Here is a 57,671-nt window from a genome sequence, read left to right as displayed (position 1 = left end):
AGATGGCGCTGATTCACCACCAGTTTGAGAGCATTCACCCCTTCTATGATGGCAATGGCCGAACGGGGCGCATTTTGAATGTGCTGTATTTGGTCAAAGAGGGGCTGATGGACATTCCGGTGTTGTACCTGAGCCGCCATATTGTGCAAACCAAGGCTGAGTATTACCGCCTGCTGCAGGCGGTGCGTGACGACGATGCGTGGGAGGACTGGGTGCTGTACATGCTAGAGGCAGTGGAGCAGACAGCCCAGCAGACGGTGAAGACGGTGATTGCCATTCGGGATGCCTTGTTTGATTACAAGCACCGCATTCGGGAGCAGCACAAGTTCTACAGCCAAGACCTCATCAACAGCTTGTTCATGCACCCGTATACCAAGATTGAGTTCATGCAAAACGACCTGCAGGTATCACGGTTGACGGCGACGAAGTATCTGGATGCTCTGACGGAGACAGGTTTTTTACTAAAACAAAAAGCGGGGCGCAGCAACTACTACATTAACCATGCGTTGACCGTGATTTTGACAACGCCCTAATAGTAAGAAGAAGAACTCGATGGGAAAGAATGAGCCAATACCAATGAGAATTTCGCGAAGTTAGACCACTTTTTAGTGGGCACAACCGTTCTAAACAGCCGCTGCCTGTTTCGCAATGAATGACGAGCCCGCGCCTGACCAGGCGCGGGCTATTTTGATGGCGGAGCAAAAGGGGGCTCGCCCGCAGTCTGCTAGGTCTGGCGGACGCCTTGCGCCGGGAGCGCTGATGCGCCCTCGGGCGCGCTGGCCTGCTGGATGCGTAGATGGCGGCGCAGGTCGAATTTGAGCAGTACGGCCCCTGCGCCGATCAGCAACACGTCCTTGACGATGAAGCCGTCCAGCATGGTCAGTTGCGGCAGCAGGCTCAGCGTCGTGATGCCTGTCACGATGACGATGGCCGAGCCCACGATACCGAAGGCCGGTTTCTTGAAACCGACGACCAAGGCCACAAAGGCCAGGGTTTCGACAACGCCGAGAAAGTAGCTGCCTCCGTGCACGCCAAACAGGGTGTAGAGAAAGCTGAGCCAGGTGCTGGAGATCAGCGGCTCCAACTCGCTGACCTCGAAATCAAACCATTTGAAGGTGCCGAACAGCGCAAAGATAAAGATGACGGAAAGCCGCAGCAGGGTGAGGTCGGCATCGGAATGCACAAAGCGGTGGATGGCGTTTTTCATGGGGTCTCCTGTTTCAAGGCGGGGGTGGGCGGAGGGGTACCAGCGCTGAGCCAGTGGACGATGGCTTGGACGGCGCCGGCATAGGCATCGTGTGGGGGAATGCGGTTGAGCAAGAGCGCGCCTTTGAGCGCCGCGCTGACCATCATTGCCAGCTCGGCAGCGGGCAGCGCAGCCTGGAGCTGTGCAGATTGCTGACCGGCTGCAAGGATGTCCTGCAGCAGGTGCTGCTCCTTCTGTGCGAGCCGGAACACGGCAATCTGCAGCTCCGGAAGCAGGAGATGGCTGTCTGACAGCATCGCGTAGACGCCGCACATCTGCCCTTGCGCAGCGCAGTCCGAAAAGGCCTCCAGGTAGCCCTGCAACCGCTGCACTCCCGCAGGCAATTGGTTCAGTTCGGCTTGCAACTGGTCGAACTGCGCGGTCTTGTAGGCACAGTAAGCCAGGCCCAGATCTGTCTTGCTGGGGAAATGGTGGTGGATGCTGGCCTTTCGGATACCAATGCCAGATTCCAGATCCGCGTAGCTGAAGCCCTGGAAGCCACGCTGCTGGATATAGACATTGGCCAGCTCGATGATTTTTTCGTAGGTGGACATATTTTTTTATAAAAACTATTAAAAATAGTATTTCATTTGATTCTTAGAATGTACCTACTGAAAGGTAGGCTGTCAAAAGCTGTTGTGATTCAAAGCGTAAACGTCTTGCTGCGCCACCGGTTGGCTGCCCGGTCCGTATGCGCTTTGGACGACGTGGCGGCAGGCATTCAGCACCGTGCAGAGGCCTATGCGCCACAGGCCATGCCGGCAGAGGGAGAATGTGGGGGCTGCGGCGTGCCTGCGCGCCGAGCGTCGGCCCAGCGCAGCGCGACGCCCTTTGTTCCACCTTGTCCGAAAGCGTCCATGACAGAGACCACCGATATCGCTTCCCTCATCGCCCCCAGGGGCCGCCTGCGCGCGGCCATCAATGTGGGCAATCCTGTGCTGGCGCACAAACGGGCCGATGGCTCGGCCGCAGGCGTTTCCGTCGATCTGGCGGCGCGCATGGCGGCCCAGCTGGGGCTGCCGCTGGATCTGCAGCTGTTTGAGGCCGCTGCCCATTCGGTCGATGCGGTCACCCAGGGCCAGGCCGATGTCGGCTTTTTTGCGGTGGACCCGGTGCGCGGCGCGGGCATTGGTTTTTCTGCGCCCTATGTGCTGATCGAGGGCGCCTACATGGTGCGCAGCGATTCGGCGCTGACCGACAACGCGCAGGTGGATGTGGCGGCGCACGAAGTGGTGGTGGGCCAGGGCAGTGCCTATGACCTGTACCTGAGCCGGGCGCTGAAACACGCCCGCATCCTGCGGGCGCCCACCTCGCCGGCGGTGGTCGATGTCTATCTGCAACCCCGGGGCGATGTGGCTGCGGGCGTCAAGGTGCAGCTGGAAGCTGCGGTCGCCAGCCACCCGGGTCTGCGCATGCTGCCCGGGCATTTCATGCTGATCCAGCAGGCCATGGGCCTGCCCAGGGACCGGGGCGACGCCGCCCTCCAATGGCTGGCCGCGTTTGTTGAAGAGGCCAAGGCCAGCGGCTTTGTGGCCCAGGCGCTGGCACAGCACCAGGTGCAAGGCGCGGTGGTGGCGCCGGGAGTGCAGCGATGAGCGTGTTTGAGCAGCTGCAGCAGTTGCTGGAAGGCGAGGGCGCCCGCTTTCGGGTGCTGAGCCACCCGGCCGAGGGCAAATCGGACGAGGTGGCGCGCATCCGGGGCACCACGCCGGGCCAGGGTGCCAAGGCCATGCTGTGCAAGACCCGCAATGCCGAGCATTGGGTACTGGCGGTGCTGCCGGGCGACCAGAAGCTGGACTTTCGCCTGCTGGCGGCCGCGCTGGGCCTGCCCAAGATGACGATGGCCAGCGCGGAAGAAGCCACCGAGCGGACCGGCTGCGTGATCGGCGCCATTCCACCGTTCAGCCCGGGCCCGCAGGTAGCCCTGGTGGTGGACCCGGACCTGGTGGAGCGCCATGCCGAGATCGCGTTCAATGCCGGGCGGCTGGACCGCTCGATGGTGCTCAATGCCCAGGACTATGTGCGCGTGGCCAAGCCGGCGTTGCACCGCATCTGCGCTATGGGCTAACGCAAAAATCCAACACTGCGGCCGGCTGTGCCCGGCGCGGCAGCCTGCCGCCGCAGGGCCACTGCACAATAGGCGCCATGTTCATCGCCATCCCGCTGGAAAACAAGCCCTCCTGGCAGTCGCCGCCCTGGATGACGGTGCTGCTGATTGCGATCAACTGGTCTGGCAAGGGGGTGAGGAGCGGGCGGCAGAGCGGGCCTCCAAAACCTATGCGCATACGGCGCTGCCGGCGATCGAGGTGCCGGCCTTTGTGACGTATCTGGAGGCGCAAAGCCGCAACCCGGACAGCCGCATCCAACCGCAGATGGTGCGCATGGTGCAGAGGCTGCAAAAAAACCAGGACTACGGCCAGATCTACCTGCTGATGCAGCAGGAAGGCCGTTTTCGCCGCCAGCTGCTGGCCGGCGAGGTGATCCAGGCAGGCAATCCGCTGCATGCCGAATGGCAGGCCGCCCGCGCCCGCTTTGCACCGCTGGAGCCCGCTCCCTTCACCGCCCGCTGGGCGATGAGCTATGAAGCCGGTGCCGGCCTGCAGCCCCTGCAGGCGCTGACCTCCACCTTTTTGCACGGCAGCACCGGCCACCTGCTGGGCAATATGGTGTTTTTGTTTCTGTTCGGTTTTACGTTGGAGATGGCGCTGGGCGCCGGGCTCTACCTGTGCTTCTACCTGGCCGCCGGTGTCAGCGCCTCGCTGTTTGCCGGTCTGTTCTATGCCGGCTCCGGCAGCTATGGGCTGGGCGCATCCGGCGCGATTGCCGGCCTGATGGCCATGTATGTGGTGCTCTACCGCATGCGCCGCATCCGTTTTTTCTACATGCTGGCCTTCTACTTCAACTACGCCACCTGGCCCGCGCTGGTGGTGCTGCCGGTGTGGATGGGCTTTGAGCTGGCCCAGCATTTTCTGGGGCAGCAGGGCGTGGCCTATATGGCGCACTTTGGCGGCCTGCTGGCTGGCGGTCTGCTGATGGTCCTGTATCTGCAGCTGCGGCGCAAGGAATCGGTGGTCGAGGTGGCAGCCCGTGACAAGCAGCAGGCCCAGGCCCAGAGCGCCGCACTGGCCGCCGCCGTGCAACGCGCGCAAAAGCACACCGATGCGCTGGCCTTCGAGCTGGCTGCCCCCGCCTGGCGCCAGGCGGCCAAGCTGGCGCCGGCCGATGCGGCCATCTTGCGCGCCTGGTTTGAAAGCGCCCGCCATGCGCCGGGCAGCGAGGATTTCCACCGCGCGGCCCGCGCCATCTTCAAGCTGCCAGCCAATACCGAGGCGGTGCGCCGGCTCCAGCACCACAGCTGGCACAGCTATAGGGACCGCGCCCGGCCCGCCCCGCGCATCAGCGACAACAGCTTGCATGCGCTGGCGCGCAGCTTTGTCCGCCTGGGCGAATGGGACGATGCCCAGAAGATCTGCCAGCAGCTGGAGCACGCCGCCGACCACCCGCACTGGCCCGCGACCCTGGCCCTGGTGGCCAATGGCCTGGCCAAGGCCGGCCGGCTGGATGACGCCCGGCGCTGGCTGCCAGCGCTGCAGCGCGCCGCGCCGCAGGAACCGGTGACGCGCTGGCTCAGCCAGGCGGGCACCTGAACGCTGGCCGAGCGCCTCTAAGCGTCAGCGCCATGTAAAGTTTTCGTGAAGCCATGCCTTATGATCGCTCCCATGCTGCGCCAGCGGGGGCTGCAGACAGAAAGGCTGGCCATGGGCCCATTGCGTTCTCCACAGCAAGACGACGAGGTTGACAGCGCCCAATGGGTGATCGAGCCGTTCTGGCGCAAGCTCAACAGCTTCTTCCTGTTCCCATTGCAGCGCAAGCCCTTGCTGTATGCGCTGGTGCTGTCGCTCTGCGCCTATATGCTGATGTGGGGCCTGTTGATCGGCCTGGTCGTTGCGGTGGGCCTGCTGCTGGCGATCAGCCGGCATGCGTTCAAGATCGCGGCCTATGCCTCGCATGGCGTGCTCGACAGCAACGACTACGATGACTACCCCTGCGATGCCGACCTCAAGGTGCTGCCCTGGAAGTTCTTTGGCGTGCTGCTGGTGCATGGCTTTCTGATCGGCATGCTCGCCCGGGTCAGCCCGGGGTTGGCGGCGTTGGGCGATCTGCTCTCGTCCTTTCTGATCCCCGCCACGTTGATGGTGCTGATCACCAGCGGCAGCCTGCGTGCGGCCATCAACCCCTTCCTGCTGCTTGGCACCATGGGCGCCATCGGTCTGCCCTATGGCCTGCTGTGCCTGTTTCTGTTCCTGCTGATGCAGGGCGTGCCGATGGCCTTTGCGCTGTTGGTCACGGTGGTGCCCCAGGCGCTGCTGGCGCCTTTGCTGGCCTTTGTCGTGATCTATTTCAACGGCGTGATTGCCGCGATGATCGGCTATGTGATGTACCAGAACCATGCGGCGCTGGGCATCACGCCGGACAAGGCGCCGCAGGCCGAAGCCGGCGCGCCGGTGGTGGACCCGCAGACTGCGCTGGCCCAGCGCCGCGATGCCCAGGTGGCCCAGCTGGTGCAAAGCGGCGACATGAACGCCGCCCTGGCTGAAGCCCGTGAATGGCAGCGCAGCGAACCGGACAGCCTGGCCGACCAGCGCCGCTACCACCGCGTGCTCAAGCTCAGCGACAAGGGCGACGAGCTGGCGCGCCATGCGCAAAGCTATGTTGCGCTGCTGCTGCGCAAGCAGCGCAGTGCCGATGCGCTGGAGGTCTGGGGCAGTTGCTACAAGCGCGACAAGGCCTTTCGGCTGAACGAAGCCAGCCATGCCTTGGCACTGGCACAGATGGCCTGGAAGCGCATGCAACTGCCGCACACCTTGGCCTTGCTCCATGGTTTCGAGAAAAGCTATGCCGGCAGCGATCTGGTGCCCCAGGCGCTGGAGCTGACGGTGCGCGTGCTCAAGCAAGGCGCCAACAAGCCCGACCAGGCCGTGCGCGTGTTCATGCGCATGAAGATCCGCTACCCCGAACATGCCTGCACGCAGGAGGCCGCCTGGATCTTGCGCGATGAGCTGCCGGGCGCTGCGCAGGCGCCTGCCGCACCCGCCGCCTGAGCTGCTGGATTTTTAAGCGGCCGTTGAAGGCGCCACGCTGGCAATGATGCCGCCGCCCAGGCAGACCTCGCCGTCATACAGCACGGCGGACTGGCCCGGCGTCACTGCCCATTGCGCCTCGGGGAAGTCGAGGTGGAACTGCGCGGGCGTCGTATCGGCGCGAATGATCGCGGGCGAATCGGGCTGGCGGTAGCGGGTTTTAGATCCATAGGTGCCGGCAGCGGGCGGGTGGCCGGCGACCCAGCTGGTGTTGTCGGCGTCCAGTGCCTGCGACAGCAGCCAGGGGTGGTCATGGCCTTGCACCACGCGCAGGATGTTCTTGTCCAGCTCCTTGCGGGCCACAAACCACGGCGCGTGCTCGCCTGCGCCACGGGCAGCGCCTTTTTCCTTCACGCCCCCAATGCCCAGGCCCGAGCGCTGGCCCAAGGTGTAGAACGACAGGCCGACATGCTTGCCCAGCTTGCGGTTGCGGTCGTCGAGGATCGGACCCGGTTCCTGGCTGATGTAGCGGTTGAGAAAGTCGCGGAAAGGGCGCTCGCCGATGAAGCAGATACCGGTGGAGTCCTTCTTCTTGGCATTGGGCAGGCCGATTTCCTCGGCAATGCGGCGCACCTCGGTCTTCTTCAGCTCACCGACCGGGAAAAGCGATCTGGACAGCTGGGCCTGGTTCAGGCGGTGCAGAAAATAGCTCTGGTCCTTGGCCGGGTCCAGGCCCTTGAGCAGCTCGAACAGCTGGGTGCCGGGGTTCTGGCGCACACGGGCGTAGTGGCCGGTGGCAATCTTTTCGGCGCCCAGCCGCATGGCATGGTCCAAAAAGGCCTTGAACTTGATCTCGGCATTGCACAGCACATCCGGGTTGGGTGTGCGGCCGGCCTGGTATTCGCGCAGAAACTCGGCAAACACCCGGTCCTTGTAGTCGGCCGCAAAGTTGACGTGTTCGAGCTCGATGCCCACCACGTCGGCCACGGCTGCGGCATCGACAAAGTCGATGTTGGACGAGCAGTACTCGCTGTCGTCGTCATCTTCCCAGTTCTTCATGAAGATGCCGACGACCTCGTGCCCCTGCTTTTTGAGCAAATACGCGGTGACGGCCGAATCCACGCCGCCACTCAGCCCCACTACGATGCGCTGTTTAACCATGGGCGCAATTATCCGCTGGGCAGCGGGCGGCCGCTGCGCAAGGGCTATGCGCCAGCCCGTGCTGATCGTTCTTTTTTTTGAACGATGAATGCGAATTTTAGTGATTTATCGTTGATCGTTCCATCGCTAATATTCGTTCCAGGCGTTAAGCACGAATCCTCGTTGCAGACGCTTGCGGTGGGCCCGTCCCGCCAGCGCTTCAGAAAAGGAACGACCATGACCTCCAAGCCCTATGTTCGCCTCGACAAAGACAATGCTGCCGTGCTGCTGGTGGACCACCAGACCGGTCTGCTCTCGCTGGTGCGCGACATCGACCCCGACAAGTTCAAGAACAATGTGCTGGCGCTGAGTGATCTGGCCAATTATTTCCAGCTACCCACGATTCTGACCACCAGCTTTGAAGATGGGCCCAATGGCCCGCTGGTACCTGAGCTGGTCCAGGCCCATCCCTATGCACCGTTCATCGCCCGCCCCGGCCAGATCAATGCCTGGGACAACGATGACATCGTCAAGGCCGTCAAGGCCACCGGCAAAAAGCAGCTGATCATTGCCGGTGTGGTGACCGAGGTCTGCGTGGCTTTCCCGGCACTGGCGGCGATTGCAGAGGGCTTTGACGTGTTCGTGGTGACCGATGCCTCGGGTACCTTCAACGAAGTCACCCGCGATTCGGCCTGGCGCCGCATGGAGGCGGCAGGCGCGCAGCTGATGACCTGGTTCGGTGTGGCCTGTGAGCTGCACCGCGACTGGCGCAATGATGTCGAAGGCCTGGGCACCCTGTTCAGCAACCACATTCCGGATTACCGCAATCTGATGAACAGCTATGCGCGCGCCAAGGGCGGCCAGTAAGGCGCCGTTGCCCTAGCCCACCCGGTTGCCACTGCGAAGGAGTTCCGCCATGGAGCAAGCACAGATCTTGGTCTACCAGCCGCAGACCGGTCTCATCGGCCTGCAGCTGGCCGATGGCAGCTACGCGCTGGCCGAACAATGGGGCAACCAGCCCTTGCGTGAAGGCCAGCGGCTGCAAGGCAACCTGCACAGTGTGGGGATGGAGACCCTCGAGGACACCCGTACGCATGCGCGCTATGAGGTGTTCATGCAGGCCTACGGGCTCTCGGCAGAAGGTCTGCGGCTGGCCCTGCTGTAAGCACCTGCACAACACCCCCGCAGACCCGTGGGGGCAGAGGGCGATGCAGGCGATCCGACGATGGCCTGCATCGCCTTGCGGCTGCCGCGCCGCCGTGGCTTACTGCGGTGTCAACGCTATGCGCTCGCGGGTGGCTTTTTCCACCGCACTGCGCGAGTAGGCCAGTGGAAAGTACTGGCCTGCGGCCCAGGTGTTGGCCAGGTCGCGGTAATGCGGGCTGGCGGGGTTGCCCGATTGGCCTGGCGTGTTGACCACGCGCGAGGCGTCCCAGTTGCCCACGTCCACCACCATGCGGAAGGATGCGCCGGAGGTCAGCTGGTAGGTGTCCACGTTGTAGCTGGTAGCCATCGGCGTAGCCCAGGAGCCGCCGATGCCGCCGACGCCGACATTGAGCCTTTGCCGGGTGGCACTGTCCACCACACCGGCGAGCGGGTGCACAAAGATCGCCTGGTGCAGGCTGCCCCAGGTCCAGCTCCTGGCATCGGCCCCCAGCTTGGTCTGGATCCATTGCATCGCCGGTGCGATGGACGAGAGCAGAACCTGGTCGCGCTCGGCCTCGCTCATCCAGCCCTGCGGGCTTTCCAGCACCGCGATCATGCGGGTGGCGCTGGTCTCTTTGGCAAAGCTGCGCTCGTTGGCGGCCAGCACCTTATCGGTCAGCGCTTTCTTCAGGGTGGCATTGCTCCAGACTTCGTAGAGCGCGGCGGCTGCGCTGTCCTTGGCCATCGTGCCGTCCCAGGCTTGCAGCAGTGCCAGGCCCTGGGCAGTCTGTGCATCGCTGCTTTGCAGCGGTGCCAGCAGTTTGAGCAGGCGCTGGGCAGGCACGGCGACGATGTCGGTCTGCCAGGCTTCGGAGTCTGCGACGCTGAGCTTCTTGCCGTCCTTGGCGGCCTTTTCAAACAGGCCATGCAGGCGCTGCGCGCGGGCCGCGTCCGACCATTCGTAGCCAATGCCCTTTTGGTAGAGCGGGTGGGTGGGCGGCACATTGTTTTCGTTGGCCGTCACGACATAGCCGCGCTGCGGGTTGAACTCCCAGGGCAGCTCGTCGCCGTTGCGGTAGCCCGACCATTCATAGCGGCCATCGCCGGGCACCGGTGTCAGCCCGTCCCAGTTGGGGCGGATGGGGGTGAGCCCGCCCGGAATCCAGCCAATGTTGCCACTGCTGTCGGCATAGACCTGGTTCTCGCCCGGTGCGCCCCAGCGGTTCATCGCGGCGCGGAACTGGTCGAAATCCTGCGCACGCATATAGTCCATCGAGCCGAAGTAGGGCGCCATGCCCAAATCCAGCCAGGCGGCGCGCAGCGCATAGGCCTTGTTGCCTTCGGCAGCCAGCACCGGGCCGTGGCGGGTGTACCAGTTCTCGACGATGACGGGCTGGGCGGCGCCCTTGACCGCAATGGTCTCGGCCACCCGGGTCATCGGCTCCCAGCGGCCCTGGTACCTGTATTCCTTGCTGTTCTGCGGGTTGGTTTCATAGACATACAGGTCTTCCTGGTCCATGTAGAAGCGCGTCAGGCCAAAGGCGATGCGGCCGTTGTGGCCGATGGAGATGCCAGGCAAAAACGGCTCGCCAGCACCAATCACATCCATGCCAGGCGCGGAGATGTGCGAGATATAGCGCAGGCTGGGCGCGCCATGGGCGCGGTGCGGGTCATTGGCCAGAATCGGGCGGCCGGTGGTGGTCATGCCCGGCGCGATCGTCCAGTTGTTGCTGCCGTAGCTGGCCAAGGTATTCGCATCGGGCTGGTTCAAGGTGGATTCCGACAGCGCCAGCAACTGCTCGGGTGCCATGTCCTGGGCCGAGACCTTGACGTTGTCCTTGGTGAAGCGCGGGCTGGCAGTGGCCAGCGCATAGGCGCGCTTGAGCTCTTTGCCGGGCAGGCCGCAGACCTCCAGCCCTTCGGGAATCTGCGGCTTCACATCGGGCACCAGCTCGCGGCGCAGCCAGTCCACCCGGGCGCCGTTGTGCTGGCCCTCGCAAAAGGCCTGGGCGCGGTCCACTTCGCCGGTGAAGTTCAGGGTCAGGCCATGGTGGCGGATGCGCACCGTGTCTTCCGCAGCCCATCGGGCCGGCTGGTAGCCCAGCAGCTTGAACTCTTCGGGCAGCAGGCGGGGGTCGGCCTGGGTCTGGGCGACAAAGGCGTTGACCCCGGCCACAAAGGCTTCGGCGACGCGTTTGGAGTCCGAGCCATAGGCCAGCCATTCGCGGTACATGTCGCCACGGAACAGCACCGCGCGCGCCGCCTTGTCGCTCTCGACCCAGGCCGGGCCAAAGTCCTGGGCCATCTGGCCCAGTCCGCGCTTGCGCCACAGGTCCATCTGCCAGAGCCGGTCGCGCGCCGCCATATAGCCTTGCACGACAAAGGCGTCATAGGTGGTGCCGGCATAGATGTGCGGCACGCCCCACTGGTCGACCAGTACCTCGGCCGGCTTTTCCAGCCCGGCAATCCTGGCGCTGTGCTGGCTGGTGGGCGGTGTGCCCAGGGAGCTGCAACCGGCGGCAAGCAGCGCAGCGGCCAATGGCAGCGCCAGGCGGGTGGCAAAACGACGGGGGTCGTGGTGGGGCATGGTATGTCTCCTCGTTATGGTCCAGGGACAATGCCATGCTTGCCCGCGCTGCGCAATCGCGTTGGCGCCAGGCGCCGGCGGAGCTCCAATCTGTGCGAGGATGCGCGCATCTGCACGCGCTCGCGGCTGCGACTTCGGAAGGAACCCCACCATGGAACTGCGCCAGTTGCGCTACTTTGTACGCATCGTTGAACTGGGCTCGATGAGCCGCGCCGCGCTGGATCTGGACATGGTGCAGTCGGCCCTGAGCCAGCAGGTCAGCCGCCTGGAGTCCGAGCTCTCTACCCGTTTGCTCCAGCGCACCTCACGCGGTGTCATCCCGACCGAGGCGGGCCTGGCGTTTTTCCATGAGGCCCAGCTCAGCCTGCGCCATGCCGACCAGGCCATCCATGCGGCCCAGCAGGCGCGGCTGTCGGGCGCTGTCAGCATGGGCCTGTCTCCGACGATCGCGAACGTGCTGGGCCTGCCGCTGCTGCGGGCCATGCGCGAGCGCTACCCCGATGTGCGGCTGCACATGGTCTCGGCGCTGTCCGGCCACCTGACCAGTCTGCTCAACGCCCGGCAGATGGACATTGCCATTCTGTTCGACACGCAGAGCGCACGCCGCTGGCGGGTGACGCCGCTGCTCGAAGAGCAGCTCTTTCTGATCCAGTCCCGCCAGAGCCCTGTTGCGCCCAAGATCCGCCATGGCGCGCCGGTCAGTCTGGCGCAGCTGCAACAGGTGCCGCTGATCCTGCCCTCGGGCAGCCATGGGCTGCGCAGCTCGGTGATGGCCTCGTTCACCAGTGCGGGTTTCCAATCGCAGATGGCGATGGAAATCGATTCGCTGCCGCTGTTGATGGAAGCGGTGGACGCAGGCATGGGTGCGACCGTCCAGCCCTGGTCGGCCGTCGGCATGTACCGCGATGCGGAGGCGCGTTTCCAGTGGTCGCAGATTGCAGACGATTCCGTGCGCCGCAAGGCGGCGCTGTGCAGCCTGTCGGACGATGAGCTGTCGCCCGCGGCGCTCGCCGCGCGCGTGGTGCTGGTCGATTGCGCCAGACGGCTGGTGCAATCGGGCCAATGGCTGGGCGCCTCGCTCGCGGCCTGAACGCGGGCGGCGCCCGGCCACATCACAAACCGTGATACCCCCATGCCCAGGGGCGGCTGCACCGGCGCGGACCGGTTGTCTACAGTGGGGGCAACTCTCGCCGGTCGGGGTGCCGGGACCCCGTCCCTTGTGATGCAGCGCCACGGCCAGGACGGGCCCTTCCCACGTTGAACCGCCACCAGGCACGCCTTGTGGCAACCCCTCATGAAAACTGAAGCCTTTGACACCGATGTGCTCGTCATCGGTGGCGGCAATGCCGCGCTGTGCGCCGCCCTCATGGCCCGTGAAGCGGGCAGCCGTGTGCTGCTGCTGGAAGCGGCGCCACGCGCATGGCGCGGCGGCAACTCCGGCCACACCCGCAATCTCCGCTGCATGCACAACGCCCCGCAGGATGTGCTGGTCGATGCCTATCCGGAGGAGGAGTACTGGCAAGACCTGCTCAAGGTCACTGCCGGCATCACCGATGAGCACCTGGCCCGCCTGGTGATCCGCGCCTCTTCGACCTGCCGCAGCTGGATGCGCCGGCATGGCGTGCATTTTCAGCCTCCGTTGTCAGGCGCGCTGCATGTGGCGCGCACCAACGCGTTTTTCATGGGTGGCGGCAAGGCCCTGGTCAATGCCTACTACCGCAGTGCGCAGGCGATGGGCGTGGACGTGCGCTACGAGTCACCGGTGGACCGGCTGGAGATCGCCAACGGCCGCTTCCAGGCCGCCTGGTGCAAGGGCGAGCGCATCACTGCCAAAAGCTGCGTGCTGGCGGCCGGCGGCTTTGAGTCGAACCGGGAGTGGCTGCGCGAGGCCTGGGGCCAGAACGCCCGTGGCGAATGGCCTGCCGACAACTTCCTCATCCGTGGCACGGCCTTCAACCAGGGTGTGTTGCTCAAGCACATGCTCCAGGACCAGCATGCCGATGCCGTGGGCGACCCCACGCAGGCGCACATGGTGGCCATCGATGCCCGTGCACCGCTGTATGACGGCGGCATCTGCACGCGCATTGACTGCGTGTCGCTGGGCGTGGTGGTCAATCGCGATGCCCAGCGCTTCTACGATGAAGGCGAGGATTTCTGGCCCAAGCGCTATGCCATCTGGGGTCGGCTGGTTGCACAGCAGCCTGGCCAGATGGCGTATTCCATCATCGACAGCAAAGCCATCGGCCGCTTCATGCCGCCGGTGTTTCCGGGCGTGCGTGCTGATTCGCTGCCGCAGCTGGCCCAGAAGCTGGGACTGCCGGTGGAGACCTTCATGCAGACCCTCCAGGCCTACAACGCCAGCTGCAAGGCGGGCCATTTCGACCATACGGCGCTCGACGACTGCCACACCGAAGGTATCAGCCCCGCCAAGACGCACTGGGCCCGGCCGCTGGATACCGGCCCGTTCTATGGCTATGCACTGCGCCCGGGCGTGACCTTCACCTACCTGGGTTTGAAGGTCGATGACAGCGCGGCAGTGCGCTTTGGCGGGCAGGCCAGCCAGAACCTGTTCGTGGCGGGCGAAATGATGGCGGGCAATGTTCTGGGCAAGGGCTACACGGCGGGGGTGGGCATGTCCATTGGTACCGCTTTCGGGCGGATTGCCGGCCGCAATGCTGCACTGGCCGCTGCCGGCCAGCCCGCGCTGCATGGCGCTGTGAACGACGAGGTCTGAATGAGCATCCAATCACTGCAAGAACTGGGCCAGCAGGCCCAGACCCTGGCTACTGGCAAGGTCATCCCCATCATCGCTGCGCCCACGCAGACGCCCGCAGAGCAAGAGGTGGCGCGCGTGATGCAGATCTGCAATGCCTGCCGCTACTGCGAAGGCTTTTGCGCCGTGTTCCCGGCGATGACGCGCCGTCTGGAGTTTGGCAAGGGCGATGCGCATTACCTGGCCAATCTGTGCCACAACTGCGGCGCCTGCCTGCATGCCTGCCAGTACGCGCCGCCGCACGAGTTTGCCATCAACATCCCCCAGGCCATGGCCGAGGTACGGGGCCAGACCTATGCCGACTACGCCTGGCCTCCTGCGCTGGGGCGGCTGTACCAGAGAAACGGCCTGACCCTGTCACTGGCGATGGTGCTGGGGCTGTTCCTGTTTCTGGCATTGGCCGTCGCGTTGCGGGGCGGCGTGGGCCAGCTGTGGAATGCGCAGCTCGGCAACAACTTCTACAACCTGTTCCCGCATGGCCTGATGGTGGGCATCTTTGCGCCGGTGTTTCTGCTGGTGGTGTTGGCGCTCTTCATGGGCGTGCGCCGCTTTTGGAAGGAGGTCAAGCCCGCCACCAGTGGGGTGGATGTCGGTATGCCGGCTGCGGCAGAGGCGACGCAGGATGTGCTGCGCCTCAAGTACCTCGATGGCGGCCATGGCGAGGGCTGCCACAACGAAGACGATGCCTACACGCTGGCGCGCCGCCGGTTTCACCATTTCACCTTCTACGGCTTTGCGCTGTGCTTTGCGGCAACGGCGCTGGCCACGGTGTACCACTATGCCTTCGACCTGCCTGCGCCTTACGAGCTGCCCAGCCTGCCCAAGGTGCTGGGTGCGCTGGGCGGGCTGGGCATGATGGTGGGCACGGTGGGCCTGTGGCGCCTGCACCGAAGCCGTCACCCGCTGCACGGTGATTCCCGGCAAAAGCCCATGGACCTTGGCTTCATTGCGCTGCTGTTTGTGGTGGCCTCCAGTGGCATGGCGCTGTGGCTGGGGCGCGGCACGCCCGCCTTGGCACTGTTGTTGTGCCTGCACCTGGGCGCGGTGATCGCATTGTTCGCCACGCTGCCCTACGGCAAGTTTGCCCATGGCGTGTTCCGCACGGCCGCGCTATTGCGCCACAACACCGAAAAGCGGCAGCCCAGCCCGGTCGGCCTGGGTGCCGACTGAAAAAATCCCATACCCAGGAGACTCACGATGAACAAACGACAAGCGCTGTTGCGCACGATGGTGCTCGCACTGGTGGCGGTGCAGGGCGCCGGCCATGCCCAGGATTTTCCGCCGCGCAAACCGGTCACCCTGGTGGTGGGCTTTGCAGCTGGCGGTGCGGCAGATTCAGCAGCCCGCCTGATTGCCAAGAAGCTCGGGGAGAACATCGGCCAGACGGTGGTCGTGGACAACCGGGGCGGCGCCGGTGGCAACATCGCGCACCAGTTTGTGGCCAAGGCCCCCGCCGATGGCTCGGTGCTGCTGTTCGGATCGGTGGGCCCGCTGACGATCGCGCCACACATCATGAAAGTCGGTTACGACCCGTTCAAGGACCTGGCGCCGATCTCGGGCGGCGTGAACTTTCCCAATGTGCTGGTGGTGCACCAGGGCGCAGGGGTGAAGGATCTGGCCGGTTTCGTGGCCAAGGCCCGGAAGACGGCCGGCGGCGTGGACTATGCGTCCACCGGCGCCGGGTCAGCCTCGCACCTGGCGGGCGAGCTGTTCAACCAGCGCGCCGGCGTCGACATGGTGCATGTCCCTTAAAAAGGAGGCGCTCCCGCGCTGCAAGACTTGATCGGGGAGCGCGTGACCTCGTACTTTGCGGCTCCGCCGACAGCGCTTCCCCATATCGAGACCGGCAAGCTGATTCCGCTGGCGACCACCGGCTTGACGCGGCCCGCGTACATGCCCAACATCCCCACCGTTGCCGAGGCGGGCTACCCCGGCTTCGAAGCGCTTAATTGGTATGCGTTTGTGGCACCGGGCAAGACGCCCGAGCCGGTGCTCGAACGCTGGAATGCGGAGATTGTCAAGGTGCTGAACGACCCCGCTGTGGGCGAGGCGCTGAAGGTGCACGGCCTGACGCCGCAACCGACCACACGCGCAGCATTTGCCGCCTTCATGAAAAAGGAGTACGAGCAGTGGGGCAAGGTGGTCAAGGAGCGCAAGATCAGCATGCAATGAACGCAGCGGCCAGGGGCCGCCCCCGAGGCTGCCGGTGCGATGCCTGAGGCCTCCCGGGGTCTATTCCAGCGGGTTCACGCCATCGGGCTGCACCAGCACCGATGCATCGGTGTAGATCAGGTTCAGCGCAAAACGCTGGCCGGCCAGGTAGTCGTCCAGCGACTGCAGCACCAGCGGGCTGCGCATCTGGTGGGCCTCGGCGCGCATTTCATCGGCGGTCATCCAGACGGTGCGGCGTATGCCTTCGTCGAGCGGCTGGTTTTCATAGAACGCGCCCACGGTGCCGGTGAACGCAAAGCGCATATAGGTGGTGTCCGCGCCGCTCTTGGTCCGTACAAAACGGTTCATGTAGATGCCCAGCAGGGCTGATGGCTTGAAGTCGAAGGCCGTCTCTTCGAGCACCTCGCGCACACAGGCCTGGATGGGGGATTCGCCCGGGTCCAGATGGCCCGCCGGGTTGTTCAGGCGGATGCCGTCCGAGGTGTCTTCCTCGACCAGCAAAAATCGGCCATCGCGCTCAATGACGGCGGCCACGGTGACGTTGGGTTTCCAGCGGTGGGGCATGCGGCATTATGTGCCAAGTCGCTGAAATTATAAAAAGCGGCGAAAGGGCTTGCCGCGCCCATGCAAGCTCGGGCGCTGCAGCCATGCTCTGCAGTACGATAGCGCCATGCACGCACCTGCCCCCACCCCAGCCATACCCGCACAGTCCGTCTATGCCGAGCGCCGCGCCCAGGTCGCGCGCCAGCTGGGCGAAGGCGGGATCGCCATCATCCCCACGGCGCCCGAGCATCCGCGCAACCGCGACAGCGACTTCCTGTACCGCCACGACAGCTATTTCTACTACCTGACCGGTTTCACCGAGCCCCATGCCAGCCTTGTGATCACCGCCGATGGCAAGACCACCCTGTTTTGCGCGCCCAAGGACCTGGCGCGCGAGATCTGGGACGGCTACCGCCTGGGCCCGGAGGCAGCGGTGGCGGCCCTGGGCGTAACGCAGGCCTATTCGGTCGCCGAGCAGGCCGCCCGCATGCCCAAGATGCTGGAGAACCGCAGCGTGGTCTGGTACCCGTTTGCGATCCACCAGGGGCTGGAGAGCACGGTGGCACAGTGGCTCAATGGCGTGCGTGCCCGCACCCGCTATGGCGCACTGGTGCCCGAGCAGCAGCGCGACCTGTGCACCGTGCTCGACGAAATGCGGCTCTTCAAGGATGCGCATGAAGTGCCGATTCTGCGCCGCGCCGGGGCCATCAGCGCCCGCGCCCATATTCTGGCGATGCAGCGCTCGGCCCGCATGCTCCGCGCCGGCCAGGATGTGCGCGAGTACCACCTGGATGCCGAACTGCTGCAGGCCTTCCGCGAATACGGCTCGCAGTACCCGGCTTATGGCTCCATCGTGGCCGCTGGCGCCAATGCCTGCGTGCTGCACTACCGCGCCGATGCCGCGCCCATCCGCGATGGTGAGCTGGTGCTGATCGACGCAGGCTGCGAGCTCGATGGCTATGCCAGCGACATCACCCGCACCTTCCCCGCCAATGGCAGATTCAGCGGCCCGCAGCGCGATCTGTACGACCTGGTGCTGGCCAGCCAGGATGCGGCCATTGCGCTGGCCCGGCCCGGCAAGCGCTTCAACGACATGCATGACGCCACCGTCGCCGTGCTGGCGCAGGGCATGCTCGATCTGGGCCTGCTCGACAAGAACAAGGTCGGCAGCGTGCAGGATGTCATCGACAACCGCAGCTACTTCCAGTTCTACATGCACCGCACCGGCCACTGGATGGGCATGGATGTGCATGACTGCGGCAGCTACATCGAGCCCAGCGAAGTCGGCCACACCAGCGAGCGGCGTGATCCGCTCTCGGGCGAGCTGATCCTCAACCGCCCCAGCCGCATCCTGCGCCCCGGCATGCTGACCACCATTGAGCCCGGTATCTATGTGCGCCCGGCCGACGGCGTGCCTGAAGCGTTCCACAACATCGGCATCCGCATCGAGGATGATGCGCTGATCACCGACGATGGTTGCGAGCTGCTCACGCGCGGCGTGCCGGTCAAGGCCGACGAGATCGAAGCGCTGATGCGCGATGGCGCGCCCCGGCCTGCCGATCTGGCCTGATCCGACCTGCGTTTACACAACACCTGCCGGGCCTGGCGTCTTGCAGGTGTTTTTTGCGGGCGGCGCCATTGTGCAAACGCACATCGAATGAAACCGCGCTGTAACTCGCAGTGGCTGTTTCTCGTGTCAGAATGGAACTGAATTACATCGGGCCGGTATCTGGTGACAGGGCCGGCCCCACTTTTGAGACAAAGACACAGGGACCTGTCCATGATTTCGCCCAAGATCCGCCGCGCCACCAAGATTGTTGCCACGCTGGGCCCCGCTTCCAGCGAGCCGGCCCTGCTCGAAGAGATGATCCGTGCGGGGGTCAATGTGGTGCGTCTGAACTTCAGCCACGGCAAGGCGCAGGACCATGTGGACCGCGCCCGCATGGTGCGCGAGGCGGCGCAGCGTGCCGGCCGTGAAGTGGCGATCATGGCCGACCTGCAAGGTCCCAAGATCCGTGTCGGCAAGTTTGCCGAAGGCAAGGTGATGCTGGAGCCGGGCGCGAAATTTGTACTCGATGCCTCCCGCCAGGAGCCCGGTGACCTGCAGGGCGTAGGTCTGGACTACAAGGAGCTGCCCCGCGATGTGCGCGCGGGCGATGTGCTGCTGCTCAACGACGGCCTGATCGTGCTGACTGTCGATGGTGTGCTGGGCGACGCGGTGCACACCACTGTCAAGCTCGGTGGCGAGCTGTCCAACAACAAGGGCATCAACAAAAAGGGCGGCGGCCTGACCGCGCCGGCGCTGACGGCCAAGGACATGGAAGACATCAAGACCGCGATGAGCTTCCAGGCCGACTACGTAGCCGTCAGCTTTCCCAAGACCGCCACCGACATGGAAATGGCACGCCAGCTGTGCATGGTGGCCGCAGCCGAGTACCGCCACCGCCCCGGCCTGATTGCCAAGATCGAGCGTGCCGAGGCGATTCCGCACCTGGAAGACATCCTGCGCGTGTCCGACGGCATCATGGTCGCGCGCGGTGACCTGGCAGTGGAAGTGGGCCATGCGGCGGTGCCGGCCTTGCAAAAGAAGATGATCCGCATGGCGCGCGAGATGGACAAGGTCGTCATTACCGCCACGCAGATGATGGAGAGCATGATCACCAACCCCGTGCCCACCCGCGCCGAGGTGAGCGACGTGGCCAATGCCGTGCTGGACGGCACCGACGCAGTGATGCTGAGCGCCGAGACGGCTGCCGGCAAGTTCCCGCTGGAGACGGTGCTGGAGATGGTTGACATCTGCGCCCAGGCTGAGGCCTCGGCCGACTGGGATGTGGACACCGACTTTGTGGGCAAGACCTTCCAGCGCATCGACCAGAGCATCGCGTTGGGCGCGCTGTTCACTGCCACCCACCTGGGTGCCAAGGCCCTGGTCGCGATGACCGACAGCGGCTCGACCGCGCTGTGGATGAGCCGCCACCGCACCCAGATCCCCATCTACGCGCTGACGCCGAAGGTGGCCACCCAGCGCAAGATGGCGCTGTACCGCAATGTGCGCCCGTTGCTGATGGACACCAGCGCCGACCGCGACACCGCGCTGGCCCAGGCCGAGGTGCACCTGAAGGCCCGCGATATCGTGCAAAGCGGCGATATCTATGCGATCACCTGTGGCGAGCCGATGGGCTCGCCCGGCGGCACCAACATGATGAAGATCAGCCGCGTGCTTTAAAGCCGCCTGGCCTTTGACCGGTACCGGGGCGCTTGCAGGCGCCCTTTTTTTGTCGCATGGGTACCCGTTGCAAAACCCCGGCTACGGCTCGACGGCAAAAGGCGCGATGCGCCGCATCCCGATCCGCGTCCATCCCGTTGGGCGAGGGCCCTGCAGAGGATCGCTAGATCCGTCCCAGGTTGTGCGGATTTGTGACTGCGGCGATACTATGCCGCTCAGCGAGCCTGCCCATACGCCCGTGTGGACCAAGGGACTGCGCTGAAGCCATTCGAAACCAGGCTTTCTTGCCCCCGGAGACAGGGGCAGACCGGTGCTTCACCCGCCTGGCTTTCGACCACCTAGCCAAGCTGCTGCGATAAGAATTCACAACACGCACGCCTATAGCAGCCCAGCCAAACCCTTGTTGTTGAGCAGCACAGCGCCGCTGTGCCTGCATGTTTTTTTGGAAGAGGGAATCTATGTCGCAACGACTAGTACGCCGTTCGGTGTTGGGGCTGGCCTTGGGCCTGGGTTTGGGCGCAGTTGCCGGCGTGTCTGCACCGGCGTTTGCACAGACGGCGGCCGCCAAGGCCGGCAAGCTGGACGCCCGTGCGGTGGCAGTGGGCTACAGCGAATTGGTCTACGCCAACTACAGCGATAGCCTGGCATCGGCACGCGACATGCAAAAGGCCATTGCCGCCTTGCTCGCAGCCCCCTCCAAAGAGACGCTGGAAGCCGCACGCAAGAGCTGGCTCGACGCGCGTGAGTTCTATGGTCAGACGGAGGCCTTCCGCTTCTACGGCGGCCCGATCGATGACGAGAACGGCCCCGAAGGCCAGATCAATGCCTGGCCGATGGACGAGTCCTATGTGGACTATGTCGAGGGCAAGCCCAACGCCGGCTTCATCAACGATCCCAAGTTCAAGATCACCAAGGCCAACCTGGCCAAGCAAAACGAGCGCGGCGGCGAGGAAAACATTGCCACTGGCTCGCATGCGATTGAGTTTCTGCTCTGGGGCCAGGACCTGTCCGAAACCGGCCCGGGCGACCGCTCGTTTGAAGACTATGTCGATGGCAAGCGCGCCAACGCCGACCGCCGCCGCCTCTACCTGAAGGTGGTGACCGAGCTGCTGATCGACGACCTGGCCAGCGTCACCAAGGCCTGGGCGCCGGGCCAGAAGAACTACCGCGCCCAGTTCGACAAGGGCGGCGTGGAGTCGGTGCGCAAGATCATCGTCGGCCTGGGCTCGCTCTCGCGCGGCGAACTGGCGGGCGAGCGCATGGAAGTGCCGCTGAACTCGCAGGACCAGGAAGACGAGCATTCCTGCTTCTCCGACAACACCCACCGCGACATGGTCGCCAATGCCACCGGCATCCAGAACGTCTGGCTGGGCCAGTACAAGCGCCGCGATGGCTCGACCCTGAAGGTGGCCTCGCTGGCCGACCTGGTGGCGGCCAAGAATGCCGAGCTGTCGGGCAAGACCAGCGCGCAGATCGACAGCACGGTCAAGGCGACCGAAGGCATCCAGGCCCCGTTCGACCGCGAAATCATTGGCGGCGCCGACGCACCGGGCCGCAAGCGCATCCAGGCGGCGGTGGACAGCGCCACCGAGCAGTCCAAGCTGCTGGTGCAGGCGGCCAATGCCATCGGCATCACCAAGCTGACCCTGGTCCAGCCCTGACGAAGGACCGTTGCTGCACTATGTCTGTGAAGATGAATGACAACAAGCCCGGTGGCCGCGCGCAGCGGCTGGCATGGGCAGCAGCGGGTCTGTGCGCGGCCACCGCCCTGGTGGTGGCCCTGCGCCCGGAGGCCAGCGTGGCGCAGACCAGCGCCCCCGCCGAGGCCGCCGCAGCGGCGCCCGTGCAAGACCCCAGCGAGATGACCGGCGGCGACACCACGGTGTTTGCCACCGGCAAGAACGCGTTCTCGTTTCCTTTTGCCTCGCTGGCCGATGCAGAGCGCACGCGCTTTGTCATTGGCAACTCCTTTTTCAAGCGCAACTGGGTGGAGGCACCGGCCTCGACCCGGCTGCGCGATGGCCTGGGCCCGCATTTCATTGCCCGCAGCTGCGCGGGCTGCCACGTCATGGATGGGCGCGGTGAGCCGCCAGAGTTCCACCGCACGCTGGGGCCCGATCCCGAGCCCACGGTGGCGCTGCTGATCCGCCTGTCGGTGCCCGGCAAGGCCGACCCGCATGCGGGCGTGGTGCCCGAGCCGACCTATGGCGACCAGTTCAACAACGCGGCCGTGCAGGGCGTCAAGCCAGAGGGCATCGTGCGCATCCACGGCACGCCGATCAAGGGCCGCTTTGCCGATGGCACGGCCTACGAACTCATCCAGCCCCGCTACGAGCTGACCGACCTGGGCTACGGCCCGATGGCCAAGGATGTGATGCTGAGCCCGCGCATCGCACCCCAGGTGGTGGGCGTGGGCCTGATCGAGGCCATTGCCGAGGCCGACATCCTCGCCAATGTGCAGGAGCAGGCGGCGCTGGCCGGCCCCATCAAGGGCCAGGTCAACCGCGTCTGGGACGCCTATGGCCAGCGTGAGGCGATTGGCCGCTTCGGCTGGAAGGCCAACTCGCCCAGCGTCGCGCACCAGACGGCCAACGCCTTCTCGGGCGACATGGGCATCACCTCGCGCATCTTCCCGAACGAGAACTGCACCCCGGCGCAAAAGGACTGCCTGGCCGCACCGCATGGCGGCGGACTGGACAAATCCACCGCCGGCCGCACGGCGGCGCAGGCGCGCGCCGATGCCCCCGAGATCGACGACAAGACGCTCGACGATGTGATCTTCTACCAGGCCACCTTGGCGCCTGCGGCCCGCCGCAACATCAATGACTCGGCCGTCAAGCTGGGCCAGCGCCTGTTTGCCCAGGCGCAGTGCGCCGTCTGCCACAAGCCCAGCTATGTGACCGGCCCCGGCCCCTTCCCCAGGCTGACGGCCAAGAACATTGCTGGCCAGAAGATCTGGCCCTACACCGATCTGCTGTTGCATGACATGGGCCCGGCGCTGGCCGATGGCAGGCCGGACTTTCTGGCCAACGGCCAGCAGTGGCGCACGCCGCCGCTATGGGGCATTGGCCTGATTCAGGACGTGAACGGCCACCAGCGCCTGCTGCACGATGGCCGTGCGCGCGGCGTGCTGGAGGCCATTCTCTGGCATGGCGGCGAGGCCGAGCAGGCCAAGCAGCAGGTGCTGAACATGGGGGCTCCCGAGCGCGAGGCCCTGGTCAAGTTTGTGGAGTCGCTATGACGCAAGTCGGTACCAAGCCTAAGCCTGTGACGGCCGCGCAATCGCTGGGCAGGGCCTGCGCCCTGGCGGCCCTGGCCGCCACGGGCAGCCTTGCCCCGTGGGCGCAGGCCGCGGACACCCCCATGCCTTACTACACGGCCGCCCAGGCGCTGCAAAGCCTGTATGGCCAGCACCTGCCAGCGCGCGCGGCGGCGTTTACCCAGGCCGCCAACGCGCAGGGCCAGGCACTGACGAGCTTCTGCGCCGGGCCGGCGGCTGCCGCCAAAACGGCGGCAGCAGAGCTGCGCGGCCAGTGGCAGCGCAGCCATACCGCCTGGCTGCAGTTGTCAACGCCCAGCGTCGGGCCCTTGGTGGAGCGCCGCTCGCTGCGGCAGATTGATTTCACGCCGATCCGCACGGCGCTGATCACCCGCGCCGTCAAGAAAGGCCCGCAGACCGCCGCCGACATGGAGCTGGTGGGCACACCCGCCAAGGGCTTTGGCGCGCTGGACTGGCTGCTGAGCCAGGGCCTGCAGCCGGCCAGCCCGGAGTGCGCGTTTGCGGTGCAGGTGGCCCGGGCGATCAGCGCCGAAGCGCAGAGCCTGCAGGCGGTGCTGGAGCCCCTGCGCGGCAAGACCTGGAGTGTCGAAGGCTCGGAGAGCGAGGCTGAAGATGCCGCCAGCCCCGGCGCCAAGGAGACGGGCGCGGCGATTGAGGAATGGATCAACCAGTGGCTGGGCGGGCTGGAGCGGCTGCGCTGGGCGCAGATGGAAAAGCCCGTCAAGGTGGTCGAGGGCAGCAACAAGGCGCCCGCCTTTGCCCGCATCGCGATGGCCGACAACTGGCGCGAGTGGCAGACCCAGTGGCAGGCCCTGCATGCCCAGGCCTTGCTCACCCCGGCGCAGCGCCAGCTGCCGCCCGTGCCCGGCAAGGACCTGATCTCGATCGAAGCCCTGCTGCTCAGCAAGGGCCATATCGCGCTGGCCCAGCGCTGGCGCGAGGCCATTGGTGTGGCCGATGCCGCGATGCCGGCCCCCGGCAAAGTGCCTGCCAAGGAGGGCGCGCAGGCCAACAGCGAGATTCTGGCGCTCGCCACCAAGCTCAAGGGCATCACCGCGCTGTACCAGGCCGAGGTGGCGCCGGCGCTCGATATTCCCCTGGGCTTTAGCGACAGCGATGGCGACTGAGGACAAACGGTGACGGTGTTATCCACATCCCTGCCCCGGCGCGCGCTGCTGCGCGGGCTGGGCGCGTCGGCGATGGGCGCGCTGGGCCTGGCCGAGCTGTCCTTTGCCAACGATGCGGGCAGTACGGCGGGTATAAGCCGGCTCGCAGCCGTCTGGCGCGATGGACCCAGTGCGATGGCGCAGGACTGGGCCGGTGTGCTTGAAGTACTGCCCCAGGCCGGCGGCGGCCATGCCTGGCGCATGGCAGCGCGCACCCCGTTGCCCACGCGCGGCCATGGCGTGCAAACCCTGCCGGGCGGCCAACTGGTGTTTGCCGCCCGCCGGCCCGGCGATTGGCTGCTGCGCTGGCAGCCCGAGACGGACGCGCTGCAATGGGCCTGGATGCAGGAGGACCGCTGCTTCAACGGCCATGTGGCGCTGGCGGCGCCCGCCACTGCACGGGCTCAATCTGGCGCAGGCCGCAGCGGCATTCTCTTCACCACCGAAACCGATCTGGAAGACAGCCAGGGCTGCATCGGGCTGCGCGATGCCGCCAGCCTGCAGAAGCTGGCCGAATGGCGCAGCCATGGCATGGATCCGCATGAATTGCTGGTGCTGCCGGCCGCGCTGGGCAGTCTGCCGGCCGGCACCCTGGTCGTCGCCAATGGCGGCATTCCCACCCAAAGCGAGACCGGGCGCAGCAAGAAATGGCTGGACAGCATGGACCCGTCCCTGGTCGCACTGCACCCGGCCGATGGGCGCCTGCTGGGCCAGTGGAAGCTGCCCGACCCGCGCCTGTCGATCCGGCACCTGGCCTGGGATGGCGCGCGCCAGCGCCTGGGCATTGCGCTGCAGGCCGAGCATGGCGATGCGCGGCGCCACAGCGCGCCCATCTTCGCCGTCTGGGATGGCCAGCGGCTGCTGCTGGCGCAGGACCAGCCACCGCTGGCCGGCTACGGCGGCAGCGTGGAATGCGCGCCGCTGGCCCAAGGCGGTTTTGTGGTCAGTTGCCCCAAGTCCGACTGCATGGCCTGGTTTGACGCCCAGGCGCGCTACCTGGGCAGCAGCCCGCAAAGCGAAGTCTGCCCGGTGGCCCGCGATGGCGGGCGGCTATGGGCCGGCGGCGGCTATGGGGTGGCCGAGCGGACCAGCCGCAGCAGCGACCGGGCGGTGCCTGCACTGGACACGGTGACCGGGCTGATGTTCGACAACCATTGGCGCTTGATGGGCTAAGGGGCAGCGCCCCCGGCGCGGTTCAGGCGTTCAGGCGCTCAGGCGCTGAGACGGCGTCGTGCCATGCCCATGTCGATGACCAGGCCTGCGGTCCAGCACAGCCAGGCGGTCCACAAGGTGTGGCTCATATAGTGGGCGCCGCGCATCTGCTGGCCCAGGCCCAGCAGCAGGCCCATCACGAGCGCCACCGCCAGCCACCAGCGGGCGGCGCGCGGTGTATCGCGGGCCAGCGCAAAATAGCCGCCGACAAAGGAAAAGCCCGCCGCCGCATGGCCGGCTGGAAAGCAGCGGCCCGCGCCCCCGTCATGCACGCCCCAGCGCCAGTGTGATACATACTCGGCCACGCCGCCGAAGACCGACAGATCCCAGGGGCAGCTGGTAGCGCTGCTGCGCTTGAGGATGGCCACCACCGCCAGAGACGCCAGAATGCTGACCAGCAACTGCACCCGCCTGGCCGTTGGCAGCTTGCGCAGCAGGCCAAAGGGCATCCAGACGCCCAGGCTCAAGGCCAGCACGATCACCCAGCCCAGGTTGCGCATGCCCTGGTGCATGTAGGTGACCAGGAAATGGTCGTCGCGCAGCGCAAAGCCCTGGGCGGTGCCCCAGACCTGGGCCAGCGCCAGGTCCTGGCCCGAGACATCCCAGAGCGCAATCAGCAAAAAGCTGAGCACGGTGGCCAGCAGCCAGCGGGGGTTGTAGAGAGCGGGGCGGGGTTCGGTCAGGGGGGCGGGAGGGCAGGAAGGCATCATTGCATGCTGCGCCGACCGGCTTAAGGGTTTCTTAATGTCCCAGGTGCAAGGCGCCGGGCATAGGCGCGGTGGCGCAACTCATGCACAATGCCAGCCATGCGCATACTCATGGTGGAAGACGATGCCGGCATTGCAGAGGGCCTGCAGGCCAATCTGCAGCAGCGCGGCCATGCGGTGGACTGGTGCCCGACACTGGCCGAGGCCTGGCGCGCGCTGACGGCCGAGGGCTTTGACGTGGTGCTGCTGGACCTGGGCCTGCCCGATGGCGACGGCTCGCGCCTCTTGCAGCAGCTGCGCAATGCGCTGCCGCCCACGGGCCTGCGCAAAAGCCTGCCCGATCCGGCGACGCCGGTCATCGTGCTGACGGCCCGCGACGGCGTGCACGACCGCGTTGAAAACCTGGACCTGGGCGCGGACGACTACCTCTCCAAGCCCTTCGATGCCGAAGAGCTGCAGGCCCGGTTGCGCGCGCTGGTGCGCCGCGCGGCGGGCCGCGCCAATCCGCTGATCCACTACCGCGACCTGGTGCTGGACCCGGCCTTGCACCAGGTGCGGCTGCGGGACGAGGGCGTTGAGCTCTCGCCCCGGGCCTACACGATCTTGCTGATCCTGCTGCAGGCCCATGGCAGGGTGCTGTCGCGCCAGCAGCTTGAAGAAAAGCTCTACAGCTTTGATGCCTCGGTCGAGAGCAATGCGGTGGAGGTGCATATCCACCACCTGCGCAAAAAGCTCGGCGCCGACTACATCCTGACGATGCGTGGCGTGGGCTACTTTATGCCCCAGGACCAGGCATCGTGAACCTGGCGGCCAAGCCCCCGCGCCTGCCGCAGCTGCGCACCCGGCTGCTGGTCTGGATTCTGGGGGCGCTGGTGGTTGTCTGGGCCAGCTTTGTCTACTGGGCCTACCAAACAGGTATCGAAGAGGCCGATGAGCTGACCGACGGGCACCTGGCCGGCGTCGCCGCGCTGGTGCTCAACATTCCCTACAGCGCGCAAATCCCGGCGGGCCTGCCGACCGAGCGGGTGCCGCTGCCGGGGCTGCATGCGCATGACTACCAGCAGTCGATGAGCCTGCAGGTCTGGACCGCCGACGGTGACCTGGTACTCAACGTCGGCAGTGCGCCGCGCCTGCATTTTGCCGATGGACGCAGCGGTTTCTTTGATGCGCAGCTGGGCGCGAGGCACGAGGTCTGGCGCACCTTCACCCAGTGGAACACCGAACACACGCGCAAGGTGGCGGTACTGGTCAACCTGCAGGAGCGCGATGACCTGGCCGATGACATTGCCGGGCAGATGATTCTGCCGGGGTTGTGGCTGCTGCCGGTCGTCACCCTGGTGCTGGGGCTGACGATCCGCGCCGGCCTCAAGCCGCTGACCCAGCTCTCGCGCGATGTGGAGCAGCTCGAACCCGAGCAGGGCCAGCGCCTGTCCACCGGCCACAACTGGCAGGAGTTCCGGGCGGTGACCCTGGCCTTCAACAGCTTGCTGGACCGCAATGACGAGGCGATGGAGCGCGAGCGGACCTTGGCCAACCAGGTCGCCCATGAGCTGCGCACGCCGCTGGCCTCCATCAGCCTGCATGCGCAATCCCTGCAAGGCGGGCTGGACCCCGCCCAGCAGGCCCAGGCGGTGCAGCGCCTGCATGCCGATGCGCTGCGCGCAGGCCATGTGCTCAACCAGATTCTGGCGCTGGCCCGCAGCAACCGGGTGGCGCTGACCCAGCAGGCCGCGCCGGTGGACCTGGCGCAGCTGGCCCGCAGCATGGTGGCTGAGTACGCGCAGGCGGCCTGGCGCCGGGGCAGCAGCGTGGCCGTAGAGATGCCTGAGCAACTGTGGGTGAAAGGCCATGCCGTGCTGCTGGAGGTGGCCTTGCGCAACCTGGTCGAGAATGCGCTGCGCCACACCCCCGAAGGCACGCAGGTCGAGGTGCAGGGCGGCATGGACGGGGGGCAGTGCTGGCTGCAGGTCTGCGACGATGGCGGGCGCGTGCAGCAGCAGCCCGTGCCCGAACCGGTGGACAGCCTGCAGCTGGGCCACCAGATCGTGCAGCGCATCATGGCGCTGCACGGGGGCAGTTTTGCGCAGCCGCAGGCGCTGGCGCCCTATACCACTTGCTACCGCCTCAGTATGCCGCTCGCCCAGATGGCCTGAGCTTGCTAAAATAGGCAGTTACCAAGCGGTTACCATGCCGCAGACATGAATCCAGGGTGTTGACGCGGCTGCTGTGGCCGCTGCAGCACTCTTTCTTTGCATTAGAACGGACACGACCACCATGCCTTTGATCTCGATGCGCGAAATGCTCGACCATGCCGCCGAAAATGGCTACGGCATCCCTGCCTTCAACGTCAACAACCTGGAGCAGGTCCAGGCCGTGATGTCGGCGGCAGACGAAGTGGGTGCGCCCGTGATCTTGCAGGCCAGCGCCGGCGCCCGCAAGTATGCCGGTGAGCCCTTCATCAAGCACCTGATCCAGGCTGCTGCCGAGATGTACCCCCACATCCCGCTGGTGATGCACCAGGACCACGGCACGACGCCTGAAGTCTGCCAGGGCGCGCTGAACCTGGGCTTTGGCTCGGTGATGATGGACGGCTCGCTGATGAGCGACGGCAAGACCCCGTCGTCCTTTGACTACAACGTCGATGTGACCCAGAAGGTCGTCGCGATGGCCCACCAGATCGGTGCCACCGTCGAAGGCGAGCTGGGCTGCCTGGGCAACCTGGAAACCGGTGAAGCCGGCGAAGAAGACGGCATTGGCGCCGAAGGCAAGCTGGACCACAGCCAGATGCTGACCGACCCCGAGGAAGCGGCCGTGTTCGTCAAGGCCACGCAGCTGGACGCGCTGGCCATTGCCATCGGCACCAGCCACGGCGCCTACAAGTTCAGCCGCAAGCCCACCGGCGACATCCTGGCGATCTCGCGCGTCAAGGAAATCCATGCCCGCATCCCCAACACCCACCTGGTGATGCATGGCTCCTCGTCGGTGCCCCAAGAGCTGCTGGCCATCATCAACCAGTACGGCGGCAAGATGAAGGAAACCTACGGCGTGCCCGTCGAAGAGATCCAGGAAGCCATCAAGTACGGCGTGCGCAAGATCAACATCGACACCGACATCCGCCTGGCGATGACCGGCGCGGTGCGCAAGTTCCTGGCCGAGAACCCCGACAAGTTTGATGCCCGCGAATGGCTCAAGCCCGCCCGTGAAGCCGCCAAGCAAGTCTGCAAGGCCCGCTACATCGAGTTCGGCTGCGAAGGCCAGGGCGGCAAGATCAAGGGCTACAGCCTGGAGCAGATGGCCAAGAAGTACAGCGCCGGCGATCTGGCCCAGCTGGTCAAGTAAATCTGCCTGCATTGCCAGTGCCTGGGGCACTGGCCGCAAAAGCCTGCAATCGCACCCGCATTGCAGGCTTTTGCTTTTGGGCCTACGCGATGCGGCGATAACCGCACACGCGCACTGCGGCCGGTGTTTTTGCACAATGCCATGCATCGCAAACAAAGGAGCGCACAGCATGCAGACAAGCCATTCCTGGGATCTGGACCTGGTGGTGATTGGTGGCGGATCGGGGGGCGTGCGGGCCGCACGCATGGCGGCAGCGCGGGGCGCCAGGGTGGCGGTGGTGGAGTCCAAGGCCATGGGCGGCACCTGCGTCAACGTCGGCTGCATTCCCAAAAAACTCTACAGCTATGCGGCCGGTTACGCCGAGGCCTTTGACGAGGCGCGTGGCTATGGCTGGCAAATGCCCGAGACCATTGCGCTGGATTGGCAGGCGCTGAAGACAGCACGCGCGCGGGAAATCACCCGGCTCAATGGCATCTATGAAGGCCTGATGCGCAATGCCCAGGTGGAGCGCATTGCCGGCCAGGGCCGTCTGACCGATGCCCACACGGTGGTGGTTTCTGCCGATGGCGCCGATGTGCGCACGTTGCGCGCCGCCCATATCCTGATCGCCACCGGCGGCACGCCGGTGCGCCCGGACCTGCCCGGCAGCGAGCATGTGATCGTCTCCGACGACATGTTTGACCTGGCTACGTTGCCGCGCCGCCTGGTGGTCGTGGGCGCCGGCTACATCGGCTGCGAGATGGCGAGCATCTTCCACGGGCTGGGCGTCCAGGTGAGCCTGCTGCACCGGGGCGACCAGATTCTGCGCGGCTTTGACGACGAGGTGCGCAGCTTTGTCGCCGAGGAAATGCGCAAGAGCGGGGTGGAGCTGCGCATGAAGACGGAGGTGACATCCATTGCCTGCGACACTGCCAGCGGCGAGCGCACCCTGACCCTGGCCGATGGCAGCACCCTGAAGGCCGACCAGGTTCTGTACGCCACCGGCCGCAAGGCCAACGTCAGCGGCCTGGGGCTGGAGGCGCTGGGCATTGCGTTGGACAAGAGCGGCGCCATCGTCGTCGATGCGCAGATGGCCACCGCCCAGCCGAGCGTGCATGCGCTGGGCGATGTCGTGGGGCGCATGGAGCTGACCCCGGTGGCGCTGGCCGAAGCGATGGCCTGGGTGGACCATATCTGGGGCCCCGAGGCCGGCAAGGATGCACGGGTCATGGACTACGACAACATCCCGACGGCGGTGTTCACCCATCCGCAGATCGGCACTGTCGGCCTGACCGAGGCCCAGGCCCGCGAGCGCCATGGGGCCGTGCGCATCTACCGCAGCGATTTCAAGCCGCTGCGCCATACCTTGTCGGGGCGCAGCGAGCGCTGCCTGGTCAAGCTGGTCGTCGATGACGCCAGCGACAAGGTACTGGGCCTGCATGTGGTCGGCGCCGATGCCGCCGAAATCACCCAGGGCTTTGCAGTGGCCCTGAAAGCCGGTGCCACCAAGGCGCTGTTTGACCAGACGATCGGCATCCATCCGACGATGGCCGAAGAGCTGGTCACCTTGCGCGAAGTAAGCCGCAAGTAAGCTTCAGATCGCGGCAGTTGCTGCTTTGCAACATCTTATAAATTCTCTCTATAAAGGCCGCGTGTCTCGGGCATGATACGCGCTCTTTACAGAGGAGATACATATGAAGGAGTGGGTGTATCCGCGCGAGCGGACACTGGGCGCCATCACCCTGGTTCTGGGTCTGTTGGCATGGTTGCTGATCTTGTTGCTGACCCTGGGCACGGTGCTGATCTACCTGCTCGTCGGTTTCATTTTTTATCTTTTTGCACAGTCGGCATTGATTGCCTGGCTGCGCGGCACTGCCGTGCGCCTGTCGGACGAGCAGTTCCCCGAGCTGTATCTGCAGTACCTGCAATGCTGCAAGAAGCTGGAGCTGGTCGACCCGCCCGAGGCCTATCTGCTGCAAGGCGATGGCTTGATGAATGCCTTTGCGACCCGCTTTCTGGGCCGCAACTTCGTCATCGTGCTGAGCGACACGGTCGACGCGATGCGTGCCTTGCCCGATGGCATCAACTTCTACTTCGGCCATGAGCTGGGCCATATCAAGCAGGGCCACCTGACCGGGCACTTCTGGCGCATGCCAGTGCTGTGGCTGCCGCTGGTCGGGGCCGCCTACGCGCGTGCCAAGGAGTACACCTGCGACCTGCACGGCCGCGCCTGCTGCGAAGGCTCGGAGTCCGCAGGCCGTGCGCTGTCGGTGCTCGCCGCTGGCGCGCAGAAGTGGAAAACCATCAATCTGGTGCAGTATGCGCGCCAGACCATGAGCAACCGGGGCTTCTTCCCCGATCTGCACGAGCTGCTGAGTGGCTACCCCTGGCTGACCAAGCGCGTGGCGCGCATGATCAGCCCCGGCATCAAGATGCCGGGCCGCAATCCCTTCTCCTATCTGTTTGCGCTGTTCGTGCCCTATGGCGGCCGGGCTGGCGGCGGGGCGGTGGGCCTGCTGATGGTGATCGCGATCATCGGTATCGCTGCTGCGGTCGCAATACCGGCACTCAAGGGCGGCGCCGGTGGGGGTGCCTTCAGCCAGATGCTGATGCAAGGCATGCAGTCGCAAAAGGGCAAGGAGGCCTTCGAGAAGGAATGGACCCAGGCCGAGCCGGTGCGCCAGGCGCTGTCGCGCTACTACCAGACCTATGAGGAAGTACCTGACTCCCTGTCCGATGCCGGTGTGTCGCCCGAGCAGGAAGGCAGGCTGATGTATGACAGCGAGGACATGTCGCTGACCGCGCTCACCATCCACGGCCAGTTGCAGATGCAGCCGATGCAGGGCGAGGGCGGCAAGGTGGTCTGGCATTGCAGCGCTGATGGCGCGGCGCAACAGTACCTGCCGGCCAGTTGCCAGAGCAAGTGAAGCATTTGGATACACTCGCTGCCGAAGTCTCCTGATTCAGCCCGGCGGCCTCGGACAGAATCCGCAACGGCCTTGCTATGATGCAGGGCTTGGCGGTGTGGCACAGGCCACGCGCTGTCTGTGGGCCGCCGCCACTGTTTTCAGGATCCGTCTATGTCTTTTTCCGCTGCCCGTTCTCTGTCCTGGCTGGGGTGCGCCGCCGCAGCCGTGGTGCTGAGCGCCTGCGCACCGCTGCCTTCGAATGTGGAGCCGGTGGGCCGCACCCTCGTGTCCATGGACCAGAACACGGACCTGCGCTGGACCTACTGGGGCACCGACAGCGAGGTGCTCGATGTGCTGCCCGAAGACCTGGCCAAGGACAAGCCGCTGCAGGCCAAGCTCTGGCAGATGCGCACCAGGCTGGGCGAACTGGTGGGCGTGATGTCGCTGCGCTCCAACGTCGATGACCTGAACAACAAGAACACCGTCTGGACCCAGGACTGCCCCAAGCAAAAGGGCGTGCTGGTCGAGCGCACCCAGGGCCTGAACATTGGCCGCGTGGACTGCCTGCGCATCAAGCGCACCGCCAACAGCAGCGATTGGCTGGCGCAGAACGATGCGGCGATGGCATCCCGCCTGGAGGCCGCTGGTGTCTACTTTGCGCGCCCGGTGGCCTATGTGTCCTACCAGTTCACCACCAGCAATGGCGGCTATGTCGAAGCGCAGGTGCTGGTGGACCAGCGCCTGGTGCGTCCGCCGATCCGCAGCAGCGTGGACTTTCTGGCCGCTGGCCGCTCGCTGGACCGCTGGGCGCAAGCACTGGCGCGCTCCATGCGTGAGAGCACCGGCTACTTCAATGGTGTGCTGACCGTGCCACCTTTCCCTTACGAGATCGACCAGCAGCCGTATTACGAGACCAAGCAGGACGACTCCGATGTACTGTTTGGCAAGGAAAAGCCCAATCCGCAGGCCGCGGAGGAGAAAGCAGCGTCGGTGGTTGCCCCTGCGGGGACAGCACCCGCCGCGGCCGCACCCGCCAAGCGCTGATCGCTTCCCCTGCTCTGCAGCAGCCATGGCCTCGGTCATGGCTTTTTTTTGTCTTTTTACGGGTATATCCAGACTTGGAATGGGCCCAGAATTTGCACAATAGGGTCACATCGAACAACATGGCTCAACAGCAAGCCGGGCGCACTGGGCGCCGGCACCCGCTGTATGACCGACAGGAGACTTGTGCATGACCGAACGCCCATGGCTGGCCACTTACCCCCCAGAGATTCCCGAGGACATTGATCCTGAGCGCATTCCCACCTTGGTGCAGTTGCTCAACCAGGCCTTCATCCAGTACGCCGACCGCACGGCGCTGCATTTCATGGGCGCGCGCTTCAGCTACCGCCAGCTCGACGACTACAGCGTGGCGCTGGCCGCCTACCTGCAGACCTTGCCGCTGGCCAAGGGCGACCGCGTAGCGCTGATGATGCCCAATGTGCCGCAGTATGCGGCGGCTGTCGCTGCCGTGTTGCGCGCGGGCCTCGTGGTGGTCAATGTGAACCCGCTCTATACCGCCTCGGAGCTGGACCACCAGCTCAAGGACAGCGGCGCCAAGGTGATGATCGTGCTGGAGAACTTTGGCGCCACCGTGCAGAACTGCCCGGCCCACCGCCAGCTCGAGAAGATCATTGTCTGCAGCATGGGCGATTGCCTGGGTCTGATCAAGGGCAGCATCGTCAACTACGTGGTGCGCCACAGCAAGAAGCTGGTCGCGCCTTTCACCCTCGAGCGCAGCATCCGCTACCCCGATGCGATCCGGGAGGGCGAGCGCCACAGCTTCTCGCCGGTCGAGATCGGACTGGACGATGTCGCTGCGCTGCAGTACACCGGCGGCACCACTGGCGTGGCCAAGGGCGCGGTGCTGCTGCACCGCAACCTGGGCGCCAATGTGCTGCAGGTGCAGGCCTGGTACGGGCCGGCGCTCAAGACCATTTCGCAAGGGGAGCAGCCGCTGTGTGTCTGTGCGCTGCCGCTCTACCATATCTTCGCGTTCACGGTCTGTTTTCTGCTGTCGATGCGCCTTGGGCACCAGGTGCTGCTGATCCCCAACCCGCGCGACATGAAGGCGGTGCTGGGCGAGCTGGGCAAGTATGAGTTCCATACCTTGCCAGCGGTCAACACCTTGTTCAACGGCCTGATGAGCCACCCCGATTTCGACAAGGTGAACTGGAAGAACCTGCGCGTGGTCGTGGGCGGCGGCGCGGCGGTGCAATCGTCCGTGGCCGAGCGCTGGCTGCAGCGCGTTGGCCAGCCCATCGTCGAAGGCTATGGCCTGTCCGAAACCAGCCCGGTGGCCAGCTGCAACTTCGTCGGCACCGGCCAGAAGGCCTCGGGCTCGATCGGCTACCCGATGCCGGGCACCGACATGGCCATCCTCGACGATGCCGGCGAGCCGGTGCCACAAGGCGAGCGCGGCGAGGTCTGCATACGCGGCCCGCAGGTGATGGCCGGCTACTGGCAGCGCCCGGACGAGACGGCCAAGTCCATGACCGAGGACGGGTTCTTCCGCTCGGGCGATATCGGCATCATGGAGCCCGATGGCATGTTCCGCATCGTCGACCGCAAGAAGGACATGGTGCTGGTCAGCGGCTTCAACGTCTACCCCAATGAGGTGGAGGACGTGGCCGCATCCTTCCCCGGCGTGGCCGAATGCGCGGTGGTCGGTGTGCCCGACGAGAAGACCGGCGAGGCGATCAAGCTGGTGGTGGTACGCAAGTCCGCCGATGTGACCGAGGCACAGCTGCGCGCCCATTGCGCCGAGCACCTGACTGGCTACAAACGGCCCAAGTACATCGAGTTCCGCGACAACCTGCCCAAGACCCCGGTCGGCAAGATCCTGCGGCGCGAGCTGCGCGACCAAAGCACCAACGCCTGAGCGCCGCAGACCAGTAAGACAAAGCGGAGATTGCAGCGACAATCTCCGCTTTGCCTTTTCTGGATTCCGACGTGACCCTTGCCATTCTCAGCGCCCTTCCCGAGGAGCAGGCCGGCATTGCTGCGCTGCTGACCGATGCCCGCATCCACGACCATGCCGGCCGCCGCTATAGCTGCGGTCAGCTGCACGGCCAGGCGGTGGTGCTGGCGCTGTCGGGCATCGGCAAGGTGGCGGCGGCCAGCACGGCGGCGACCCTGATCGAGCGCTTTGGCGCACGCGGCATCGTGTTTACCGGTGTGGCCGGAGGCCTGGGCGACGGTGTGCAGGTGGGCGATGTGGTCGTGGCCACCCGCTATGCGCAGCACGACCTGGACGCCTCGCCGATCTTCCCGCGCTACGAGGTGCCGGGCTATGGCCGGGCCCTTTTCGACTGTGATGCTGCGCTGAGCGCGCAACTGGCCGTGGCCGTGCAGCAATGCCTGGCCGGTGGCGGAGCCGCCTGGACGGCCGAACTGGGCCTGCCCGCACCGCAGATGCACCAGGGTCTCGTCGTCAGCGGCGACCGCTTTGTCAGCAGCGCCGCCGAAGTGCAGGCCCTGCGCAGCGGCTTGCGGGCGGTGGGCATGGATGCGCTGGCCGTCGAGATGGAGGGCGCCGCCGTCGCCCAGGTCTGCGCCGACCACGGCTTGCCGTTTGCTGCGATGCGCAGCATCTCCGACCGGGCCGACGACAGCGCGCACCTGGACTTTCCCCGCTTCATCCATACGATCTCCAGCCGCTATGCGCAGCACATCATCGGCAGCCTGGTGCGGAGCTTGCCGGCCCGCTGAATGGCCGGCCCGGTAGCGCGGGTGACTGTGCAGCGCGGCAAGCCTGGTCACAATGGCGCGCTGCCTTGATCTGACCATGCCCCTTTTTTCCGCTCCATCCTTTGCGCCCGGCCAGGTGCTGACCACCTGCAAACTGGGCCTGGGGCAGATGCTGTCCTGGGGCTCGGCGTTCTACCTGCCCGCCATCCTGGCCGGCGCGATGGGCGAGAGCCTGGGCATACCGCCATCGCGCATCTTTGCCGCGTTTTCGGTGGCGTTGCTGATGATGGCGCTCACCGGGCCAGTGGCCGGGCGGCTGATCGACCGCTGGGGCGGGCGCCCGCTGCTGATGGCCACCAACCTGCTGTTTGCGCTGGGGCTGGTGCTGCTGTCGCAGGTGCAGACCCAGGTCCAGCTGTTTGCGGTCTGGTTGCTGCTCGGCTTGGCGATGGGAGCGGGGCTGTACGAGGCGGCCTTTTCCACCTCGGTGCGCCTCTACGGCAAGGCAGCGCGGGGCAGCATAGTCGGCATCACCTTGTTTGGCGGCTTTGCCAGCACCTTGAGCTGGCCACTGACCACCTGGCTGCTGCATAGCTGGGGCTGGCGCGAAGCCTGCCTGGTCTGGGCGGGCGTGCAGTTGCTGGTATTGCTGCCGTTGCATGCGAGCCTGCCCCGTGCGCCCGCGCGTGCCAGCGCCGATGCGGTGGTGCCGCCAACGGGCTTGCCGGCCGCGCCCGCCGCTGCCTTGCGGGGCCAGTGGCTCAGCCTGGTCTTGCTGGCGCTGACCTTTGCAGCGATCTGGTTCATCGGCACCTCGATGATGTCGCACCTGCCGCGCCTGCTGATGGTCAGCGGCGCCAGCGCGACAGCGGCCGTGGCTGCGGCAGCGCTAGTGGGCCCTGCCCAGGTGGCCAGCCGCATTGCAGATTATGCTTTTCTGCGCCGCGCCCATCCGCTATGGTCAGCGCGCATTGCCGTGACGGCCTATCCGTTGGCGGCCTTGCTGCTGGCGGTTTTTGGTGCACCGGGTGCCTGGGCCTATGCGTTAGCCTTTGGGCTGGGCAACGGCATCATGACGGTCGTCATCGGTACGCTGCCGCTGGCGATGTTTGGCGCGCAAGGCTATGGCCAGCGCCAGGGCCTGCTGATGGTGCCGGCCCGCATGACCCAGGCCAGCGCCCCTTTTCTGTTTGGCCTGGCGCTGGAGCAGTGGCAGCTGGGCGCCCTCTGGGTGCTGATGCTCGCCGCCTCGATGGCCGCAACGGCGCTGTGGTGCCTGCGGCCCAAGCAGGTGTAGCGCGCGCGGGGGGCGTTACTTGAGCCAGCCGCGCTTGCGGAAGTACAGCATCGGGATCAGCGCGCTGCCCACCATCAGCGCAATACCGTAGGCATAGCCATATTGCCAGTCGATTTCGGGCATGTACTTGAAGTTCATGCCGTAGACGCTGGCGATCAAGGTGGGTGGCAGCAGCGCGACGCTGGCCACCGAGAAGATCTTGATGATCTTGTTCTGGTTGATGTTGATGAAACCGACGGTCGCATCCATCAGGAAGTTGATCTTGTCGAACAGGAAGGCGGTGTGGTTGTCCAGCGATTCGATGTCGCGCAGGATCTGGCGCGCATCCTCGAACTGGTCGGAGTTGAGCATCTTGCTGCGCATGACAAAGCTCACGGCACGGCGGGTGTCCATCACATTGCGGCGAATGCGGCCGTTCAAGTCTTCCTGGCGGGCGATGGCCGAGAGCACTTCGCTCGCGTGGGTGTCGGTCACATTGCCGGCCAGCACCTGGGTGCTGACTTTTTCCAGGTCGTCGTAAATGCCTTCCAGGGTGTCGGCCGAGTACTCGGCGTCGGCATCGAACAGCTTGAGCAGTACGTCCTTGCTGTCCTCGATCAGGCCGGGCGCCCGGCGGGCACGCAGGCGCAGCAGGCGGAACACCGGCACATCCTCATCGTGGATGGAAAACAGCACGCCATAGCTCTTGAGTGACGCATTGTGCAGGTTCATGATGAAGGCCACGCGCACGCTGCGCGGGTCGTCTTCGTCATCGATCAGGAAGTCGCTGCGGATGTGCAGATCGCCATTGTCCTCTTCGTAGAAACGGGCCGATTCCTCGATGTCCTGGTCCATCGCGTCTTCGGGAATGGACAGGCCGTAGTGCTGCTTGATCCAGCGCTTTTCTTCAAGGGTGGGGGACTCGAGGTCGACCCAGATCGGCTGAAAACGGGCCAGGTCCTGCAGGGATTCGATCTCTTCCTGCACCAGACGGCCATTGGCAAGCGTAAAGATGTTGAGCATAGGCTCACTTCCTTGTTGTTATTGGTCTGCAAAAGGGGGCGGGGGGCGCTTCCGACCCATGTGCAGCCATGTGCTTGCCAGGGTGGAAGCTACCAACTTGGGTAGGGATCCAAGGAGAGACTCCGGTTTGTGAATGGGCGCCATTATGGCATTCCCGCATCCGCTGCGCATGACGATGCGCTTTGTGGGGTTGCAGCGTTGTCAACACCCCACGCCAGCCGCTGTCAGTGGGTGCCTACATTCGCCTGATGGCGTCCCGTTGGAGGCCCATCGGAGACAGATTGGAGGCAGATTGGCAGGTTTGTGAGGAAATTTAACGGCCAGCCTGGGCCAGCGCGAAGCACAGATCGGCCCAGGTTGCCGCCTTGGCCTGGGGTGTGCGCAGCAGGTGGCTCGGGTCGTAGCTGACCACGGCCGGCAGCTGGCTGCCGCCCAACTGGTGGAGCTGCTGGCGCAGGCGGGAGAAGGGCTGGTCGCCCGGCATCAGGTGGCGCACCGCCGGCAGGCCCAGCAGCAGGGCCATCGCTGGCTGGCATTCCTGCACCAGCGCATCGATGCTGTAGCTGGGCAAGCCATCATCGCCTTCCTGGTTGGCGGGGATGCGGGCCAGCGGCACCCAGTAGACGGGGGCATCGGTCAGGCGCATGGCCCGCAGCATCTGCAGCAGCAGCTGGCAGGCTTCACCCTGCTGAGGCGCGCCTTCGGGCAGCTCGGCCACTACCAGCCAGGCAGGCTGGGTGGCAGCGGCAGGCGGCGGCTGCTTGCCTTGCAGATCGAGCAGCACCGGCGCGCGCAGCGCAAAGCGCACACGCGGAAAATCGGCCGGCAGCGCCTGCGGGGAGGTGGTCCGGGCCGCTGCAGGCGCAGGGGCTGGCGTTGGCGCAGTGGCTGGCGCTGCCGTCTCTGGGACGGCAGCCGCTGGCATCGTAGGTGCTGCAGGTGCAGCCGGTGCAGTGGTCCCTACCGTTGCAGGCACAGGCTCCGCGTGCAGCCGCGCTGCGGCCACCGGGGCTGGGGCCGGGGTCACCTCGGGCGCGGTCTGGGCGGCAGGCGCGGGCGATTCGGGCCACCACAGCGGGTGGCCCATCTCTTGCAGCATGGCGCGTTGGCGGGCGTCCAGGTTCAGGCTCATGGGGTGGTAGGCAGCAGATAACGCATGACCATGGCGTCCTCGCGTTCGACATGGGATACCGGATAGTAGCGCTTTCGCAGCCCTACCGATTCAAATCCAAACTGCAGGTAGATCTGCTGGGCGCGCAGATTGCTGATGCGCACTTCCAGCCAGATCGCCTGGGCGCGTGCGCTGACGGCCCAGCTGCGCAGCTGCTCCAGCAGCACCTTGGCCCAGCCCTGGCGCTGGTGCTGCGGGTTGACGGTGATGTTGAGCAGGTGCAGCTCATCGACACCCTGCATGGCGACAAAGTAGCCGATCAACGCCTCGTCGGCCCAGAGCAGCTGCATCGCATAGCCCATGGCCATCGAATCGATGAAATTGCCCCGCGTCCAGGGGTGGCTGTAGCACTGGTTCTCAACGGCCAGCAGCGCGTCCAGGTCATCGGCGCGCAGCGCGGACCAGCGCAACTGGGGCGTGGCGGGCAGGCTCATGGCGCACTGCCTGGGCTGCCGGCCGCCTGGGCTTGCTTTTCTGCCTCGCGCTCGGCCGTGGTCTTGGCGACCTTGTCGCGGATATAGAGGGGCAGCGCATCCTGCGCCGCCACCGCCTGGCCTTGGGCCAGCAGGTAGGGCGCCAGGCTCAGCAAGGCCTGGGCGGTGGGCATGGCCTGCAGATGGGTGGCACCGGGCGCCAGGCGATCACCATAAATGGGCTGGGCATTGCCGGCCACCACAAAGCCTGGGGGCACCTGCACATCCTGCGGCGGGCAGACCTGCAGATCGCCCAAGGTCTGCCAGTGGCCATCGGCATACTGGTAGACGGCGTTGTAGACCTCGTCCATGCGCGCGTCCAGGCAGGCCAGCACCTGGGTGCAACCATATTGCAGGCGGGCCTCTTCGGCCACCGCCATCAGGGTATCGACCGGCAGCACCGGCACGCCCTGGCCGCCGTTGGCCACAAAGGCCAGGCCCTGGGCAATGGCGCAGGCGGTGCGCAGGCCGGTGAACGAGCCCGGGCCCCGGCCAAACACAATCGCATCCAGCGCGTCGAAGCCCAGGCCCGCATCGGCCATCAGGCCACGCACCGCCGGCAGCAACTGGCTGGAGGTGTGCTGGCCACCGGCACCGCTGTGCAGCCAGCGCCGGTCATCCCGCGCGGTGGCAATGAAGAGGGTGTCGGTACTGGATTCGAGGGCAAGCAGGTTCATGGGGTAGGGCGCGCAGGCGCTGTGCCAGCGCCCGGTTTCAGCCCCCGTACAGGGGCGGCAACCTGCCATTATCGGGGCAAAGCCAAGGCTGCATGCCGGGCTTGGGCATAGCCGCTAGACTGCTGCCCATGCAACAGATTTCTCCGATGGCGCCCCTTTCTCCGTCCCTGGCAGGGCTGAATCCCGGCCGGTCCGGCGGCAGCGGCGGCTGGCTGCTCCCGCTCGCGATTGCGCTCAGCCAGGTGGCCTGCGCCCAGACCCCGGCCGCCCCGGCTGCCGACCCGGCGCCCAAGCCTATCCGGCTGGCCCAGCCCGTGGCGGTAGCGCCCCAGGCAGCCCCGGTACCGGCCAGCGCAGCCATGCAGGCCCCTGCCGCAGCCGCCAGCGCCTGGCCTGCCGACCGCCTGCCGGCCGAGGTCGAAGCCGCGTTGCAGCGCGGCAAGGTAGCGCCTGATGCGGTCTCCGTGGTGGTGATGGATGTCAGCGGCGCGCAGCGCCCGCTGCTCGATGTGCACAGCGATGTGGGCCGCAACCCGGCCTCGGTGATGAAGCTGGTGACCACCTATGCGGCGCTCGAGATTCTGGGCCCCGCCTACACCTGGGACACCCGCATTGCGACCGACGGCCAGGTTGCCCAGGGCGCCCTCAATGGCAATCTGTATGTACAGGGCTCGGGCGACCCCAAGCTGGTGATGGAGCGCCTCTGGCTGCTGCAGCGGCGACTGCTGGGCCAGGGCATCCAGGTCATCGTCGGCGATGTGGTGCTGGACCGCTCGGCCTTCTCGCTGCCGCCCATCGACCCTGCACGTTTTGACAACGAGCCCTACCGGCCCTACAACGCTGTGCCCGATGCGCTGCTGCTGAACTACAAGTCGCTGACGATGCGCTTCATCCCCGATGCGGCCGCCGGCGTGGCCCGCATCGCCTACGAGCCGGCCGTTGCCCATCTGCGCCTGCCCAGCACCGTGCCCCTGCTCAAGACCAAGGGCAATGCCTGTGGTGACTGGCGCGGCGCGCTGAAAGCGCAGCTGTCCGATGCCACGCAGATCCAGTTCCTGGGCGGTTACCCGGCTGCCTGCGGAGAAAACAGCTGGGCCGTGGCGCCTGCCGCGCCCGACCGCTTTGCGCCCCGCGTGTTTGAAGGCATGTGGCGCGAGCTGGGTGGCAAGGTCACCGGCCAGGTGCGCATGGGCACGACGCCCGACGGCGTGCAGCCGCTGATGAGCTTCAGCTCGCCCACATTGGGTGAGGTGGTGCGCGACATCAACAAGTACAGCAACAATGTGATGACCCAGCAGGTGTTCCTGACCCTGGGCAAGGAGCGCGCCGGGGTCGGCACCTTTGAAGGCGGCCGCCAGGCGGTGGCGCAGTGGTGGAGCGAGCGCGTGCCCGGCATGGCCGCGCCCACCATCGACAACGGTGCCGGTCTCTCGCGCGATGCGCGCATCACCGCCGGCTCGCTGGCCAAGATGCTCTCGGTTGCCTGGAACTCCAACGTCATGCCCGAACTGATGGCCTCCATGCCCATCGTTGGTGTGGACGGCACGATGAAAAACAGCAAGAGCGCCCACACCGGTGGCGCCCATCTGAAGACCGGCACCCTGCGCGATGCCTCGGCCATTGCCGGCTATGTCAATGGCCGTGACGGGCGCCGCTGGGTCGTCGTGGCGATGGCCAACAGCGACAACGCGCCCCAGGCGCGTCCTGCCTGGGATGCGCTGATCGACTGGGTAGCGGCACAGTAAACCTGGCCAGGTCAACGCTCTCAGCGGTGGTCCGCAGGTCGGGAAAAACCTGCCTGCGGCCAAGGTGGGGCTCTGGCGGTATCGGTGTACATTGCGCGTTGGAGCGTGGTCACCCCGTCTCAAGGAGCCTTGCATGAGCCTGCCCTCGAAGTCCGCATGGTTTGCTGCCGCCAAGCGCTGGGATGCACGCTTGCTGGCCGCCTGGCTGGCGCAGGCGCCGCAGTGGGCCCAGGCGGTGGACGGCAAGGGACGCACCGCCTTGCAGGTGGCCTGCGGCGTATCGCCGCAAAACGCCCATTCGGCCGATACCAATGGTCTGGAAACAGTGGCCACCTTGCTGGCCGCTGGCGCGCCGCTGGAGGCCCAGGCGCCGATGGGCGAGTGCAATGGCGATTTTCGCGCCACCGCGCTGTGGTTTGCCGTCTCCCGGGGCGAGAACCTGCCACTGGTCAAGCTGCTGCTCTCGCACGGTGCCGATGCCAGCTACTCCCTATGGGCCGCCGTGTGGCGCGATGACGAAGCCATGTGCCGCACGCTGCTGCAATCCCGGCCCTTGCTCAACCTGCGTGAGCATGGCGAAACCCCTGTCTTCTATGCCGCCCGCCTGGGCCGGCTCAAAACCCTGGAACTGCTGCTCGACGCCGGCGCCGATGTCTCCGTGGCCGACTTCAAGGGCCGCGACGCGGTCGATATCGCCGTGGCGCGGCGCCTGCCGCAGGCACTGATCTACCGTATGCAGCAGTTGCGGCAGCCTCGGCTGGCCTGAGGGGGCTGCTGCGCAGCGCTTTGCCCTGGTCTTGGCGCGGACTGGGCATTGATGGCGCTGTCTTGGTTGATATTGGCTGCAAACGCCTCACGACCGCATTGAGACCCTCATCCACTCCACTCTCCAAAGCAGCTGCGTGCCCCACGGTGAAACTGTAAGCGTTCCTCAGGCAGCCTTTTGAGACCGTTGTGCCTGCCTAACTCTTCGTCAGTTTCATGTAAGTGTTGTCAATTCAAATGCGCTACCAAATGCAATAAAACTATCAATAATTAAATATAAGTAGTTATTGATTATTTAGATGCATTTTGATGGGCGCGGCATTCCGTTGCGAGTGGGCCCAGCTCCGCCAGATGGGACACTGAGAATGTATAGAAAATTGAGGGGCCGCCCGCTGTTTACCAGCTGGGCGACGGTGGTGGGCATGTTGTTTCTGGGGCTGCTGTACTCGATCAGCAGTGCCTTTGCGCAGGCAGCGGATGCCGTGTGTGCAGAAGTCAAAATTGTCATCGAGCAAAAGCTTTCGCTGGAGCGCCAGGCGTTTGATGCCAAGATGGTCATCACCAATGGCCTGGCAGACCAGAAGCTGGAGAACGTCTCCATCGAGCTGAAGTTCCTCGATGCCAACAACAACCTGGTGGTTGCCACGTCGGACCCGAATGCCCAGGGGGCCACCTTCTTCTACCGTACCGACCAGGTGACGGGCATCACCGGCCTGCAAAACGGTGTCATCGCACCCAAGGCGGTGGCCAACATCAACTGGCTCATCATCCCCGCGGCAGGCAGTGGCGGCAGCAACCCGCAAGGCGCTGTGTACTACGTGGGCGCCAAGGTCAGTTACACGCTCGATGGCAAGGACGATTCGGTTGACGTGGCGCCGGAATCCATCGTGGTGCGCCCCCAGCCAGAGCTGGTGCTGGATTACTTCTTGCCGCGCGATGTGTATGCCGATGACGCATTCACACCAGAGACCGAAGCGGCAGAGCCCTTCACCTTGGGGGTCCGAATCAAGAACCAGGGTGGTGGCACCTCCCACAAGACCAAGATCGACACGGCCCAGCCCCGCATTGTGGAGAACCGGCAGGGCCTGGCGATCAGCTTTCAGATCCTCGGCGGCTATGTCGGCGACCAACCAGCAGGCAAGAGCCTGCTTTTGGACTTTGGGGATATTGAGTCTGGTACTTCCAAAATGGGCCGCTGGTCCATGGTTACGAGCCTCGCAGGCAAGTTTGTCGAGTTCAATGCCAGCTTTACCCATGCAGATTCTTTGGGCGGCGCCGTCACCTCGCTGATCAAGGACGTGCGCACGCATACGCTGATCCAGGACGTGCGCGTCGATCTGCCGGGGCGCGACAAGGTGCGCGACTTCCTCGCCAAGGATGGTGACGTCTACCGGGTCTACGAATCCGATGGCGCAGACACCGAGGTGCAGAACCAGACGGCATTGGCACAGATGACCGTGCAGGGCAACAACGCCAGCCTGCGCTTTAGCCCGGTGACCCAGGGCTTTGCCTATGCCCGGGTGCCCGATCCTGCGCGTGGCGCCAAGCTGCCGGTCCAGGTCACCCGTGCGGATGGTTATATCGTTCCTGCAGAAAACGTCTGGCTGTCCAAGGAGCGCAATGAAGACCTGAGCTGGAGCTACTTTCTCAATATCTTCGATGCCAATACCAGTGGCCAGTACAGCATTGGCTTTGTAGCTGGCGCGGCCGAGGCCAGCATTGCCGGCGTGGTGTACCGGGACAGCAATGCCAATGGCCTGCGCGACAGTGGCGAGCCCGGCATCCCCGTGACCGAGATCAAACTGAGCGGCACCCAGGCCAGCACGGGCGCCGCCGAGCTGCAAACGGCGTATACCGATGCGCAGGGCGCGTTCACCTTCACCAATCTCAAGCCGGGCGTTTACACCCTGGTAGCCGGTGTCAGCGATGGCCTGGTGGATGGCACAGCGCTGGCGGCTCTGCGGGTGGGCAGAGTGAGGCAGGCAAGTTCAGCAGCATTGAGCTGACCGCAGGCGCTGCCGCATCCGGCTATCTGTTTGCCAAGCGCGCTGCCACGCCAGACAACCCCGACCCCGAGCCCAAGGCCGACCTGAAGGTGGCCGCCGGTGCCACCCCCGCGATCGTCAAACGCGGCGACAAGTCCACCGTCACGATCACCGCAGAAAACCTGGGCCCGGCAAGCGCTGTGGCGACCACGGTGAATGTGGAAATTCCAGCTGGCCTTGCGCTGCTCAGCCACTCGGCTGCCGTGGGCAGCTACGCCAATGGCGTCTGGACCCTGGGCGATATGGCCACACGTTCCACCGCGATATTGACCTTGGACGTGCAAACAACCAAGGACAGCAGTGCCAAGGAGTTTGCGGTCGCCGCGCGTATTGGCTCGTCCACCAAGGACGACATCACCAGCAACAACAGCGCCTCTACCTTGATCCGCATCCAGGCCAGTGAGGCAGTGACTGCCACGCAAATCGCAGACCAGGGTATGCGCGTGCTGGCCTATATCGGCTGTGCTGCAGACGAGGCCTGCGCCGCGCAAAAGCGCCAGACCGCGCAAACGGTGCTGGCCGCTTTCGACAGGGAGGCCGACATCGCTGCCACCGCAGCTGATTTCCAAAAGGCGCTGCGTGCAGGCGACTTCAGCCTGCTGTGGCTGAGCGGACCGCTAAGCGATTTGAGCGCCAAGCTGCAGGAGGAAGTGCGTGCCGCTGTGCTGCGCGGTGCTTCGCTGGTGGTGGACGGTGCTGCCGATACCCCTCTGCGCGCCATTGCCGATATGTGGGGCAGCTATGCCGATCAGCCGTTGCCTAGTGCTGCTCTGCAGTTGGGCACTAACGCGCTGCCGCTCACCAACCCCAACTGGGCTTTGGTGGCCGATGCGCCGGCGACCACTGAGCTGCGCTACGCCAGCGGAGAAACCGCCGCCGTGCGCAGCAGCTATGGCAAGGGCCAGGTACTGGCGATGGGCTTTGACAGCCTGGGTGAGCCGCTGAGCGGCACGGAATGGACAGCATGGCTCCAGGCCCAGATGGCGCTGAGCAAGCCCAAACTGGTAGACCCGATGCTGGCCGAGTCCAGCGTGTATGTGCGCACCGTCATCAACAATGGCGACGACAAGGCCCGCCAGCTGACCTTGAACACCGCCTTGGCCAACGGCGCCCAGCTGCTGTCATCCAAACCTGCGGCTGCCGTCAATGGCGATCAGCTCAGCTGGCCGCTGGATCTGGCAGCAGGAGCAACACAGACGGTGGAGCTGTGGCTGCAACTGCCCGCGCAGGCACAGGCCTTTAGCCTCGAATCGCAGCTGCGCAATACCGCCAATGCGGTGGTGGTGGACAGCTGGTCGCACAACCTGCGCACCATTGCACAGCAGCAGGCGCAGGCCAATGCACGCGCCGCAGTGCCCGCCATTGCGGGCTTGGCCGATGCAGACAAAGCCCAGCTGCTGGCCCTGTTCGACCAAGCAGCCGAAGCTGTCCAGCAGCAAAAGCTGGGCGATGCGATTGCGGCGCTGGTGCAAGCGCAACAAAAACTGCGTGCGCTGCCGCAAGGTGCTGGGCGTGATGCGGCATGGCAGCCCGTAGCGCAGTGGATCGGCCTGGTATCGGCCGCCTGGAAGGACGATGGCTCTGCCACCAAGAACTGGACCTTGGCCATCAGCAGCGGTAACCAGCAGGTTGCCCAAGTAGGCACTGCGTTTGCGGCGCCGCTCCAGGTGCGTTTAGCAGATGAGAATGGTGCCCCGGTAGCCGGTCAGTCCCTGCGGTTTACCGCACCTGCCAGCGGCGCCACTGCGGTGTTCAGCAACGGCACTGCCGCCTTGCAGGTCAGCACCGACGCCCAAGGCCTGGCGAGCACCGATGCCATCACCGCCAATGCCGTCGTGGGCGCCTACCAGGTGCTTGCCAGTGTGGATGGCGTTAGTACCCCTGCCAGCTTTGACTTGCGCAACAGCGATGCGGCAACACCCATCTTGACCTTGCAGCGGGTGGCGGGCGATAACCAGACCGCACAAGTGGGCCAAGCCTTTGCCCAGCGCTTGCAAGCCAAGGTGGTGGATGCGCAAGGCGCAGCCGTGTCTGGCCAAGTGGTCGTGTTTGCGCTGCCAGCGGCATCTGCCGGCACGGCAACTGCCAGCTTTGCTGATGGCTCCCAAACCGCCAGCGTCTCCGCCGATGCCCAAGGCCTGGCGATCTCGCCAGTACTGACGGCCAACGGTGCCGAGGGCAGCTACCAAGCGCGTGCGACGGCGGTGGGTGTCTCCGGTGAGCTGGCCTACGCGCTCACCAACACGGCGCAGCCAGTGCAAGTGCTCCAGCTGCTCGGCGTCTCTGGCAGCGGCCAGTCGGCCCCTGTGGGCGCTGCCTTTGCGCAAGCGCTCAAGATCAAGCTGGTGGATGGCCAAGGCGTAGGCGTGGCCAACCACAGCATCCGCTTCGAGCTGCCGTCCAGCGGAGCCAGTGCCACGTTTGCAGGCGGCGCTTTGCAAGTAGAGGTACAGACCGATGCGGATGGCTTTGCCAGCTCGCCGCTGCTCACCGCCAACAATATTGAAGGCAGCTTTGATGCACTGGCCAGTGCCGCTGGCGTGGCAGACAGCTTGCAGTTTGCCTTGACCAACACAGCGGCAACCGCGCCGGTGCTGAACCTACAGGTGGTGGCTGGTGGCGGCCAGTCGGCGGTGGTCAATACCGCCTTTGCCGAAGTGATCCGGGTCCAACTGGTCAACGGCCAGGGTGAGCCTGTAGCAGGGCGCGTGCTGAGCTTCAGCATGCCCGCCAGCGGTGCCGGTGCCGTCTTTGCGGGCGGCGCGCTGTCCGTACAGGCCACCACTGATGCACAAGGCATGGCCGCATCGCTGATGTTCACCGCCAACCCAACCGTGGGTGACTACGAAGTCGTGGTGACCACAGCCGGTGCGCCTGATGTGAAGCTGGGCCTCAAGAACACCCCGGCGCCTGCGGGCGACAAGCAAGTCACCATCCCCACGCCAACAGGCACGGGCTCGCTCAAGGCCTGGGTGACGGGTGGGGGCGCTAGCTGCCACTTCAATCCTGACAAGACCGCCGTCAAGCGGGCGCAAGGTTGGCTGCCGCTGTTTGATGTGTTGCTGTTCCCGCATGGCGTGTTCGAGTACGAGCTGGTCGGCTGCGACGTGGGCAGCACTGTGACCATCACCACCGAGTGGCCCAACCTGTTTGGGGTGAGCAACTACATGAAGTACGGCCCCACACCCACTTCGCGTGGCCGCAGCCTTTGGTATGTGCCCAAGAACCTGAAGCTGGAGGGCAACCGGGTGAGCTTCACGATCACCGATGGTCAGCTGGGTGACGACGACCTGGTGGCCAATGGCGTCATCAAGGACCCAGGTGGCCCTGTTATCCAAAGCGGGCCCTTGCCCACCGATGAGCAAGCCGTGCCGGTGCCGGGCCTGGGTTGGCTGGCGGTGCTGATGCTGTCGCTGCTGACCGGTGTGGCGGCGTTGGCCGGGCTGCGACGCAAGGGCGTGCTTGGAGATGGCCATGGCCGCTAAGCACATGGCGTGCGGCCCCAGGTGGGGCACGCACGCTGCACTGGCCATCTTGGCCAGTGTGGGCCTGGGTGGCACAGCCAGAGATGCGACTGCAGTCTCCCCGCCGCCGGCCCCCTGGGTGGGACCGGCGCCAGTGTCCTCAGCACAGTCCCAGGACTTGGGCTGCTCGGCAGCGCGATATGCAGACCCAACCACAAACGCAGCTGCGCCGGCATGGCCGGTGCAAGCTGCACCTGTGGCGCTGGACCAGGCCTGCTGGATCAGCGCTACTGAGGCGGCTGCTACGCACCCCAGTACCCAGCCCCCCACCTTGGTGGATGTGCGCCCGCGCAGCCTGCAACGCGCAGCACCCATCGCGCGCGCTTTGCAGCTGGAGCTGTCCGACATCGCCAGCAAGCGCTTTTTGCAGCAAACGCCCGTGGTGCTAGTTGGCACCGGGCTCGACAACGCCGATGTGGACCAGGCCTGCCGTCAGCTGCGCCAACAAGGCTTTACCCAGTTGCAGGCAGTGCGGGGCGGAGTCCGGTCATGGCAAGCCGCGCAGGCGGGGGCAGCATCGAGCGGGCCCTTGCTGCAGCCCTTGGATGCGCAGACCTGGATAGCCGCTCTGGGCCAGGGCATGCAATGGACGGTGATCTCCGCAAGTGAAGCCATGCAAGGTGCGCCCCAGGCGCAGTGGCCTGTGCCGCCCGAGCAGCTGGTCGCAGTACAGGTTGAAGGCAAAGAGCGCGACGCCATGCTGGTGGCCACCATTGCGCGCGCCTACCGGGACAGGGTCAAGCGGGTAGGCCATACCGGCTACGCCCAGGCGCTGGTGGTCATCTCCGATGGTGTGGTCAGCGATGCCTTGCGTGCGCAGGTCGAAGCGGCCTTGGTGCCCACCGCCGATGCATCCAAAGCGGGCCGTTCCGCCAGTGCGACCAGTACCGCAATGGCCAGCTTGCCGGCCTATTGGCTCAACGGCGGCTGGCCAGCCTATGCACAGCAAGTGGCCCAAACCGCAGCCATCCAACAGACCGCCAACCACCGGCTGCAAGCGCCGTGTGGACGCCTATGAGCGCCAACAAAAAATGAGAAATACCGGGGGAAGCATGTACCAACAACAATCACCATCTTCACTGCTCCAAGCTGCGGCCTGGGCACGCAAGGCCTGGCAGGGCTTGCAGATGCTGGGCCTTTGGCTGATGCTGCTCTGTGCGGCCCAGCCAGCCCTGGCACAAACGCCAGTGACGGGTGTGATCACCAGCAACACAACACTGCGTGCAGCGCAGTCGCCCTATCTGTTCCAGGGCGATGTGATGGTGGACAACAACGCCACCCTGAGTATTGAGCCCGGTGTCACCATCCAGATGGCAGCGGCGGCCAGCTTTACTTTGAAGCGGGGTGCACTCCAGGCGGTGGGCACTCCCAGCCTTCCCATCAAGATCACCTCGGCATCTGCCACACCCGCTGCCGGTGACTGGCGGCAATGGCGCTTCACCGCAGGCACCAACCAGGCGCTGACGCAACTGGGCCATGTCGCTATCGAATACGGCAGCGGTGTGGCGATTGAATCGGCTTCCCTCGTCATCAACAACACCGCCATCAACCACCACAGTGGGCCCGCCATCAGCATGGACCTGGCCTCGTCTCCGGTCGGTACCGGCAACACCGCCAATGGCAACTCGCTCAATGCAATCTCTGTGCCTGCGGGCACCATTCGCACGCAGGTGGTCTGGGGCATCGTCGGTATCCCTTACCTGGTGCAGCAAGGTCTGGTGCATATCGGCCAAGCGCCTTTGGCGCTGGAGCCGGCCAAACTCAAGCTCAGCCCCGGTGTGGTGGCCATGCTGCGCGTCTCGCTCAACGCACCAGCCCCCGCAGGCGGCACGCTGATCGATGTCAGCAGCAGCGTTCCTTCGGTCGCGTCGGCCGTTACCCGGGTCACCGTGCCTGAGGGACAAACCAGCGCCGATCTGGAGGTGCAGGCCAGCAGCCTGGGCACTACCAAGATCACCGCCAGCCATGCCACCTTGGGCATGGCGGAAACATTCATTGAGGTCGCGAATTTACCGCCTTTGGGACTGGTGCCTATAAACGCAACAGTCGGCGTTAACCAAAATCTCACCATGACTTTGTCATTGCCAACGCCCGCTACATCCAATGTTGAGGTGCAGTTGGATAACGCAGATGTTTCCGTGATTTCCGCACCTAGAGATCTGTTAATACCAAGTGGGCACAGCAGTAAGACCTTTGAAGTAATGGGCCTAGCCGACGGTATAGGTCGCTTAAGGGCACACGCAGACGGATATCGCAGTGCATGGTCCACCATCAACGTGCGTACAAGATCTTTGGTACTTCCATCGAGCTTGCTGGTCGCGCCTGGGGCGACTACGACCGTGATTTTAGAGACAACTGAGCCCGCACCTGAGGGAGGCCTCAATGTCAGTTTGGGTTTGGCCCAAACTGATATAGCGCAGATTCCCGCAACCGTGTTCATACCGTCTGGTGAGAGGCAAGGGAGCTTTTCGCTTCAAGGTCTCAGCACTGGCCTCACAACATTGACAGCGACCGCCTCCGGCTACCTCACCACACAGACTGCTCTACAAGTGGATGCAATTCGCCTAGAGACCACTCCTTTGGGTGATTTTGTGATGGACGTGAATATGAGTCGAACGGTTCGAGTGCATATAGACAATTTTGCACCGAAGGGCGGAATCGTCGTCAAGGTAGCAAGCCGCGATGAGGCTGTTGCGGTGGTCAATCCACAGGAGCTTTTCATCCCGGAAGGGCAGATGTTAGCAACAGTTCCAATTACTGTCAGTGCTGCGGCGGCCCAAGGAAAAACAGCTATTGATATTACGTCACCTGGACTAGCTACTAAATCTTTGAATGTGCATATTCAGGGGGCTGCTGCTTTGCGGGTCGGTCGCGTAGGAGGCAGTAAGGCTATTGTGGGCAAAGGGCTGTACAGCTATGCCTGGGATGAAATCTATGTTGAGAGACTGATCAATGGCGTAGCTAATAACAGTACAGAACCGTTGACAGTGAATATGCGCTGTTCTGATCAAAGTTTGTGCGAGACACCGCAGACGGTCACTATCCCAGCAGGACAAAGCACGGTTTACTTCAGTGTCACAGGTATAGAGCTAGGTTCAACGTATTTAGAAGCTACCGCTGACGGCACGAGTGCTGCTAAGCCTTTTCCGGTGGATGTGATCACCCCATCTTTGGATATAGTGAATTTGGACAACGAACGAACAACATCGAGCGACAAGGATGAATTTTTTGTGCGGATAACCGTGCCAGGTGCTCGGAATATGTTTTATCAGTTTCCAAAAATTCCGTTGGTAGTGAATTTGAAAATTACGGACCAAGTTCCTAGTGAAATAATCAGTGGAATTTATGATGCGGCAGGTAATCCAGTTCAGAAGATAATCATTCCGACTGGATGGTTTATCTCGGAGCCCGCTTATGTCGCTCAACCGATAGCAGTAGGTACATACCAAGTCAGCGCCGAAATAACAGGGTTGGTAAGTACAAAATCATGGGTGCAAAGAATTACAGGTGGTCCAAATCGACTGGAACTGATTACAGTGGATGACAGTAAGCCTGTGGTTGGCAAAAACTTGACTACCCACCCGGCTGATTTGTCCGTGCTGCGATTTGCGGGAGGTGAACTTGATAACGGTTCAGATGACCTCATAGTAAACCTGCGCTGTGCGGATGAGCGCATTTGTTCGGTTCCGTCGACGGTCACTATTCCCGCCGGAGATCATGCTGCGTCATTCAGTTTGACGGGAGTGGACCTGGGCTCAACCCAGATCATAGCTACAGCGGCGGGGCTTGATACGTCCCTCCTTAGCGTGGAGACGGTGAGTGCCGTACTAAGACTGCACAATGCCCCTGCTAGTGTTGACGTGGGGCGCGTACATGAATCTATGTATGTATCAGCGCAGGTGCCAGGAGGGACTAGAGGTTTTCTCCAAACTCCATCCGACCGTATTTCTGTTGACTTCTCTAGCTCCGAAACGTCTGTAGGTACCACGACTGAGACGGTGACTTGGTTTAGGGGTAGTTGGTCCTCTCTCCGCCCCACCTTCACCGCCATATCCCCCGGAACCACCCAAATAACAGCCAGCAGCCCCGGCTTTGTACCGGCGACCAGCGGCGTGATCACCGTCAACCCATAAGAAGGAGAAGACCATGCAACTCTCCCACATCACATCGTTATTCTCCCGGCAAGCGTGGGCATCACTCTGCCGCAGGGCGGCAACGGCGGGTAAAAGGCACAGCCAAACCATCGCAGCAGTGGCACTGGCAGGTACCGCGCTGGCAGGCGGTGCCGTCGCACTGGCGGCAGGCAATGCCAAGCTCAGTATTGCCGATGGTGTTGTCGTTAAATTTGGCGAAGGCGCTGGTATCAATGTGCGTGACCAGCTGCAAACGGGCGCCCAGGTGCTGTTTACCAGCCAGTTCGACGACAGTGCCATTGCGGCCACCAACCCGCAGCCTGGCACGGCAGAAGCAGGCGATTGGTTGGGCGTGCTGGTCGAGGCAGCTGTGCCTGCGGCTGGCCTCAAACTCGATGGCCTGCAGATTCGCTATGCCGGTGGTACGGCGGGCTTGCCCAGCTATATGGACGGGGGCGCTGGTCTGGTCGTGCATGGCGGTGCTTACAGCTTCAACCGCTTGCAGCTCAGCCACAATGCCATCGGCATTCGAGTAATCGGCAGTGGCAGCCCCAGCATCAGTGCATCGCGCATCACCCACAACGAGGTGGGCCTGTTGGCTGAGCAAGGTGCAACGCCTTCTATCGCTGAATCCGATATTTCCGCCAATACCCAGTTTGGTGTGCGCAACACCCAGCCCGCTGCCGTCGTGCAAGCGCGCAGCAACTGGTGGGGGCATGCCAGCGGCCCCAAAGATGCGGTGGGCAACCCTGCAGGCCAGGGCAATGCCGTCAGCACCGGGGTGGACTATGGCAGCTATCTGGGGGCAGAGCCGGTGCTGAACTGCACGATGGCGCCCACCCAGGGCTATGTCACCCGGGTTCGCAATGTTGAGCTGGTCCTGGAGTGCCCGCAGGCAGCGCAGTACCGCATCCAGGAATCGGATCAGTTTGGCGATTCACTGCCTTGGCAGGCGATGGCAAGCCATCCGAACAAGGTGGTCTACACCTTGTCCAGCGGCGGTGGCGACAAGATGCTGTATGTGCAGTTCCGCACGGCGCAGAACAAGACCAACCAGTTCTCGCTCAGCCAGCCCATTGCCTATGCGCCTGAAGGCCCTGTGGTGCAATTCAGCCAACCTGCAGCAAACGCGGTGCTGGAGCAAGACACCACCATTGCGGTTACGGCCAGCGATGCTGAGAGCCTGCGGGATGTGGAGATCTTGGTGAACGACAAGCGCCTGGCGCTGCTGAGCGCCGCGCCCTATCAAGTGCAATGGTCCTTGGTGGGTGTGCCCAACGGCAATTACACCCTCAAAGCCAAGGCTACCAATACCGCCGGCTTGAGCAATACCGCCACCCGCACCGTCCAAGTACAAAAGCAAGGCGGCAATGGCCCGACCATCACCGCCAGCGTTGCCGGCCAGGCGCTGCAAGCCAATGCCACGATCACCCAGCCAGGCACGTTGTCGGTTACTGCAGAAAGTGCCGTGGGTGTCACCAGCCTCAAGGCTGCCGTCAACGGCGTGCAGATTTTTGAGCGCAGCTATGGCAAAGCCAGCCCCGTCACCCACAGCCAGATGGTGGACTTTGCCCAGCTGCCCAATGGCAACCACAGCTTCAGCATCACCGCGACCGATGCCGATGGCATTGTGGCAGTGCTGGATATTCCTTTCACCCTCAATCTGAGTGCGCCTGCCGCTCCGGTCATCACCCAGCCAGCGGCAGGTACGGCCGTGGCCGTTCCACAGTTGAATGTGACGGGCACAGCGATGCCGGGATCGCAGCTGCAGCTGTTCTTGAATGGGCAGGCATCGGGTGCGCCTGTCGCCGTGGGCGCCAATGGCAGCTTCGCGGCCCGTATCAGCTTGCCGGGCGAAGGCGCGCACCAGATCGAGGCGACGGCCAGCAACTCACGCGGCACCAGCCCCAAGAGTGCAGCGGTCACGGTCACCTATGCCAGCGCGCCACCCAGCATCAGCTTTGTGGCGCCCGCGCCCAATGCGGTGTTGTCCAGCGCGGCCACGATCACCGCCGTGGCTTCTGCCCCAGCAGGCATTGCCAAGGTAGATATCTACGCCAATGATGTGTTGCTGGCATCGCCCACCCAAGCGCCATACAGCGCGCAATGGGCGGCTAATGCGGCAGCCGATGGCAGCTATACCTTGAAGGCCGTGGCTACCTCAGCCGCAGGCAAGACCGCGCAGGCCACCCGTGTGGTGACGGTGCAAAACGCTGCCGTCGTGCCGGAGGTGCCCAAGACGCCATACACCGGCACGGTGGCCAATATCAGCCCTGCACTGTCCTATGGAGCGCAAAGCATTGTCATCACCGGCGCTGCCGTCACCCGCGATACCGCGCAGGCCATCCCCAATGCTGCGCTGCGCATCGTGCTGGATATCGCAGGCTTCAAGCGCCGCATCAATATCGCGACCGATGCGAGCGGCAATTACCGCTATGAGTTTGTACCCGCTGCCAATGACAACGGCACCTATGTCGTCTCGGTGGTTCACCCCGATGAAACCGCCACGGCTGAGCAAGGGCGCTTCACGATCAACCGCCTGAGCTTCAACCTCTCCAGCTACAACCTGACGGCGGCGCGCGATTTTGCGAGCAACATCACCATCCAGGCGCGTGCCAGTGCCGGCACGGGCGTGGAGGGGGTGCGCTGGGCCGTTGTGCCGGCCAACCAGCCCAGCGGCAGCCTGCCGCCAGGCATCAGCGTGGATGCAGGCCCTCCTGTCAATATTGCCGCCGGTGCCTCCGTGCCCATGGTCATCAAGTTCACCGGCAGCGCTACGGCAGGTGAATCGGGCACGGTCGTCCTTACCGCCTTTGCAGCCGATTCAGGCGATACGCCGCGCGGCACATTCAGCATCAACTACAAGCTGGTGCAAGCCCGCCCTGATCTGTTTGCCAAGCCCACGTTCATCGAGACCGGCGTGCAACAAGAAAGCTCCGTCACCGAGAGTGTAGTCATCGGCAACCGGGGCCTGGTGGCTGCGCAGAATGTGCAGGTCAAGCTGGTAGACAACAGCGGCAACCCGCCGCCTGCCTGGGTGTTCCTGGCCAGCGGCAACCAGATCGGGGCCATTGATGTGGGCGGCGAAGTGCCCATCCAGGTGACGGCCAGCCCAGACAAGAGCGTGGCCGATGGCATCTACAACTACAAGCTGATCGTCACCGCAGGCAACAGCGGGGATGGCGTCATTCCGGTATCGGTGGCCGTGACCCAAAGCGGGCAGGGTGGGGTGAGCTTCCAGATCACCGATCTGTTTACTGGAACCCTGGGCGCAGACAACCAGCCCATCAAGGGTGTGACCGGCGCGCGCATCCGCCTGCAAAACGATGCCGTGCTCACCTATCTGCGCACACTCACCACCGATGCGGAAGGCAAGGCTGTCGTGACCGACCTGCCACCAGGCACCTACACCTACCGTGCCAGTGGCCCGCGCCACTCTGACAAGACCGGCCGCATCTTTGTGCGCCCGGGCATCACCACAACAGAGCGGGTGCACCTGCAGTACCAGACCATCAGCATTGATTTCAGCGTCACGGAAACCACCATTCCTGATGTTTACGACATCAACCTGGAGGCCACCTTCCAGACCCAGGTGCCCGCACCTGTGGTGCTGCTGGAGCCGCTGTCCATCAACCTGCCCGAGCTGCAAATTGGCGAGGAGCACACCGGCGAGCTGACCTTGACCAACTACGGCCTGATCCAGGCCGAGGACGTCGTCTTCAAGCCGCCCCAGTCCGATGAGTACTACCGCTACGAGTTCTTGGCCGACATCCCCAAAGTGCTGGCAGCCAAGCAGCGCGTAGTCATCCCCTACCGGGTGACTGCCGTCAAGCTCCACCCCAAGGGCATTGGCTTTACCAGTGCCAAGGCGGGCGACTTCACCACTGTGCAACGCGCCCTTGCCAACACCTTCAGCAGCAAGGCATCGAGCTGCTCGTCCTACAGCGTGTGGGCCACGGCCGAATGCTCGTTTGAATGCGTCAACGGCGAGCGAGAGAACCGGGTGGTGTTCTCCCAGTACAGCCGCTTGGTCGGCACCGGTACATCCTGCACCGGCGGAGGTGGCGCTGGAGGAGCGGGCGGTGGTGGTTGGGGCGGCGGCGGAGGAGGCGGCTGGGGCGGTGGCTCTGGTGGAGGAAGCGGCACCCAACTGCCTCTGGCGCCACAGTGCACACCCCATTGCCGGGGTGAGTGCTGCGCTGGTGCGGGTTCCGGCCCTGGCGGTGGTGGCGGGGGCGGAGGAGGCGGTGGTGGATCTGGCCCCGCTGGCCCTGGCAGTAGCTAAGCCTTCAGCGCCTGAACAACCCAATCAAAAAACACTGGCCATCAAGCCTTGCTGCCGCACAAAGCCGCAGCAAGGCCAGGCAACAGCCCATGCCAGGCCAAGCAATACGAGGGAACGAGATATGACAATGACAAAGAAAAACACAGCGGGATTAGCGACTGCTGCGGCAAAGACTGCAGCACTCACCAATGCAAATGAGGGCACCCCTGCTAAGCACCTACTGCGCACCAGCCTGCTGGTCGCCGCTTTGGGCTTAGCCAGCGTGGCCTCCGCCCAAGGCATCTCCGGCATCGGCGCCTTCGTCCCCAACACCGAGCTG

General features: G+C 64.6%; 43 protein-coding genes and 1 pseudogene (1 of these 44 running past the window's edge). 34 read left to right on the top strand and 10 right to left on the bottom strand.

The annotated features are described in order from the left end of the window. Positions 1–533 carry the 3' portion of a Fic family protein gene (locus ACCQ08_RS05155; RefSeq protein WP_373449110.1) on the top strand. The gene continues 526 nt to the left of window position 1, outside the view, so only the last 533 of its 1,059 coding nucleotides appear in the window; the start codon falls outside the window, past its left edge; the stop codon is at positions 531–533. Positions 534–724: 191 nt separating this feature from the next. Here the strand turns inward: ACCQ08_RS05155 and ACCQ08_RS05150 are convergent, their stop codons facing one another. Both ACCQ08_RS05150 and ACCQ08_RS05145 read right to left on the bottom strand, forming a co-directional pair. Continuing rightward, positions 725–1,207 (bottom strand): DUF417 family protein, encoded by a 483-nt coding sequence (locus ACCQ08_RS05150; protein ID WP_239809795.1) that lies wholly within the window; start codon positions 1,205–1,207, stop codon positions 725–727. After that, a complete protein-coding gene (locus tag ACCQ08_RS05145) occupies positions 1,204–1,800 on the bottom strand; it encodes a TetR/AcrR family transcriptional regulator (protein WP_373449109.1) in 597 nt (198 codons plus the stop codon). The genes ACCQ08_RS05150 and ACCQ08_RS05145 overlap by 4 nt, the downstream gene beginning before the upstream one ends. Before the next feature lie 303 nt (positions 1,801–2,103). On the opposite strand from ACCQ08_RS05145, the gene ACCQ08_RS05140 reads away from it, so the two are divergent. The 4 genes from ACCQ08_RS05140 to ACCQ08_RS05125 all read left to right on the top strand — a co-directional run bounded on the left by ACCQ08_RS05140 (position 2,104) and on the right by ACCQ08_RS05125 (position 6,348). Continuing rightward, on the top strand, positions 2,104–2,841 hold the full coding sequence (locus ACCQ08_RS05140) for a transporter substrate-binding domain-containing protein (protein ID WP_373449108.1): 738 nt from the start codon (positions 2,104–2,106) through the stop codon (positions 2,839–2,841). Then, a complete protein-coding gene (locus ACCQ08_RS05135; RefSeq protein ID WP_373449107.1) occupies positions 2,838–3,314 on the top strand; it encodes a YbaK/prolyl-tRNA synthetase associated domain-containing protein in 477 nt (158 codons plus the stop codon). Before ACCQ08_RS05140 ends, ACCQ08_RS05135 begins: the two co-directional genes overlap by 4 nt. A 250-nt stretch (positions 3,315–3,564) precedes the next feature. Further along, positions 3,565–4,893 carry a rhomboid family intramembrane serine protease gene (locus ACCQ08_RS05130; protein WP_373449106.1) on the top strand — a complete coding sequence of 443 codons (1,329 nt, stop codon included), beginning with the start codon at positions 3,565–3,567 and terminating at the stop codon, positions 4,891–4,893. Positions 4,894–5,004: 111 nt separating this feature from the next. Next, complete coding sequence (locus ACCQ08_RS05125; protein ID WP_312450806.1) at positions 5,005–6,348, top strand: hypothetical protein; 1,344 nt, start codon at positions 5,005–5,007, stop codon at positions 6,346–6,348. Between the two features lie 12 nt (positions 6,349–6,360). On the opposite strand, the gene mnmA is transcribed toward ACCQ08_RS05125, so the two are convergent. After that, positions 6,361–7,488, bottom strand: a complete 1,128-nt coding sequence (gene mnmA / locus ACCQ08_RS05120; RefSeq protein WP_373449105.1) for a tRNA 2-thiouridine(34) synthase MnmA — start codon at positions 7,486–7,488, stop codon at positions 6,361–6,363. A gap of 216 nt (positions 7,489–7,704) precedes the next feature. Between mnmA and ycaC the strand changes: the two genes are divergently transcribed. Together ycaC and ACCQ08_RS05110 are read left to right on the top strand one after the other, a co-directional pair. Further along, positions 7,705–8,334 (top strand): isochorismate family cysteine hydrolase YcaC, encoded by a 630-nt coding sequence (gene ycaC, locus ACCQ08_RS05115; RefSeq protein ID WP_373449104.1) that lies wholly within the window; start codon positions 7,705–7,707, stop codon positions 8,332–8,334. A gap of 49 nt (positions 8,335–8,383) precedes the next feature. After that, positions 8,384–8,632, top strand: coding sequence for a hypothetical protein (locus ACCQ08_RS05110; RefSeq protein WP_239809787.1), 249 nt, complete (start codon positions 8,384–8,386; stop codon positions 8,630–8,632). 99 nt (positions 8,633–8,731) lie between these two features. Here ACCQ08_RS05110 and ACCQ08_RS05105 read toward each other — a convergent pair whose 3' ends face one another. After that, on the bottom strand, positions 8,732–11,200 hold the full coding sequence (locus tag ACCQ08_RS05105) for a penicillin acylase family protein (RefSeq protein ID WP_373449103.1): 2,469 nt from the start codon (positions 11,198–11,200) through the stop codon (positions 8,732–8,734). A 151-nt stretch (positions 11,201–11,351) separates the two neighbouring features. Between ACCQ08_RS05105 and ACCQ08_RS05100 the strand changes: the two genes are divergently transcribed. The 4 genes and pseudogenes from ACCQ08_RS05100 (at position 11,352) to ACCQ08_RS05085 (ending at position 16,145) form a co-directional block, all read left to right on the top strand. Beyond that, positions 11,352–12,290 (top strand): LysR substrate-binding domain-containing protein, encoded by a 939-nt coding sequence (locus ACCQ08_RS05100; RefSeq protein WP_312450797.1) that lies wholly within the window; start codon positions 11,352–11,354, stop codon positions 12,288–12,290. A gap of 204 nt (positions 12,291–12,494) precedes the next feature. Next, entirely contained in the window at positions 12,495–13,934 is a 1,440-nt protein-coding gene (gene tcuA, locus ACCQ08_RS05095; RefSeq protein WP_312411774.1) for an FAD-dependent tricarballylate dehydrogenase TcuA, read from the top strand. After that, positions 13,935–15,143, top strand: coding sequence for a tricarballylate utilization 4Fe-4S protein TcuB (gene tcuB / locus ACCQ08_RS05090; RefSeq protein ID WP_373449102.1), 1,209 nt, complete (start codon positions 13,935–13,937; stop codon positions 15,141–15,143). It abuts the gene before it with no gap. 57 nt (positions 15,144–15,200) lie between these two features. Further along, a pseudogene (locus ACCQ08_RS05085) lies at positions 15,201–16,145 on the top strand (Bug family tripartite tricarboxylate transporter substrate binding protein). Positions 16,146–16,205: 60 nt separating this feature from the next. On the opposite strand, the gene ACCQ08_RS05080 reads toward ACCQ08_RS05085, so the two are convergent. Next, entirely contained in the window at positions 16,206–16,709 is a 504-nt protein-coding gene (locus ACCQ08_RS05080; protein ID WP_239809782.1) for an NUDIX hydrolase, read from the bottom strand. 106 nt (positions 16,710–16,815) lie between these two features. On the opposite strand from ACCQ08_RS05080, the gene ACCQ08_RS05075 reads away from it, so the two are divergent. From ACCQ08_RS05075 to ACCQ08_RS05050, 6 genes are all read left to right on the top strand, one after another. Beyond that, positions 16,816–18,258, top strand: coding sequence for an aminopeptidase P N-terminal domain-containing protein (locus tag ACCQ08_RS05075; RefSeq protein WP_312528039.1), 1,443 nt, complete (start codon positions 16,816–16,818; stop codon positions 18,256–18,258). Between the two features lie 210 nt (positions 18,259–18,468). Beyond that, positions 18,469–19,914: a pyruvate kinase gene (gene pyk, locus ACCQ08_RS05070; protein WP_239809780.1), complete on the top strand. Its 1,446-nt coding sequence runs from the start codon at positions 18,469–18,471 to the stop codon at positions 19,912–19,914. A gap of 458 nt (positions 19,915–20,372) precedes the next feature. Then, positions 20,373–21,575 carry an imelysin family protein gene (locus ACCQ08_RS05065; RefSeq protein WP_373449101.1) on the top strand — a complete coding sequence of 401 codons (1,203 nt, stop codon included), beginning with the start codon at positions 20,373–20,375 and terminating at the stop codon, positions 21,573–21,575. A gap of 20 nt (positions 21,576–21,595) precedes the next feature. Continuing rightward, positions 21,596–23,155, top strand: a complete 1,560-nt coding sequence (locus ACCQ08_RS05060; RefSeq protein ID WP_373449100.1) for a di-heme oxidoredictase family protein — start codon at positions 21,596–21,598, stop codon at positions 23,153–23,155. Further along, positions 23,152–24,321: an imelysin family protein gene (locus ACCQ08_RS05055; protein ID WP_373449099.1), complete on the top strand. Its 1,170-nt coding sequence runs from the start codon at positions 23,152–23,154 to the stop codon at positions 24,319–24,321. Before ACCQ08_RS05060 ends, ACCQ08_RS05055 begins: the two co-directional genes overlap by 4 nt. Before the next feature lie 9 nt (positions 24,322–24,330). Then, on the top strand, positions 24,331–25,533 hold the full coding sequence (locus ACCQ08_RS05050; protein WP_373449098.1) for a DUF1513 domain-containing protein: 1,203 nt from the start codon (positions 24,331–24,333) through the stop codon (positions 25,531–25,533). 38 nt (positions 25,534–25,571) lie between these two features. Here the strand turns inward: ACCQ08_RS05050 and ACCQ08_RS05045 are convergent, their stop codons facing one another. After that, positions 25,572–26,279 (bottom strand): phosphatase PAP2 family protein, encoded by a 708-nt coding sequence (locus ACCQ08_RS05045; RefSeq protein WP_373449097.1) that lies wholly within the window; start codon positions 26,277–26,279, stop codon positions 25,572–25,574. Between the two features lie 99 nt (positions 26,280–26,378). Here ACCQ08_RS05045 and ACCQ08_RS05040 point away from each other — a divergent pair, with 99 nt between their 5' ends. The 9 genes from ACCQ08_RS05040 (at position 26,379) to ACCQ08_RS05000 (ending at position 37,532) form a co-directional block, all read left to right on the top strand. Further along, positions 26,379–27,080, top strand: a complete 702-nt coding sequence (locus ACCQ08_RS05040) for a response regulator (RefSeq protein WP_373449096.1) — start codon at positions 26,379–26,381, stop codon at positions 27,078–27,080. Between the two features lie 2 nt (positions 27,081–27,082). Next, positions 27,083–28,432: a histidine kinase dimerization/phospho-acceptor domain-containing protein gene (locus ACCQ08_RS05035; RefSeq protein ID WP_373449273.1), complete on the top strand. Its 1,350-nt coding sequence runs from the start codon at positions 27,083–27,085 to the stop codon at positions 28,430–28,432. Positions 28,433–28,553: 121 nt separating this feature from the next. Beyond that, positions 28,554–29,618 (top strand): class II fructose-bisphosphate aldolase, encoded by a 1,065-nt coding sequence (fba, locus tag ACCQ08_RS05030; RefSeq protein WP_239809772.1) that lies wholly within the window; start codon positions 28,554–28,556, stop codon positions 29,616–29,618. A gap of 169 nt (positions 29,619–29,787) precedes the next feature. After that, complete coding sequence (gene gorA / locus ACCQ08_RS05025; RefSeq protein ID WP_373449095.1) at positions 29,788–31,188, top strand: glutathione-disulfide reductase; 1,401 nt, start codon at positions 29,788–29,790, stop codon at positions 31,186–31,188. A 103-nt stretch (positions 31,189–31,291) separates the two neighbouring features. Beyond that, the gene (locus ACCQ08_RS05020; protein ID WP_312411743.1) at positions 31,292–32,524 is read left to right on the top strand and encodes a M48 family metallopeptidase; all 1,233 of its coding nucleotides are present in this window, start codon (positions 31,292–31,294) and stop codon (positions 32,522–32,524) included. 153 nt (positions 32,525–32,677) lie between these two features. Next, positions 32,678–33,550: a hypothetical protein gene (locus ACCQ08_RS05015; protein ID WP_239809769.1), complete on the top strand. Its 873-nt coding sequence runs from the start codon at positions 32,678–32,680 to the stop codon at positions 33,548–33,550. A 187-nt stretch (positions 33,551–33,737) separates the two neighbouring features. Then, positions 33,738–35,426, top strand: a complete 1,689-nt coding sequence (locus tag ACCQ08_RS05010; RefSeq protein WP_373449094.1) for an AMP-binding protein — start codon at positions 33,738–33,740, stop codon at positions 35,424–35,426. A gap of 71 nt (positions 35,427–35,497) precedes the next feature. After that, positions 35,498–36,256, top strand: a complete 759-nt coding sequence (locus ACCQ08_RS05005; RefSeq protein WP_373449093.1) for a 5'-methylthioadenosine/adenosylhomocysteine nucleosidase — start codon at positions 35,498–35,500, stop codon at positions 36,254–36,256. Positions 36,257–36,332: 76 nt separating this feature from the next. Continuing rightward, positions 36,333–37,532: an MFS transporter gene (locus tag ACCQ08_RS05000; protein WP_373449092.1), complete on the top strand. Its 1,200-nt coding sequence runs from the start codon at positions 36,333–36,335 to the stop codon at positions 37,530–37,532. A 15-nt stretch (positions 37,533–37,547) separates the two neighbouring features. Here the strand turns inward: ACCQ08_RS05000 and corA are convergent, their stop codons facing one another. The 4 genes from corA to tsaB all read right to left on the bottom strand — a co-directional run bounded on the left by corA (position 37,548) and on the right by tsaB (position 40,855). Beyond that, the gene (gene corA, locus ACCQ08_RS04995) at positions 37,548–38,534 is read right to left on the bottom strand and encodes a magnesium/cobalt transporter CorA (RefSeq protein WP_239809765.1); all 987 of its coding nucleotides are present in this window, start codon (positions 38,532–38,534) and stop codon (positions 37,548–37,550) included. A gap of 313 nt (positions 38,535–38,847) precedes the next feature. After that, positions 38,848–39,666, bottom strand: coding sequence for a hypothetical protein (locus ACCQ08_RS04990; protein WP_373449091.1), 819 nt, complete (start codon positions 39,664–39,666; stop codon positions 38,848–38,850). Then, positions 39,663–40,139: a ribosomal protein S18-alanine N-acetyltransferase gene (gene rimI / locus ACCQ08_RS04985; protein ID WP_239809763.1), complete on the bottom strand. Its 477-nt coding sequence runs from the start codon at positions 40,137–40,139 to the stop codon at positions 39,663–39,665. Before rimI ends, ACCQ08_RS04990 begins: the two co-directional genes overlap by 4 nt. After that, positions 40,136–40,855, bottom strand: coding sequence for a tRNA (adenosine(37)-N6)-threonylcarbamoyltransferase complex dimerization subunit type 1 TsaB (tsaB, locus tag ACCQ08_RS04980; RefSeq protein WP_312528066.1), 720 nt, complete (start codon positions 40,853–40,855; stop codon positions 40,136–40,138). The genes rimI and tsaB overlap by 4 nt, the downstream gene beginning before the upstream one ends. A 359-nt stretch (positions 40,856–41,214) precedes the next feature. On the opposite strand from tsaB, the gene dacB reads away from it, so the two are divergent. The 8 genes from dacB to ACCQ08_RS04940 all read left to right on the top strand — a co-directional run. Further along, positions 41,215–42,600 (top strand): D-alanyl-D-alanine carboxypeptidase/D-alanyl-D-alanine-endopeptidase, encoded by a 1,386-nt coding sequence (gene dacB, locus ACCQ08_RS04975; RefSeq protein WP_373449272.1) that lies wholly within the window; start codon positions 41,215–41,217, stop codon positions 42,598–42,600. 133 nt (positions 42,601–42,733) lie between these two features. Continuing rightward, the gene (locus ACCQ08_RS04970) at positions 42,734–43,366 is read left to right on the top strand and encodes an ankyrin repeat domain-containing protein (protein WP_373449090.1); all 633 of its coding nucleotides are present in this window, start codon (positions 42,734–42,736) and stop codon (positions 43,364–43,366) included. 364 nt (positions 43,367–43,730) lie between these two features. After that, a complete protein-coding gene (locus tag ACCQ08_RS04965; protein WP_373449089.1) occupies positions 43,731–45,371 on the top strand; it encodes an SdrD B-like domain-containing protein in 1,641 nt (546 codons plus the stop codon). 89 nt (positions 45,372–45,460) lie between these two features. Further along, positions 45,461–48,895 (top strand): choice-of-anchor U domain-containing protein, encoded by a 3,435-nt coding sequence (locus ACCQ08_RS04960; protein WP_373449088.1) that lies wholly within the window; start codon positions 45,461–45,463, stop codon positions 48,893–48,895. 220 nt (positions 48,896–49,115) lie between these two features. Beyond that, a complete protein-coding gene (locus ACCQ08_RS04955) occupies positions 49,116–49,952 on the top strand; it encodes a rhodanese-like domain-containing protein (protein ID WP_373449087.1) in 837 nt (278 codons plus the stop codon). Beyond that, positions 49,939–53,067, top strand: coding sequence for a hypothetical protein (locus ACCQ08_RS04950; protein ID WP_373449086.1), 3,129 nt, complete (start codon positions 49,939–49,941; stop codon positions 53,065–53,067). Before ACCQ08_RS04955 ends, ACCQ08_RS04950 begins: the two co-directional genes overlap by 14 nt. A 118-nt stretch (positions 53,068–53,185) precedes the next feature. Further along, positions 53,186–57,352 carry an Ig-like domain-containing protein gene (locus ACCQ08_RS04945; RefSeq protein ID WP_373449085.1) on the top strand — a complete coding sequence of 1,389 codons (4,167 nt, stop codon included), beginning with the start codon at positions 53,186–53,188 and terminating at the stop codon, positions 57,350–57,352. Between the two features lie 121 nt (positions 57,353–57,473). Next, positions 57,474–57,671, top strand: a 198-nt coding sequence (locus tag ACCQ08_RS04940; RefSeq protein WP_373449084.1) for a hypothetical protein, incomplete at its 3' end; no start/stop codon positions are given.

The organism is Comamonas sp. SY3 (assembly GCF_041730275.1).
GTDB lineage: Bacteria > Pseudomonadota > Gammaproteobacteria > Burkholderiales > Burkholderiaceae_C > Comamonas > Comamonas sediminis.
This window is presented reverse-complemented; position numbering and strand designations above follow the sequence as displayed.

Excerpts from the sequence above, each read along its gene's own strand:
- ACCQ08_RS05075 (WP_312528039.1), top strand. The coding sequence starts at position 16,816 with ATGCACGCACCTGCCCCCACCCCAGCCATACCCGCACAGTCCGTCTAT.
- ACCQ08_RS05020 (WP_312411743.1), top strand. The coding sequence starts at position 31,292 with ATGAAGGAGTGGGTGTATCCGCGCGAGCGGACACTGGGCGCCATCACC.
- ACCQ08_RS05140 (WP_373449108.1), top strand. The coding sequence starts at position 2,104 with ATGACAGAGACCACCGATATCGCTTCCCTCATCGCCCCCAGGGGCCGC.
- tcuA (WP_312411774.1), top strand. The coding sequence starts at position 12,495 with ATGAAAACTGAAGCCTTTGACACCGATGTGCTCGTCATCGGTGGCGGC.
- ycaC (WP_373449104.1), top strand. The coding sequence starts at position 7,705 with ATGACCTCCAAGCCCTATGTTCGCCTCGACAAAGACAATGCTGCCGTG.
- corA (WP_239809765.1), bottom strand. The coding sequence starts at position 38,534 with ATGCTCAACATCTTTACGCTTGCCAATGGCCGTCTGGTGCAGGAAGAG.
- dacB (WP_373449272.1), top strand. The coding sequence starts at position 41,215 with ATGCAGGCCCCTGCCGCAGCCGCCAGCGCCTGGCCTGCCGACCGCCTG.
- ACCQ08_RS05045 (WP_373449097.1), bottom strand. The coding sequence starts at position 26,279 with ATGCCTTCCTGCCCTCCCGCCCCCCTGACCGAACCCCGCCCCGCTCTC.
- ACCQ08_RS05100 (WP_312450797.1), top strand. The coding sequence starts at position 11,352 with ATGGAACTGCGCCAGTTGCGCTACTTTGTACGCATCGTTGAACTGGGC.
- ACCQ08_RS05055 (WP_373449099.1), top strand. The coding sequence starts at position 23,152 with ATGACGCAAGTCGGTACCAAGCCTAAGCCTGTGACGGCCGCGCAATCG.
- pyk (WP_239809780.1), top strand. The coding sequence starts at position 18,469 with ATGATTTCGCCCAAGATCCGCCGCGCCACCAAGATTGTTGCCACGCTG.
- ACCQ08_RS05010 (WP_373449094.1), top strand. The coding sequence starts at position 33,738 with ATGACCGAACGCCCATGGCTGGCCACTTACCCCCCAGAGATTCCCGAG.
- ACCQ08_RS04990 (WP_373449091.1), bottom strand. The coding sequence starts at position 39,666 with ATGAGCCTGAACCTGGACGCCCGCCAACGCGCCATGCTGCAAGAGATG.
- ACCQ08_RS05135 (WP_373449107.1), top strand. The coding sequence starts at position 2,838 with ATGAGCGTGTTTGAGCAGCTGCAGCAGTTGCTGGAAGGCGAGGGCGCC.
- ACCQ08_RS05105 (WP_373449103.1), bottom strand. The coding sequence starts at position 11,200 with ATGCCCCACCACGACCCCCGTCGTTTTGCCACCCGCCTGGCGCTGCCA.
- ACCQ08_RS05000 (WP_373449092.1), top strand. The coding sequence starts at position 36,333 with ATGCCCCTTTTTTCCGCTCCATCCTTTGCGCCCGGCCAGGTGCTGACC.
- ACCQ08_RS05080 (WP_239809782.1), bottom strand. The coding sequence starts at position 16,709 with ATGCCCCACCGCTGGAAACCCAACGTCACCGTGGCCGCCGTCATTGAG.
- tcuB (WP_373449102.1), top strand. The coding sequence starts at position 13,935 with ATGAGCATCCAATCACTGCAAGAACTGGGCCAGCAGGCCCAGACCCTG.
- rimI (WP_239809763.1), bottom strand. The coding sequence starts at position 40,139 with ATGAGCCTGCCCGCCACGCCCCAGTTGCGCTGGTCCGCGCTGCGCGCC.
- ACCQ08_RS05150 (WP_239809795.1), bottom strand. The coding sequence starts at position 1,207 with ATGAAAAACGCCATCCACCGCTTTGTGCATTCCGATGCCGACCTCACC.
- ACCQ08_RS05125 (WP_312450806.1), top strand. The coding sequence starts at position 5,005 with ATGGGCCCATTGCGTTCTCCACAGCAAGACGACGAGGTTGACAGCGCC.
- ACCQ08_RS04965 (WP_373449089.1), top strand. The coding sequence starts at position 43,731 with ATGTATAGAAAATTGAGGGGCCGCCCGCTGTTTACCAGCTGGGCGACG.
- ACCQ08_RS05145 (WP_373449109.1), bottom strand. The coding sequence starts at position 1,800 with ATGTCCACCTACGAAAAAATCATCGAGCTGGCCAATGTCTATATCCAG.
- ACCQ08_RS05040 (WP_373449096.1), top strand. The coding sequence starts at position 26,379 with ATGCGCATACTCATGGTGGAAGACGATGCCGGCATTGCAGAGGGCCTG.
- ACCQ08_RS05110 (WP_239809787.1), top strand. The coding sequence starts at position 8,384 with ATGGAGCAAGCACAGATCTTGGTCTACCAGCCGCAGACCGGTCTCATC.
- fba (WP_239809772.1), top strand. The coding sequence starts at position 28,554 with ATGCCTTTGATCTCGATGCGCGAAATGCTCGACCATGCCGCCGAAAAT.
- mnmA (WP_373449105.1), bottom strand. The coding sequence starts at position 7,488 with ATGGTTAAACAGCGCATCGTAGTGGGGCTGAGTGGCGGCGTGGATTCG.
- tsaB (WP_312528066.1), bottom strand. The coding sequence starts at position 40,855 with ATGAACCTGCTTGCCCTCGAATCCAGTACCGACACCCTCTTCATTGCC.
- ACCQ08_RS05015 (WP_239809769.1), top strand. The coding sequence starts at position 32,678 with ATGTCTTTTTCCGCTGCCCGTTCTCTGTCCTGGCTGGGGTGCGCCGCC.
- ACCQ08_RS04970 (WP_373449090.1), top strand. The coding sequence starts at position 42,734 with ATGAGCCTGCCCTCGAAGTCCGCATGGTTTGCTGCCGCCAAGCGCTGG.
- ACCQ08_RS05060 (WP_373449100.1), top strand. The coding sequence starts at position 21,596 with ATGTCTGTGAAGATGAATGACAACAAGCCCGGTGGCCGCGCGCAGCGG.
- ACCQ08_RS05065 (WP_373449101.1), top strand. The coding sequence starts at position 20,373 with ATGTCGCAACGACTAGTACGCCGTTCGGTGTTGGGGCTGGCCTTGGGC.
- gorA (WP_373449095.1), top strand. The coding sequence starts at position 29,788 with ATGCAGACAAGCCATTCCTGGGATCTGGACCTGGTGGTGATTGGTGGC.